Below are 54,468 nucleotides of genomic sequence, written 5' to 3'. Positions count from 1 at the left end.
ACGCCCGGCCCGTGGCTGCAGCGAGCGCTGCGGCCTTGCTCGTGCTGCTCGGCGGCGCACTCGCGGCGCAGCCGGCCCAGGCGGCGATGAACCCGCCGATCCTCATGGCGCACGGCGTCGAGTACATGAGCGGCGGCATCGGCCAGGACGAGGCGCAGCTGATGCAAACCGTGTCGCCACGCTGGCCCGCGAGCTTCGAATTCGCGATCAAGGACGGCCGCCGCGCCGACTTCGCGGCCGGTGTGCACGTCACCGTGCGCGACAGCCACGGCACCGCGCTGCTCGACAACGTGGTCTCGGGCGGACCGTTCATGGTGGCGCGGCTTGAGCCGGGCCGCTACGAAGTGGAGGCTCGCATCGGCGGCCAGACGCTCAAGCAAACGCTGCAGGTATCGCCGGGTGCGCCAGCGAAGGCGGTGTTCGAATGGCCGGCAGGCACCGACATGGCCTCCGCCGGCACGCGCACGGTGCGGTAGGCACAGCGGCAAGGCGCCGCGACCGGCACCGAACGGTCACGCCTGCGGCGCCACAATGCCCGCTATCCGGTTGGCGCGCGCTATAGAAAAAATAGCGACCCAGGCAGCTTTCGGTGCCTTGAATGCGCGGCATGCGCCTTGCAGATGCCGTGTCCCGGGCCATGCCCGCGTCTCTCTTCGTCCCGATGCCGATCCGTCCCCTGAGCGTCCTGACCGCGCTGCTGCACGTCTACATCGCGCTGCGCCTGCTGCCTGCGCTGGCGTCGCTCACGCCTGCGTGGCCGCTCGCCCTCGTGCTGCTGGCGGTGTCCGCGGTCACGATGCCGCTGCCCTTCGTGTCGCGCGGCCATCGTGCCGACCGCAAGGCGAAGCCGGCGGGCGAGATGCTGCACTGGATCGGCCTCATCAGCATGGGCTGGTTCTCTTCGCTGTTCGTGCTCACGCTGGTGCGCGACCTCGGCCTGTTGCTGGCCTGGCTCGCGGGTTCGCTCGGCGGCCTGCAGGTGCCGTGGGACGCGATCGCGCCCTGGAGCGCATTGGCGGTTCTGGCGCTGGCCACGGGCGTGTCGCTGATCGGCTTCATCAACGCGCGCCGCACGGCCGGCGTGAAGCAGGTCGACGTGCCGATCCGCGGCCTGCCGGCGGCGCTCGACGGCTTCACGATCGCGCAGCTCAGCGACATCCACGTGGGCCCGACGATCCGCAACGGCTACATCCAGCGCATCGTCGACGCGGTGAACGGGCTCGGTGCCGACGCCATCGCGATCACCGGCGACCTGGTGGACGGCAGCGTGCCCGAATTGCGCGAGCACATCGCGCCGCTGGCGGGCCTGCGCGCGCGCCACGGCACCTTCGTGGTCACGGGCAACCACGAGTACTACGCGGGCGCGCACGCCTGGATCGACGAGCTGCGCCGTCTCGGCCTGAAGGTGCTGTTGAACGAGCATGTGGTGCTGCAGACGCGCAACGTGCGCGGCGCGCAGACCGACGAAGAGCTGTTCGAAAGCGCGCTGGTGCTGGCTGGCGTGACCGACTTCACCGCCGGCCATTTCGACGCCGCGCACGCGAGCGACCCGCACCTGGCGCTGCACGACGCGCCGCCTCTGGTGCACACGCGCGTGCTGCTGGCGCACCAGCCGCGCAGCGCGCCGGTGGCGGCCGCGGCCGGCTACCAGCTGCAACTGTCGGGCCACACGCACGGCGGCCAGTTCTTTCCGTGGAACCTGTTCGTGCCCATGCAGCAGCCGTTCACGGCCGGCCTGCACCGGCTGCACGACATGTGGATCTACGTGAGCCGGGGCACCGGCTACTGGGGGCCGCCGAAGCGTTTCGGCGCGCCGTCGGAAATCACGCTGGTGACGCTGGTCCCGACGAAATCCTGAAACGCAGCGGGGTCACGCCTGCAGTTCGGCCAGCAGCCGGCGCGCATTCGACGTGGCGGCCGCGTGGATCGGCTTCAGGCCTTCGCGCGCGATGCGCGCCGCCACCCCCGTGAACTGACCCGCCGTGCTGGCGCCGCGCGCCGTCGCCTGCACGAGCGCGTCGCCATGCGTTGCCGCCTGGGCCGGCGTGAAGCTGCCGGCCAGCGAGAAGAGCGCCGTGGCGCCCTGCAGCCACTGCTGCCATGCACGCTGGGCGAGCGACGCCTGGCTGCTGTGCCACTGCCTCACCATTGCCAGGCCCGATTCGCTGGCTGCCGTGAGCTTTTCGTGGCCCATGAGCTGGAACTCCGCGAGATCGGCGGCGCTGGGCGCGAGCCCGGCCTTGGCGATGCGCTCGGTGCGCATGCGGATCACCGTGCCGGACGATGCCAGGGTTTCGTGGGTCTTGAGGGCCAGATCGACCCATTGCATCAGCGGACTGGCCAGGCGGGCGGTGGTACTGAAGGACGACATGGGAAGAGGGCACATGAGGGGAACAGAGGGCCACTATAGGCCGGTGAAGTGAAGATTGTTGCGGCGCAGCAATTTCGAGCCGTCGTTTCACCGATCGGTCGCTTTTTGCGGGCAATATTTAACGTTTGTTGTCGTTGCGGCTGGCACCCGCGCGCAGCCGGCGCGCCCGCATCTCGGTGACGAGATAGGCGACCAGCGCCACGGCCAGCGGCAGCAGGTAGTACAGCGCGCGGTAGGCGAGCAGCGCGGCAAGCAGACGCGTTTGCGCCACCTCGTGCGCCAGCAGCGCGACGAACACGGCCTCCAGCACGCCAAGCCCCGCCGGCACGTGCGTGACCACGCCCGCCACCGCGGCGACCAGCAGCACCGCGAGCACCTGCGGGTACCCGACCTCGCCCTGCAGCAGCACCCAGATCACGCCGCCGATGAGCGACCAGTTGACGCACGACATCGCCAACTGCAGCAAGGCCATCGGCACCGTCGGCGTGCGCAGCGCATGGCCGCGCACGCGCCAGACATGGCCGTCCGAGAACGCACACAGCGCCAGATAGGCGAGCGACACCACCAGCAGCACCGCGCCGAGCACGCGCAGGCCGCCGCCGTCGATCTTCCAGTCGGGCGGCAGCGCCATCGGCCAGAAGCAGAATGCAGCGCCGGCCACCACGAGGTAGCCGAGCCAGTTGGTCAGCATGCTGAAGCCCAGCACGCGCGTGATGGTCTCGTTGCCCAGCCCCAGCCGCGAATACAGCCGGTAGCGAAACGCCACGCCGCCCACCAGCGAACCGAAGTTGAGGTTGAAGGCGTAGCTGATGAAGGTCACGCCCATGACCGTGCCGGCGCCCAGCCGGTGCTTCGTGAGGTAGCGGCCGAGCAAATCGTAGGTGCTGTAGAGCCCGAAGCTGGCGGCGGCCAGGGCACCGGCCGCAAGCAGCGTGAGCGCGGGCAACGCGCGCAACGCGGCGAACACCTCGGCCCAGTCGATGCTGCGCGCCTGCGTCAGCAACAGCCACGCGATGCCGCCGAAGAAGGCCCAGATCGCGACCTTGCGCACCCACGGCCACCAGGGCCGGTGCGTGAGGGCGAGGGACGCGCTCATTCGATGGCCCCTGCGCTGCGCGCTGCGGTATTCGCCTTGGGAGCGGCCCGGCGGCTCATGCGGTCTCCGTGCGCGCCGTGCCGTCGTCGCTCGTGTGTTTCTTCTGCTGCGCCATGAGGTCGGTCGCCTCGGCCGGCGTGAGGCGCGGTGCGTGGCGCGGCAGGCGGTTCAGCCACGACGGGTACCAGCGCAGGAAGTGGAAGACGAAGAAGCTGCGCACCAGTCGCCAGCCGCTCCATTCGCTGGCCAGGTCCTCCGCGCCGATCTGCTTGCAGCTGTGCCGCATGAGCTGGTCCATGCGCTCCCAGAGCAGGTGATTGAACGCGGTGTCGCGCACCACGACGTTGGCCTCGAGGTTGAGCGACAGGCTCAGCGGGTCGAGGTTGCTCGAGCCCACGGTGCTCCAGCGGTCGTCCATGAGCGCGACCTTGCCGTGCAGCGGGCGGTCGCAGTACTCGTAGATGCGCACGCCTGCGTGCAGCAGGTGGTGGTACAGCATGCTGGCGGCGGTCTTCACGATCGGCATGTCGGGCTCGCCCTGCAGGATGAGGCGCACATCGACACCGCGGCGCGCGGCGCGGCGCAGCTCCTTGATGAGGCGGTAGCCCGGAAAGAAATACGCGTTGGCGATCACGATGCGCTCGCGCGCGGCGCGGATCGCCGCGCGGTAGTGGCGTTCGATGTCGTTGGTGTGGCGGCGGTTGTCGCGCGTGACGAAGATCACATCGGCCTCGCCCGCTGCCTGCAGCTGCTCGGCCGGCGGTGCCTGCTTCAGCCGGCGCCGGAACCAGCCCGCGCCCTTGCCGCCGAGCGCAATCGCGCGCAGCACGAACTGGTGGACCTCCGCCACGATCGGTCCCGCCAGCTCGACCGCGTAGTCCTGCTTGGCCTTGGGGCCGAAGTCGAGCAGGTGGTCGGCCGAGTAGTTGATGCCGCCCACGAAGGCACGCACGCCGTCGACCACCACGATCTTTCGGTGCATGCGGCGGAACACATTGAGCCGCTGGCCCAGGAAGCGCTGGCCCGGGTCGAACACGCGCACCTTGACGCCGGCCGTGGCCAGGCTCTCGAGGTACTCGCGCGAGAGATCGGGCGAGCCGAAGCCGTCGATCATCAAATCGACCTTCACGCCGCGCAGCGCCGCCGCGCGCATGGCCGCGTGCAGTGCCAGGCCCACCTTGTCCTCGAAGAGGATGAAGGTCTCGATGATCACTTCGCGCTGCGCCTGGCGGATCGCCTCGAACACGCGCGGAAAGAACTCCTCGCCGTTCTCCAGCAGTTCGATGCGGTTGCCGCCGGTCCAGTGGCCGGCACGCTCGTGGGTGTCGCGCATGGGGGCCTCGGTGCTCACAGGTCGATGTCCGCCACCAGCGGGGCGTGGTCCGACAGATGCGACCACGGCCGGCGCGGCAGCACCACGGGCGCATGCACGCTCGCGTTACGCACGTAGATGCGGTCCAGCGCCAACAGCGGCAGGCGCGCCGGAAACGTGCGCGCCGCGCGGCCATGGGCATGCACGAACACCTCGCGCAGCGAGGCGCCCTCGGCCAGCACCTCGTGCGCACGGCCGCGCCAGTCGTTGAAGTCGCCCGCGACGATCAGCGGCGCGTCGGCCGGCACCTCGTCGCGCACGATGTGGCACAGCAACTCCAGCTGCTGCTGGCGGTGCGCCTCGGCCAGCCCGAGATGCGCGCAGATCGCATGCACATCGACCGTGCGGCCGGGCAGGCGCAGCACGCAGTGCAGCAGTCCGCGCTTCTCGGGGCCGCTTACCGACACGTCGTGATTGCGGTAATGCACGATCGGAAACTTCGACAGCACGGCGTTGCCGTGGTGCCCCTTCGGATACACCGCGTTGCGCCCGTAGGCGAACTGCGGCCACATGGTGTCGGCCAGGAATTCGTAGTGCGGCGCCTCGGGCCAGTTGTTCACGGTGCGCGAATGGCGCGCGTGCGTGCCCATCACCTCCTGCAGGAATACCACGTCGGCGCCCACGGTGCGCACCGCGTCGCGCAGCTCCGGAAGGATGAAGCGGCGGTTCAGTGCCGTGAAGCCCTTGTGGGTGTTCACGGTCATGACCTTGAGCGAGGCCGGCGCGGCGACCACGGCCGCTTCAGGCAGCGGAGAAGAAGGGAAAGAAGACATCGGTGCTGCCGTTGTACGTGGCCGCGCGCGCGCCGACTGTAGGAACGCGCCACCTTCTTCGCGCGCCTTTCACGCAAGGGCGGCGGGCTCCTACAGGCAGGCCTGCCACACCCCCACACCCGGTCCGAAACAGGGCTCCTACGGTGATTTCAAAGCCGATGCCATGGCGCTCGGCTTTGTGCCTTTTCCATTTGCAAAGGAGCTTTCCATGATGACCACCCTGCAACGCCTGACGATTCCCGCTGCGCTGCTCGTCGCCCTGCTGGGCGCCGGCGCCGCGCAGGCCCAGAAACCCGCGCTCGCCGAGCCGATGGCGGGCGACAGTTCGATGCCCGCCTCGCGCGAAGCCGTGAAGGCCGAGGCCCGCGCGCAGAACCGCAACAACGCCAACAGCGTGGTGCCCAAGGGCGAGGCCAGCACCACCGTGAATCACCAGCCCAACGCGATGCCGTCGCCCACCGGCGAGCGCTCGCGCGCGGAGGTGCGCGCCGAGGCGCAGCACGTGAAGCCGCGCTTCGGCCAGCCGGGTGAACGCCCGGCGGTGCCGACCAACCCGACCGAGAAGACGGGCACGCCGCAGTAATGCTGCACCCACGAAAAAGCCCGCGACGCTTCACGCATCGCGGGCTTTTTTCTGCCCTTTCCTGGAGGCCGGCTCCCTTCAGCCGGCCGCCTGGCCAGCCTCAGCTCTTGGCAGGCGCCGCACCGTGGTGGCCTTCATGCCCACCGCGATGGAAGCGATGGCCGTGGCCCGCGAACTTCGCGGTTTCGGCGTCGAAGGTCTTCTGCTGCTCGGGCGTCAGCGCGGCATAGAAGGTCTTGGTCGCTTCGGCGCGCTTGGCGAACCGCGCGCTGCGCTCAGCCTGGCGGGCCTGCATGTGTTCCAGGCGCTGGGGCGTGGTCAGCTTGGCGAACTCGGCACGGTCCATGCGCTGCGGACGGGCGGCACCGGCGGGCGGCTGGCTGGCTTCCGTGAAGCTGCTCCACGCGCCTTCCTGAGCGCTGGTGAGCTTGAGCTTGTCCTTCAGCGCGGCCAGGCGCTTGGCACGGTGTTCCTTCATGCGTTCCATGCGCTGGGCCGGGTCCATGCGCTTGTGCTGCGCCTTCGGTGCGGCGCTGGCGTCGACGGGCGCCGTGGCGGCCGTGGGCACTGCGCTCGAAGGCGTGGTGGCAGCCGGTGCCTGGGCGAAGGCGCCCGAAGAGGCGAGGGCGGCCGAACCCAGCAGGCTGGCCCAGACGATGCGTTGGCGAAGAGAGATCATGAGAGTCGCTTCCTTTCGAAGAAGTCCGCCGCCAAAGGGCAGCGGGTGAGAGGAAGTGTGGAGCGCCTCTGTAACGCGTCCGTGAGCCGCAAGTGAGCGTGCGTAAAGAAGCATGAACCGCGGCGCCGCCCGCTATTTGCGCCGCGGCGGCTTGAGCGTTCGGTCGGGCACCTGCAGCGTGCCGGCGCGCAGCGCGGCAACGCCGATGGCCACGGCGCGCGCCACGTTGCGCACTTCTTCCTGCACGTCGGCATCGGCGTCGAGCGCATCGTGGCTGGTGGCGTAGGGCGCGTAGTAGCCGATGTAGCGGTCGAGCCGCGCCTGCGCGCCGGCGTCGATCAACCCCATCCAGTCGAGCCAGTCCGTGAGGTTGCGGCGCAGGCTCTCGGTGCCGGCCACGTCGCCGTGCGCCACCACCCCGTAGACGCGGCCTTCGAGGTGCTTCGGGTAGCCCCAGCCTTCGAGCTCGAGCGCCTTGGCCTCGTCGGGCTTCTTGCCGTGCGTGCTGGTGGGGTCCGGGTTGCCGCCGTCGGCGCACACGAGGCGGTCGATCATGAGCTTCAGCGGGCTCGCGGCCTGGTACCAGTGCGTGGGCGTGAGCACGATCACACCGTGCGCGGCCACCCAGCGTTCGTAGATCTCGTTCATCCAGTCGCCGGTCTGGCGCAGCGCGTGGTTCGGGTAGCAGCTGCAGGGCCAGTGGCACAGCGGCATCGCGGTCGACACGCAGCCCTTGCACGGGTGGATGTGGCGGCCGTAGTCGGAGGTGAGCCGGCTCAGGTCGAGCACGTCGGCCTCGATGCCGCTGCCTTCGAGCACCTCGCGCGCGCACTGCGTGAGGCGCCAGGTCTTGGAGATCTCGCCGGGGCAGGTGCCGTCGTTGCGCGGCGAGCCGTTGATGAGCAGCACCCGCGAACGCGTCTCGGGCCGGCCCCAGGCGGCCTGCGCCGCGTCGATGCGCGCGCGGGCGTCGAGCCAGTCGACCGACAGTTCGTAGTCGGGGTCGGCATAGCCGGGCCCGGCGCGGCGCGTGACGGGCGCCTTGCGGCCTTCGTCATACGCTTGCCAGGCAATGTCTTCCAGGCGCCGCAGCGCTTCGGTCTCGGCCCGGAACGCCGGGTCGTGGAAGCTCTGCATGAAGCGGTCGTGGAACTCGGCGCGCTGCAGCATCGGCGGCGCCTGTCCCTTGCGTATCGTGGGAGGCATGACCGCAATCTAGGCGGCGCAGCGGCGAGCGCGACCCGCACGCGACGCCGACTTGCGGTAGGCGAGCGACTACAGAGGCTTCGGGCTCAGCCGAGCTTGCCGTTCTGGAAGTCGTGTACTGCCTGCCTGATCTGCTCGGGCGTGTTCATCACGAAGGGGCCGTACTGCGCGATGGGTTCGTTCAGCGGCCTGCCTGCAATCAGCAGCGCGCGCGCCGGGCTGTGGTTGGTGACGCCGGCGCGCAGCACCACACCGTCGCTGCCGGCGTCGTTCGCAAGGATGGCCATGCGCCGCGTTGGCACCTCGCTGCCCGCGATCCACAGCGATTCGCGGAACACGTAGACCAGCGCGTTGTGGTCATGCGGCAGCGGCTGCGCGAACTCGGTGCCGGGCGGCAGCGTGATGTCCAGGTACAGCGGCTCGGTGTGCGCGCGCTGCTCCGCGCCCGCGATGCCGTGGCTGATGCCCGCGATCACGCGCACGTGCGCGCCGCTGACGGTGGTGAACTCGGGGATCTCGCTGCTGCGGATGTCGCGGTACCAGGGCTCGCGCATCTTGTCTTTCGCGGGCAGGTTGAGCCACAGCTGAAAGCCTTCCATGAGGCCGTCTTCCTGCTCGGGCAGTTCGCTGTGCACGAGGCCGCGGCCGGCCGTCATCCACTGCACGCCGCCGTTTTCGAGCAGGCCTTCGTGGCCCGCGCTGTCGCGGTGGCGCATGCGCCCGGCGATCATGTAGGTGACCGTCTCGAAGCCGCGGTGCGGGTGGTTCGGAAAGCCGCCGATGTAGTCGCCCGGGTTGTCGCTGCCGAAGGCGTCGAGCATCAGGTAAGGGTCCAGTCGCTTTTGCAGCGGCTGCTGCAGCACGCGGGTGAGCCGCACGCCATCGCCGTCACTGGTGGAAACACCGGCCACGATGTGGTCGATGCCACGCGGGACGGCAACGGGATCGGTGGGGTGATGGGCATGGACGTTCGTCATGCCGCCCATGGTGGCACCAAAGCCCCGACCGCGCCACCGGTGGGGATGCCCACTGCCGGTGCGGTTCAGTTCAGCGCGGCCACTGCTGGCGCTGCCAGTAGCGGTACTGCCAGCGCGTCTCGAAGCCCGCGCGACGGTACAGGGCCAGTGCAGGCTCGTTCTGCGCATCGACCTGCAGGAACACGCACTCGACACCGCGCGACAGCGCCGCCTGCGCCAGCCCGGCGAGCACGCGCCGGGCCAGGCCGCGCCCGCGCTGCGACTGCTCGGTGCGCATGCCGTGCACGCTGGCCCAGCCGTGGCCAAAGGCCATGGCACCGGCCGCGACGGTGGTGCCGTTCTCGCGCACGCTCGCAAAGAGCGAGCCCGTGGCGCGCGACAGCGAACGCACGCGGTGCACGCCGTCGACCGGGTCGAAGCCTTCGCCCAGGAACAGCGCGGCCCAGGCCGGGTCGGGCGTCGCATCGACATCGGCCAGCTGCCCATCGGCCGCGACGAGCTCGCGCATGCGCCGCGCCGAGCCGGTCTGCACGCAGGTCGGCTGGTCGGCCATGTAGTGACGTCGCGCGAGTTCGGCGCGCAGCGTGTCGAAGCAGGCCGCGTCGGCCAGCCGCAGCGCAGGTGCGACCTGGCGGCTGTCGCAGCGGTCTTCGATGCGGTCGAGCGTGGCGGGCTCGACGGGGTCGCGGTGCAGCGGCACGGCGGAGCGGGCGCGCTTGACGGTGCCGCGGTCGAAAGGCAGCAACCAGCCGTCGAGTTCCTCGCAAGCCTCGGGGGCCACCGCCGCCACGGTGGCGCGTTCGATGGCCTCGATGTCGTGAGGGCCAATGCTCATTGCACGGCTTCCGGCGGCGCGTACTTGGCGGCGGCGACGCTCTTGAGCAGCGCCTCGCGCTGGTTGCGGCTGATGCCACGCACGCTCTCGGCCACCCACTTGGTGCGGTCGGCATCGATGTGGCCGTCGCGCCGCCATTGCTCCAGCACGGCCTGCGGCTTGTGCAGCATGGCCGCGAGCCAGACCGCCTGCGCCGGTTCGAGCGTGCGCGCGCTGCGCTTGAAGTAGCGCCGCGCCGCCGCCTCGGCGCCGCAGAGGTTGCCGCCCCAGGGCGCGTTGTCCAGGTACAGCTGCAGGATGCGGGCCTTGCCCAGCGTCTGCTCCATCTCGACCGCGTACAGCAGTTCGCGCAGCTTGCGCTCGGCCGTGCGGTCGCTGCCGGTGACGAGCAGCTTGGCCAGCTGCTGCGTGAGCGTGCTGCCGCCGCGCCGGATCTGGCCGGGCTTCTGGTTGTGGTCGATGGAGGCGAGGATTTCGGTCAGGTCGTAGCCGGCGTGGCTGAAGAAGCGCTGGTCTTCCGCCGCGATGACGGCGCGCGCCAGCCAGCTGTCGTTGGCCAGCCTGGCCGACGGGCCGCAGCTGGTGCGCGCGCCCAGCATGGCCTCGGTGCCCAGCCCTTCGACGGTGAACTGGCCGATGGTGGGCTGCACCGCGAAGGTGGCGTCGGGCAGCAGCAGCTGCGCCTGCAGCGCCAGCGTGCCGCCGATGCGGGCGCGCTGCAGCTCGGGCAGGGCCGGCACCAGCACGGCGTACCAGCGGGCGATGGGGGCGTCCTGCACACGGGCATCGAGCTGCAGGTTCTTCGGCGTGAGGCGACCGGTCCAGGTGCCTTGCAGCAGCGCGTTGCCGTTGGCCGCCTCGGGCGTGGCCTCGAAGGTGCCGGCCAGCGTATTGCCGTCGCGCCGCACCGTGGCCACCAGCCGCTCGACCGTGATCGGTTGCGTGCCCAGCGCAGGCACGTCGGCGCTGCACGGCGCGCAGCGCATCTGCTGCTGGCCGGTGCTGTCGTTCCAGGTGAAATGCACGGTGCCGAAGCGGGTGTCCAGCGCGTGGCCGTCCAGCCGCGGCGCGAACCAGGACGAGGTGGCCAGGCGCACCGCGGTCGGCACGCCGATCTCGAACGAGAGCGGGCCGGCCTTCACCGTGGTGCTCCATTCGCCCGCCGCCGGCGCAAGGGCGATCTTGGCGATCAGGAAGATGGCCACGAGGGCGGTCAGGACGAGGGCCAGCAGCCCGAAAAGCACGAATCGCAGGGTCTTCTTCACAAACACGTTCTCATCACATCGGTCTTGCCACGGTGACAGCTTGCCACGGACCGTGCGACTGGCCGCTGGCCGCCGCCCAGTACCAGGCCGAAGTGTCGGTGAAAGCCGTGCCTTGGGCGTCGACGATGCGCTCGCAGACGCGGAAATTTGGCGTACCGTGCCGTTGCGCCACAAAACAGCGCCACAGCCGTGCTTGCGCGTCGCGTTCCAGCCGCGCCTGCTCGATGCGGTAGCCCAGCGCGCGGTAGCAATCGGCGGCCGGATGCAGCATGCGCGTGGGCCGGTTCACGGCACGCATCACCAGCGTCTGCTGGCCGTCGGTCATGCGGCCGATGGCGCCCGGAAAGCGGTCGGCAAAGCGCTGCTCGACCTCGCTCAGCGCCAGCGGGCGCAGCGGCACGCCGTCCCACTGGCTCGGCCATTCGTGAGAGCCCACCGCATCGGCTTCGGCGGCGGGCGCGCGCAGCGCCGCCGCGGCGGACCAGAGCACGCACAGCAACATCGCCAGCGCGAAGGCGCTCTTGTGGCCCACGCGGTTGATGAAATGGTTGGCGAACCAGCGCTCAACGAACGGTATCGACACGGCGGCCTCCTTCGGCGGTGATCAGGCCGGCGATCGCCGGATGTTGCACGGCGCGCGCCGGCACCATCAGGCGCGCGATGGCGCCGCACACCACGGCCAGCAGCACCAGCCCCAGCGTGTTGTGCGCCCAGGGCGCGAGCGCATGGCCGGCGCCTTCAAAAGCGATCAGCACGCTGTTGCGCACGATGTTGCCGGCCAGCACCAGCAGGCCGACGGCCGGCAGGCGGCGCAGGAAGGCGCGGTCGCCGTGCCGCGCCCACAGCGCGACCGCGCAGGCCGTGAAGTAGCCCAGCCACACCATCTGCACGCCCGAGCAGGGCGCATCGACGATCACCAGGCGGCCGTCGACCATCAGCGTCGCGCCTTCGCGCGCCACCTCGAAGCCGGGCGCAAGCAGCCAGCGGCTGGCCTCGGCCGTCACCACGCGCAGCGGGTAGCCCGCGTAGAACTGCAGCGACGACAGCAACGGCAGCGCCAGCACCGACAGCCCGGCCACCGGCAGCGCCGCCACGCCGCGCGGCACGAAGGCCAGCAGCCCGGCCGCGAGCGACAGCACCGCCACCAGGCCCGAGGCCAGTGGCGGCAGCGCGGGCAGGCCACCCCCGCCCGTGCGCAGCAGCGTGGCCAGCACGGTGCCGACGCCGGCCAGCGCCAGCCAGCCCAGTCGCGGCGAGGCGCGCAACTCGCGCCTGCATTGCCAGGCGAGCGCGGCCAATGCGACCAGCGCCACGAGCCCCAGTGGATCGTCGGAACCGTCCTGCAGGCGGCGGGCCATCCAGACCCAGGTGGGCGCGAGCGCGGCGCACTGCAGCGCGAGCCAGCCGAAGGCCGGCGTGCGGTCGATGCGGATGGCCCAGTCCACGACGCGCGGATGGTGATGGGCCAGGGTTGCCAGAGACATGGTCGTGCGTCCTGTTCAAGCCGTGAAACGACGGGCATCGTTGCGGCGTGCGCGGCGGCGCAGCATGGCCAGCATCGACAACACCACGGCGATCGCGCCCAGCGTTTCCGGTTCCGGCGTGCTGGGCACCTCGGCGCCCAGCGCCAGGTCGCTCACGCCCTGGGGCATCGGCAGCGGCTGGTTCACGTCCACGCTGTTTTGCGGCGCCACGTTGCGCACCACCTTGTCCACCGCGATGAAGCTGGTGTACTGCGTGAGCAGGCTGTACTTCAGGCCGAGCTCGGCGATGCGGTCCTTGAAGGCGGCGCTGCCTTCGAGCGCTTCCTGGTCGCTCAGGCTCTGGATGCGGTGGCGTGCCCACAGGGTGCGCAGCGCCGCCGTGTCCTGGCGCGTCTGCGGCGTGATGCGCACTTCCTCGCGGTACGGGCCGGTGGCGCTCTGGCCTTCGATGATCACGCGGCCCTTGGCTTCGCCACGCCACTTGCCGAACACGATCACCGGGCGCTCGCCCAGCACGTCGGGCAGCGCCTGCGGCTCCACGTCGTACACATCGAGACCGCCGAAGGTGGCCTTCACGTTCGTGAGCACGGGCGACTCCACCATGCGGCGAAAGCGCGCGGCCTGCTCGGGCGCCTGCACCGGGTCGGTGATGATGAAGGGCTCGCCCATGCCGGCGCGCGCAATGCCTTCCATGAGGCTGCGGTTCACCGACGAGCCGATGCCGAAGGCGAACACGTTGGCTTTCGACAGGTTGTTGCGCACCAGCTCGAAGGCTTCGCGCTCGACCGTCACGTAGCCGTCGGTCACCACCACCACGGTGCGCGACACGTTCGCGGCCTTGGGCTCGGCGTACACGCGTTTGAGCGCCGGGATCAGCTCGGTGCTGCCACTGCCGCTGTAGTTCTTGATCGTGGCGAGCGCCTGTTCGATGTTGGCGCGCGTGGCCGGCACCGACTGCGGCGACAGCATCTTGTTGCTGCCCGAGAACAGCAGCACGTTGAAGGTGTCGCTGGGGCGCAGCCCGCCGATCAGGCGTTCGAGCACGGTCTTGGCGGTGTCGAGCGGAAAGCCGTGCATCGATCCCGAGATGTCGACCACGAAGATGTAGTCGCGCGGCGAGATGGCGCTGGCAGCCACGGCCTTGGGCGGCTCGACCATGGCGAGAAAGAAGTTTTCTGCGTTCTCGCCCTGGCCCTTGTAGAGCATGAGGCCCGACTCGATCTTCTCGCCCGCCAGGCGGTAGTCGAGCACGAAGTCGCGGTTGTCGGCGGGGCGGCCGTCGGCACCGAGCGTGATGTCGGCGTGCTGGTCTTCGTCGCGCTTCTTCACGTCGATCGTGTGCGTGGCGGAGCGGATTTCCTTCAGGCCCATCGGCGTGTCGATGCTCGCCGTGAGCTTGAAGCTGGTGGCCGGTGCCACGCCGGCGCGCAACGTGGGCTGCGCCGGCCATGGGGCCTTGGCGTTCTCCGACTGCGGCGAGTTGTAGCGCGGCCCGACCACGGTCGGGAACACGAACTGGTAGTTGCCCGACTGCGGCACCAGCAGCTCGGTGTAGCGCAGCTCCACCTTCACATCATCGCCCGGCAGGATGTTGGCGACGTTCATCTGGAACACATTGGGCAGGTGCTGCTCGAGCAACGCGGCGGTCTTGCCTTCCTTCTTCGCGGTGTCGTACTCGATCTTCGCCTGCTGCTTCTCGCGGATCTGCGCCGTGATCAGGCGATCGGCCAGGCGCACGTTGAGGCCGCTCACGGCCGCCTTGGTGGAACCGGGAAACACGTACTTCGCCTCGATGGCACGCTGGCCTTCGTTGCGGTAGGTCTGCGTGACCGTGACGTCGGCGATCACGCCCGAAATCTTCACGGCGACTTCCGTGCCCTTCAGCGGCAGGCGGTCGACCGAGGGGTCGTCGCTCTTGACGAAGAAATACGGGCTCTCGGTCTTCAGGCGCGGACCGGCGGGCGCTTCCTGCGCGTGCACCGGGCGGGCGCCCATGGCGATGAAACCCACGGTCGCCAGGCTCACGGTGGCGAGCCAGAGCCAACGGCCGGGGCGTGGGGTGGTGGGGGTGTCCATGGCGGGTGTCCTTCTGCGTGCGAACTTGCACAGCCCTCACTGTCGTGAGCGTGCGAGAAGGCAGTTGGAAGGCGCGTTGAAGTCGCCACACCCGAATGCACCGCTGTGTGAAGTCTGTGTGAAGTGCGCCGCGCGGCGGCTTCATACCGCCTTCGGATCGGTCGGAGAGCATCGGCGCCTCATCACGAAAACCCCGGAAAAGAGGGGAAGAAACCCATGCTTCAACTGTTGAAGACCCTGCAGAACTCGGTGCTGGTCAAGGTGGCCGGCCTGTGCTTCCTGCTGCTGGTGCTGTTCATTCCGTTGGCACGAATCGACGACCTCAACCACGCCCGCGGCGAGAGCCAGCAGGAGGCCGCGCGCGAACTCGCCGAGACTTACGCCGCGCCGCAAACCATGGTCGGACCCGTGCTGCTGGTGCCGTATGTGGAACGCTGGATGGAGCCGGTACGCAACGCACAAGGCAAGGTGATCGGGCAGGCCGCGCAGAGCAAGGGGATGGTGCACGCCGTGTTCCCCGACAAGCTGCACATCGAAGGCGACATGGCCACTCAGGAGCGCTACCGCGGCATCTTCCGCATTCCGTTCTACACGCTGACGGCCACGCTCGGCGGCGGCTTCGCGGGCTTCGATCCGCAGTCCGTGCCGCACAGCGAGAGCGGCTCGTCGATCGAGTTCCGTCCGCCGCTGATCGCCTTCCACGTGAGCGACCTGCGCGGCATCGACGGTTCGCCCGCGCTCTCGATCGAAGGCGAAGCGCTGCGCTTTCGCCAGCGCGTGCCGGGCCTGCCCGACAACGCCACCTACGCCAACGGCATCCACGCGCCGCTCACGGGCGCCGCGCTCGCCGCCTGGCAGGCGGGCAAGCCGCTGCCCTTCGACATGAAGCTCTCGCTGGTGGGCCAGGACACGCTCTCGATGGTGCCGATCGCCGAGGAAACCACCGCGCACCTGCATTCGCCGTGGGCGCACCCCAGCTTCGGCGGACGCTTCCTCGCCACGCAGCGTCAGGTGACGCCGCAGGGCTTCGACGCGCGCTGGCGCGTGTCCTCGCTGGTGACCACGGCGCGCGAGCAGGTGCGTGCCGGCCTGTGGGGCGGTGAAGGCGATGCCGCGCAGAACGCCGCGGCGGCCGTCGTGCGCACGGCGTCCACGGCGTCCATGTCGCGCCATGCCTCGGGCCCGCTGCAGACCTTCGACGTGTCGCTCGCGCAGCCCGTCAACGTGTATTCGATGAGCACGCGCGCCGGCAAGTACGGTGCGCTCTTCATCGGCCTGGTGCTGATGGCGGCCTTCATGTTCGAGCTGTTTCGCAAGCTGCGCCTGCACCCGGTGCAGTACGGGCTGGTGGGCCTGTCGATCGCGCTGTTCTTCTTGCTGCTGCTCGCGTTGTCGGAGAAGTTCGCCTTCCACTTCGCCTACGCAGGCGCGGCCGGTGCCAGCGTGGCGCTGCTGGCCGTGTACTTCAGCGCGGTGCTCGAAGGCTGGCGGCGCGGCCTGTCGTTCGCCGCCTTCGTGGCGCTGCTGTACGGCGCGCTCTACGGCCTGCTGGCCTCGGAAAGCAATGCGCTGCTGCTGGGCGCGCTGCTGATCTTCGGCATGCTGGCCGCGCTGATGCTCGTGACGCGCAAGGTCAACTGGTATGCGCTGTCGCGCCGCAGCGAACCCGCCCCGGCTGTCCCGGCGGCCACGGTGGACGCATGAGACTGCTGCGCGCCATCCCCGGCGTGCTCGGCTGGCTGCTGCTGGCCGTGCTGTGCGCCTGGGCCTGGCACCTGAAGGACCCGCACCTGCGCTTCCTGCGCGACGAGGAACTGCCGCTGCTGCTCGCCGCACTGTGCGCCAGCGGCGCGATCGCCTGGCGCAGCGCGCGCGGCACGCGCCGTGTCGTGGCGCTGGCCCTGACGGTCGGCGCGACGCTGACGGCGCTGGGCCACGAACTGGCCTCGCGCCAGCACCGGCTGGAAGTGAACGCCGCTTCGGGCCCCGTGGCACAGGCGTTGGGCGCGCGCTTCATCGTCGGTTATGACGATGCGAACAACCTGCGCGAGCTGGCGTGCCGGGGCCTGATCGGCGGCATCTTCGTGACCGGCCGCAACGTGAAGGGCCGCAGTGCCGAGACGCTGCGCGCGGAAATCGCCAGCCTGCAGGCGCTGCGTCTGGCGGCTGGCCTGCCGCCGCTGGTGGTGGCGACCGACCAGGAGGGCGGCGGCGTCTCGCGCCTGTCGCCGATGGTGCCGCACCAGCCGGCGCTCGCTCGCCTGCTGGACGCCGACGTGCCCACGCACGACCTGTTGCAACGTGCCCGCGCCTACGGCGCGCAGCAGGGCGAGGCGCTCGCCGCGCTGGGCATCACGCTGAACTTCAGCCCGGTGGTCGACCTGCGCCCCGGCCGTGCCCCGGGCCGCTGGGACCTGCACACCCGCATCGAGGAACGCGCCATTTCGAGCGACCCCGAAATTACCGCGCAGGTGGCGCTCGCTTACGAGCAAGGCCTTGAATCGACGGGCGTGCGCGGCACGCTCAAGCACTTTCCCGGGCTCGCGGGCGTGACCGAGGACACGCACCACGTGGGGGCCGAACTACGCACGCCCGTGGCCCGACTCGCCGCGCACGACTGGAAGCCGTTTCAAGACGTGTCGAAACATTCGGATGCCGCGATCATGCTGGGCCATGTCATCCTTGGGGAACTCGACGCACACGCGCCGGTCTCTTTCTCACGCAAAATCGTGCAGCAGGTGATCCGAGGCGAATGGGGCTTTCAGGGCCTGCTCGTCACCGACGACCTCACGATGGGCGGGGCCTACTACCGAGGCCTTTGCAACGCCACCCTGGGCGCACTCGACGCCGGGGTGGACTTGCTGCTCATCGCCTACGACCACGACAAGTATTTCGATGCCATGCACTGCGCGCTGGAAGGCGTGCGGCGCGGCGCGCTCGATCCCCGGGCGGTGGAACGCCCGCGCGCGCCACGGCTCCAACCTCTTCGCTAGCCCCTGGCCCTATCTCATGTCCCAAGAACCTCGTTCCTCCCAACCTGCCAGTGCGCTGCGCCAGCTCCCCTGGAAACGCATCGCCGGCTGGAGCGCCATCGTGGCCGGCGCCGGCGCCGTGGCGTTGCTGGGCGCCGCCATCGTGGGGGTGGTCGCCATCTACCCGAAGCTGCCCGACATTTCCGAGCTGGCCGACTACCGGCCGAAGCTGCCGCTGCGCGTGTACACCACCGAAGGCACGCTGATCGGCGAGTTCGGCGAGGAGCGCCGCAACCTCACGCCTTTCGCCAACATTCCGAAGGTCATGAAAGACGCCGTGCTGGCCGTGGAGGACGCGCGCTTCTACGACCACGGTGGCGTGGACTACAAGGGCTTCGCGCGCGCGGCCGTGGCCAGCTTCAAGGGCGGGCGCCAACAGGGCGCCTCGACCATCACGATGCAGGTGGCGCGCAACGTCTACCTGAGCTCGGAGCGCACGCTCAGCCGCAAGGCCTCGGAGATCGTGCTGGCCTTCCGGCTCGAGCAGCAGCTCAGCAAGGACCAGATCCTGGAGATCTACCTGAACCAGATCTACCTGGGCAACCGGGCCTACGGTTTCGCTGCTGCCTCCGAGGCCTACTTCGGCAAGCCGCTGCAGCAGGTCACCATTGCCGAGGCCGCCATGCTCGCCGGCCTGCCGAAGGCGCCCGGCGCCAACAACCCCGTGGTCAACCCGCGCCGCGCGCGGGCGCGCCAGCTCTACGTGATCGACCGCATGCACGAAACCGGCTTCATCACCGCCGAGCAGGCGGCCGAAGCCAAGAAGGAAGAGCTGCACCTGCGCGATGCCGCCGACCCGAACCGCCTGCACGCCGAGTACGTGGCCGAGACCGTGCGCCAGATGATGTACGCGCAGTACGGCGACAGCATCTACACCAGCGGCATGAAGGTCTACACCTCGCTGGTCGCGGCCGACCAGGCGGCGGCGTACAAGTCGCTGCGCAAGGGCATCATGGACTACGAGCGCCGTCAGGTGTACCGCGGCCCCGAGAAGTTCGTCGACCTGCCGGCCAGCGGCCAGAAGGAAATCGACGAGGCCGTCGACGAAGCGCTCGCCGAGCACCCCGACAACGGCGACGTGATCTCGGCCGTGGTGCTGGAAGCCAGCGCCAAGGAAGTGACCGCGGTGCGCGCCAACGGCGAAGCCTTCGAGATCTCGGGCGAGGGCCTCAAGCCCGCACAGTCCGGCCTGGCCGCGAAGGCGCCGCCGAACATCAAGATCCGCCGAGGCGCCGTGATCCGCGTCGCCAGGACGCCCAAGAACACCTGGGAAATCACCCAGCTGCCCGAAGTGGAAGGCGCCTTCATCGCGATGGACCCGCGCAGCGGTGCCATCACCGCGCTGGTCGGCGGCTTCGACTTCGGCAAGAACAAGTTCAACCACGTGTCGCAGGCCTGGCGCCAGCCGGGCTCGAGCTTCAAGCCCTTCATCTACTCGGCGGCGCTCGAAAAAGGCTTCACGCCCGCCACCGTGGTGAACGACGCGCCGCTGGTCTTCGACGCTGGCGTCAACGGCGGCCAGCCCTGGGACCCGAAGAACTTCGACGGCACCTTCGAAGGCCCGATGCCGCTGCGCAATGCGCTCATGAAGTCGAAGAACCTGGTCACGCTGCGCGTGCTGCAGTCGATCGGCGCGCCCTACGCGCAAGAGTGGGTCACGAAGTTCGGCTTCGACAAGGACAAGCACCCGGCCAACCTGCCGATGGGCCTGGGCGCCGGCTCGGTCACGCCGATGCAGATGGCAGTGGGCTACTCGGTGTTCGCCAATGGCGGCTACCGCGTGAACCCCTACCTCGTGACCCGTGTCACCGACCTCAGGGACAAGGTGCTGATGGAAACCGAGCCCCCGGCGCTCGACGAAAGCCGCCGTGCCATTCCCGCGCGCAATGCGTTCATCATGGAATCGCTGCTGCAGAGCGTGGTCAAGGGCGGCTCCGGCTTCAAGGCCTACCAGGCGCTCAAGCGCGACGACCTCTTCGGCAAGACCGGCACCACCAACGACTCGTTCGACACCTGGTTCGCGGGTTTCCAGCCCACGCGCGTGGGCATCGCCTGGGTTGGCTACGACACACCGCGCCAGCTCGGCGTGCGCGGCGAGACCGGCGGCAGCCTGAGCCTGCCGATCTGGACCGGCTACATGCAGTCGGCGCTACGCGGCGTGCCCGTGATGCTGCCGGCCGAACCGCCTGGCGTGGTGAGCATCGACGGCGAGTGGTACTTCGACGACTTCACGCCGGGCCACAACGTGGCGAGCCTGGGCCTGGAAAGCATCGAGCAGCCGATACAGCCGGTGGAGGTGCTGACGGGCGCGCCGATCGGCGCACCACCGCCGCCTGAAGAACGCAACCGCATCCTGGACTTCTTCAGGTAACGGCACGCCCCCAGGCTACGCGCACTTCGTGTCGCTGCGCCAACCCCCTCGCCGGGGGCAACACCGGCGGCCCGGCAAAGCCGGTTCCGCGGTGTTTCACGAAAAGACGATGCAGCAGAGGGAAAACGCGGGCGGTCTGCGGTGCCTACACTCGGTGCCGCGGCCCCCGCTTCTTTTTTTGTTCTTCTCCCTTTTCTCGCATCCATGGAAATCCTCACCCTGGTGGCACTGATTGCCGCTGGCTTCTACATCCTCAAGTCCAAGGAACAGCGCCAGCGCATCGCGCTGCTCGGTCGCCATCTGGGCCGCTACCAGATCGAGAAGCTGATGGAGAGCCTGACCCAGGGCTACCTGCGCTGCCTCGGCGAAGACGACGCCGAACGCCGCCAGCAGATCTGGCACCTGCTCGACGCCACCGAGGAAAAGCTCGCCGCCCAGTTCGAGACCTTCGCCGCCGATCTCGCGCGCGAACCCGAAGCCGACACACGCACGAGCCGGCTGCCGATGGCCTTGCCGTTCGCCACCACGCTGTTCCCGTCCGCGAGCTTCGACCTGCGCGAAGCACTGCGCATTCATGCGCGCGGCATCGCGGGCGTGGCGAAAAATGCTGCTGGCCGTTCGCCGAAATCGAAGGCCTTCACGATGTCGGCCGAGCTGTTCCTCATGCAGCACACCTGCCACTGGTTCTGCAAATCGAAGGCCGTGGCCTCGGCGCGCATGCTGGCGCGGCACCAGACCTCGTACGAGCAATTGCTCGAAGCCGTGAGCCCCGAGACGCGCCAGGCGTATCGCGTGCTCGTGGGTCAGTGATCCGTTCAGTGGTGCGTTGACAGCAGCGGCAGCGTGAGCGTCGCCACGGCGCCGCCGCGCGTCGCGTTGCCCAGGTCGATGCGGCCGCGGTGCAGCGTCGCGATTTCCTTCACGAACGCCAGGCCGAGCCCCGTGCTCTTCTTCTGGCTGTGCGGCCGGGCGAGCGAATAGAACTTCTCGAAGACCTTGTCCTGCGCGTAGTCCGGAATGCCCGGGCCATGGTCGCGCACGTTGATGCGCGCGAGGCGCGAGGTGGTTTCCAGCGTCAGCAGCACCTCGCTGTCGGGCGGTGAAAAATCGAGTGCGTTGTCGAGCAGGTTGCTGATCGCGCGGCGCAGCAGGAACGGATCTCCCTCGACGCGCGCAGGTTCGCGAAGATTCACGATCAACCGGATGCCGCGCCGCGACGCGGCGGATTGTGCGCTGGCCGCAATGTCTTCGATCAGCGGGCCCAGTGCCACGGGTTCGGTGCGGTCGAGGGCGCGCCGCGTTTCGAGCGCGGTGAGTTCCATCATGCGGTCGACGATTTCCTGGATGCGCTGGGTTTCGCGTTCGATGTTTTTCAGGAAACGCTCGCGCTGGTCGTGCGGCATCTGCGGTTCCTGCAGCAGCTCGGCCGCTCCGCGAATGGCCGACAGCGGGCTCTTCACTTCGTGCGTAAAGGTCTGCACGTAGTCGGCCACGTAGTTGCGTCCGGTGAGCGCGTCGCGCATCTCGCCGAAGCCGGTGCGCACCGCATCGACCGCGCGCCGCGCCATGCGCGACAGGCTCAGGCTGCCCACGCGGTTTTGGGCGCGCACCCACGTCCAGTAGTCGCGGATCAGGCCGAAGGGCCGCACCAGCCACACCGAGACGATCACGGTGAGCAGCAGCAGCGCCAGCGCCGAACCCACGCCGACCCAGATGGTGCGCACACGTGCGTCCTCGACGAACTGGCCGAAGCTCTGCACCGGCTTGCCGACGCTGACCACGCCGACGATCTCGCCGTTCCAGCGGATCGGCGCGCCGACGTACATCACCGAGGTGCGCGGGTCGCCATCGACGTCGCGTGACGTGCGCGCGCCGTACAGCCCGCCGAGCGTGCGCTTCACGTCGCTCCACTGCGAGTAGTCGTTGCCCAGGTGGCGGCCGAGCGAATCGAACATGACGCGGCCGGTGCGGTCGGTGACGTACACGCGCAGCTCGACCCGGCTCTTGTGCAGGTTGTAGATCTGCGCCGAGAACTCGCGCGCATAGACGCTGCGAAACAGCGGCTCCAGCCGCGCCGTGTTGATGGCGCCAGCGATCACGTCCTGCTCGACGAGGCTGGCCATGAGCTGCGAGGTTTCGACCAGTGATTCCTCGGCCGACTCGCGGTAGCGCGGGTCGATGTCGGAGACGACGCGGTACAGCAGGAAGGCGATGCCCGCCGTGTAGATCAGCAGGATGCCGATGAAGATCCGCGTGCGCCGCGTCATCGAGCACTCCCCCAGGCTTCGCGCACTTCGTGTCGCTTCTCCAACCCCCTCGCCGGGGGCAATACCAGCGGCCCGGCAGAGCCGGTTCCGCGGTATTCCACGGAAGAGCGGGCCCACTCCAATGTCATGGGCTGGTCGGGAGTTCTTCGTTCAGGGCGTAGCCCGTGCCGCGCAGCGTGCGGATCGGCTCGACCTCGGGCGCGATGGACTTGAGCTTGGCGCGCAGCGTCTTGATGTGCGCGTCGACCGTGCGGTCGAAGCTGTCGCTGGCGTCGTCCCAGACGAGCTGGAGCAGTTCGTCGCGCGTGAACACGCGCCCCGGGCGCTGGACCATCAGCTTCAGCAGGCCGTATTCGTAGCGCGAGAGTTCGAGCAGCCGTCCGTAGTAACGGATCTGCATGCGCTCGCTGTCGAGTGCAAAGGGTGTTGCAGGGGTCTGTGGCGCCGCTGGAGGCGGCGCCGGCGCGTTTTGATGGGGTACCCCATGAATCGGCGCTGCGGCCGCTGGTGGGCTTCCCGGGCCGTTTCTGGCGCTGCGGCGCAGGATGGTTCGCACGCGGGCAACCAGCTCGCGGGGTGAAAACGGCTTGGCGATGTAGTCGTCGGCGCCGAGTTCGAGGCCCACCACGCGGTCTATTTCGTCGCTGCGGGCCGTCAAGAAGACCATCGGTACCTCCGGGCCGCCCATCGACTGGTTCAGCGCCTGGAGGCGTTTGAAGAGCTCGAAGCCGTTCAGGTCGGGCAATCCGATGTCCAGGATCGCGAGCGCGGGGCGCTCCTGCGCGAACTGCGCGATGGCTTCTTCGGCCGTGGCGCACCAGACCGGCTGGAAACCGTCGCTGCTCAGAACGTACTGGAGCGTGTCGGCGATGCCCGATTCGTCTTCGGCAATCAGGATCCGGGGTTTGAAGCTCATCCGGCGATGTTAGCGAGGGCCACGGACCGCTCGGGCCCGGCTTTTCGCCCGAGGCGCCGCGCGACCGGCGCGGCCTTTCGCGGCTTTTTTTTTCGGGCGCGGCTTTTCCTCTTCCTGTCTTCTTATTCTTCTTATTCAAATTAGTAGTAGTAGATAAGGGTCGCCCTCGTCTGTGGAAAGGTCGCTTTTTCCTTGACGCGACAACGACTTGTCATGCCCGCGTCACTGTGCGCACCCGCGCTTCCGTGGTGTACCCGCAACTGGGACAACATGGGGTAACCCGTCGGCCCTGTGGATAACCGATGGCTTGTGCAAAAACGCTCCCCAGAGTTGTCCTTTGACAGCCCTCCGGATTTCTGCGAAAGACGGTTTTCGGGCCGAGAAATCCATTGCCTGTTATTTGGGCAGGTTGTAGATTTCCCTTGCAAATCAAAGACTTGCATCGCCCCTACAGAGCAGTGCCGGGGTTATCCACAGAGTTGCCCCAGTTTTGTGGGGAGAACGCGAAGCGGAACCTTCGGGCGCGGCGCGGACCCAATCCGCTCCTTCACATGACGAAAAAACTCGAACATGACACCTTCTGAAACAAAAGCGATCGTCACCCTGAGCCTGCTGGCGGCGTTTGTCGATGGTGAAAAGCACGAACGCGAGCGTGCCGAGATCAAGCGCATCGCCGAAGGCCTGTCGCAGGCCGACGGCGTGAACCTGCCCACGATCTACCAGGACGTGCTGATGAAGCGGGTGTCGCTGGCCTCGGTGGCCGGCGAGCTGAAAAGCGCCGAGTCGCGCCAACTGGCGTACGAGATGGCGGTGTGCATGTGCGATGCCGACGGCGTGCAGTCGGAACCGGAGCGGCTCTTCCTGATGGACGTGCGCAGTTCGCTCGGCCTGGACGCCTCGGCGGCGCAGTTCTCGCAGCGGGCGGAAGACATCGCCGCTGCGGTGCCGGCGGCTGTGGCGGGGACGCCCGCAACGACGGCGACGCCTGCGGCACCGCAGGCGCCCGACAGCACCGAGCTGGACCGCGCGATCCTCAACGCCGCCATCCTCAACGGCGCGCTCGAGCTGCTGCCCGAGACGCTGTCGACCATGGCGATCATTCCGCTGCAGATGAAGCTGGTCTACCGCATCGGCCAGGCGCACGGCTACCAGCTGGACACCGGCCACATCAAGGATTTCCTGGCCACCGTGGGCGTGGGCCTGACCTCGCAGTACCTGGAGCAGGCCGGGCGCAAGCTGCTGGGCGGCTTGCTGGGCAAGGTCGGTGGCGGCCTGCTGGGCGGACTCGGCAAGCAGGCCGTGAGCTCGGGCATGAGCTTCGCGTCGACCTATGCGCTGGGCCATGTGGCCAAGCGTTATTACGCGGGCGGCCGCACGCTGTCCACGCAGATGCTGAAGGACGCGTTCTCCAGCGTGGTGAAGGAAGGGCAGGGCCTGCAGACGCAGTACCTGCCGGCGATCCAGGAACGGGCGCGCACGCTGGACACCAGCCAGGTCTTGTCGCTCGTTAAAAACGCCTGATTTTTTCCAGGGATACCGTGGAACCGGCTTTGCCGGGCCACCGGTATCGCCCCCCGGCGAGGGGGTTGGCGCAGCGACACGAAGTGCGCGAAGCTTGGGGGAGTACCTAGACTTGGCTCAGGTCGTCGAGGATCGGGCAATCCGGCCGTGCATCGCCATGGCAGCAATGCACGAGGTGCGCGAGCGTGCTGCGCATCGACTGCATGTCGGCGATGCGCTGTTCCAGTTCGCCCAGGTGCTTTTGCGCGATGCGCTTCACGCTCGCGCTGGCGCGGCGGCGGTTGTGCCACAGGCCGACCAGCTCGGCGATTTCTTCCATCGAAAAACCCAGATCGCGGGAGCGCTTGATGAAGCGCAGCGTGTGGACGTCGGCGTCGTTGTACTGGCGGTAGCCGCTCTCGGTGCGCGCCACCGCGGGCAGCAGGCCCAGGCCTTCGTAATGCCGGACCATGCGCGCCGACACGCCCGACAGCCGCGCGGCCTCGCCAATGGCGACCTGGCGGCCGGAGGCCGTGGTCGCGGTCGTCATTGAACGGTGTAGCCGGCGTTCTCGATCGCGACCACGATGTCCTGGCGCGGCTGCTGGCTCAGCACGTCCACATGGCCGGTTTCGAGATCGACCGTGACCTGCGCGTGCGGGTCGACCGCCTGTACCGCGTCCTGCACCGCCTCCACGCAGTGGTTGCAGCTCATGCCGGAGACCTGGAATTTCTGGCTCATCGTCGTTGCTCCTTGTCGGAATGAATGAAGGGTGGAGAGATTGAACACCCGAATCGGGGACAACGCCAGTTTCAACCCTCTCACGATGTCAACGTCCAGCCAAGGGCTTTGAAGCCACCGCGCTTGACCTTGCCATGGTGTCAGGCTTTAGCCTCGGGACCATGGAACACATTCAGCCCCCACCCTCATCGGCCGCCGCTGCCACGCTGGACCTCTCGGTCGGCGGCATGACCTGTGCCTCGTGCGTGATGCGCGTGGAGCGCGCGCTCAAGAACGTGCCCGGCGTGCAGGACGTGAGCGTCAACCTCGCGACCGAGTCGGCCCGCATCGTGGCCACAGGCGGCGAGGACATGGCCCTGCTGCTGCGCCGTGCCGTGCGCGCCGCCGGCTACGAGCCGCGCGCCGAAAGCACCGCCCAGGACGAGGCCGCCGCGCTGTCGCCCTGGCACGGCTTCATGCCCGTGGCGATCGGCCTGGCGCTGTCGATCCCGCTGACGGCGCCGATGCTCGGCGACCTCATCGGGCAAAGCTGGATGCTGCCGCCCTGGGTGCAGCTGCTGCTCGCGACGCCGGTGCAGTTCTGGCTCGGCGCGCGTTTCTACCGCGCGGGCTGGCATGCGGCCAAGGCCCGCACCGGCAACATGGACCTGCTGGTGGCGCTGGGCACCAGCGCGGCCTTCGGCCTGTCGCTGTGGCTGTGGTGGCGCGCCGCCACTGGCGAGCATGCGGGGCATGGCATGGTGCCGCACCTGTACTTCGAAGCCTCGGCGGTGGTGATCACGCTGGTGTTGCTGGGCAAGTGGCTCGAGGCGCGCGCCAAGCGCCAGGCCACTTCGGCGATCCGCGCGCTGCAGCAGCTGCGGCCCGAAGTGGCGCACCTGATCAACGCGCGCGGCAAGGAAAGCGACGTGCCGCTGGCCGAGGTGATGGTCGGCGACCGCCTCGCCGTGCGTCCCGGTGAGCGCGTGCCGGCCGATGCGCGCGTGCTCGAAGGGCAGTCCGAGGTCGATGAATCCATGCTCACCGGCGAACCGCTGCCCGTGGCCAAGAACCCCGGCGACGTACTGACCGGCGGCGCCGTGAACGGCGACGGCCGCATGGTCATCGAGGTGCGCGCGGTCGGCGCCGAAAGCGTGCTCGCGCGCATCATCCGGCTGGTCGAAGACGCGCAGGCCGCCAAGGCGCCGATCCAGCGTATGGTCGACCAGGTGGCAGCGGTGTTCGTGCCGGTCGTGCTGCTGATCGCGCTGGTCGCGTTTGCGGGCTGGATGGTCACCGGTGCCGGTGTCGAGGCCGCGCTGATCCATGCGGTGGCAGTGCTGGTCATCGCTTGTCCCTGTGCCCTGGGCCTCGCGACGCCGGTGGCGGTGATGGCGGGCACCGGCGTGGCCGCGAAACACGGCATCCTCATCAAGGATGCGCGCGCTTTGGAAATCGCGCACCGCGTCGACACCGTGGCCTTCGACAAGACCGGCACGCTGACCGTGGGCCGCCCCGTGCTCACGGCGCTGCTGCCCGCGGCCGGTGCGCTGGCCAACGAGAACGACCTGCTTGCCACGGCCGCCAGCCTGCAAGGCGGCAGCGAGCATCCGCTCGCACGCGCCGTGCTGAACGCCGCTGCCGAACGCGGCGTGCACGCACCGCCGCTCGGTGTGATGCAGGCGATGCCGGGCCGCGGCGTGCGCGGCGAAGTGAATGGCGCGACCTGGGCCATCGCCAGCCTGCGCTGGTGCCGCGAACTCGATGCGATGCCGGCCGAGGCCGACGTCGAACGCCTGCAGTCGCAGGGCGCCACGGTGTCCGCGTTGCTGCGCTTCGACGACGCCGGTTCCGCGCACGTGCAGGCGCTGCTGGCCTTCGCCGACGAGCCGAAGCCGCAAGCTGCCGAAGCGATCCGCACCTTGCGGGGGCGCGGCCTGCGCGTGGTGATGATCTCGGGCGACAACCTGCGCGCGGCGCAGGCGATGGCGGCGCGGCTCGGCATACCGGCCGAAGACGTGCGCGCCGACGTGCTGCCCGCCGACAAGGTCGAGCAGGTGAGCGCGTTGCGCAAGAACGGTCATGTGGTCGCGATGGTCGGCGACGGCGCGAACGATGCGCCTGCGCTTGCTGCGGCCGACGTGGGCATCGCGATGGCACCTTCGGGCGGCGGCACCGACGTGGCGATGGAGGCGGCCGGCATCACGCTGATGCGCGGCGACCTCGCCCTCGTGGCCGAAGCGCTCGAGCTCTCGGGCCGCACGGTGGCGAAGATCCGGCAGAACCTGTTCTGGGCCTTTGCCTACAACGTGGCCGGCATTCCGCTCGCGGCCTTCGGCCTGTTGAGCCCGGTGGTGGCCGGTGCGGCGATGGCGCTGTCGAGCGTGAGCGTGATGGCCAACGCGCTGTTGCTGCGGCGCTGGAAGCCGAAGCACCGGCTGCAACAACCACACTGACTCGACAGCGGATCAGTCGAACAGCAGTGCCATCAGGTGCTCGTCGACGAAGTCCGCTTCGCCGGCCCGGCGGTAGAACTGGCGCAGCGTGCCTTCGTGCACGAAGCCCAGCCGGGCATAGAAGCGCAGGGCCGTGGTGTTGTCGCTCTCGGCCATCAGTTCGACGCGGCGAACGCCTTCGGCCTTCAGCCGCGCGAGCACGTCGATCACCATCGTCTGCGCGACGCCGCGGCCATGCAACGCGGGATCGACCGCGAGCGTGCCCAGGCTCGCCACATGCTGCGCACGGCCCGGGTAGCGCGTGACGCGGTAGAAACCGGCGACCCGGCCATCGACTTCGAAGATGAAGAAGGCACCGCTGTCGAGCAGCCCCTGGAACACGGCGCGAAAGTCGTCGCGCGGCATCGGGTCGTAGCCCAGGTAGGGCACGACCTTCTCATGCATGTAGAGATCGAAGACGGCGTCGAAATCGCAGGGCGTGGCGAGGCGGTGCAGGGGCATGTCGCGCTTCTTCTGTGGGAAGGATGCGGCGCAGCATAGCAAGCCGGTGCCGATGACGGCACCGGTTTTTCTGTCCCCCTGGAGGTCAGCGCCGGCTCGCCACGATCACCGCATTCGTGCCGCCGAAGGCGAAGGAATTCGACAGCACGTGGCGCAGTCCGCGCGCTTCACGCGCCGCGCCGCGCACGAAGTCGACCTTGCCGAATGCGGCATCCGGCGTGTGCAGGTGCGCGATGGGCGGCAAGGCCTCGCGTGCCAAGGCGCGCAATGCGGCCACGAGTTCGATGGCGCCACCGCCGCCGAGCACGTGGCCGTGGATCGCCTTGGTTGCGCTGACCGGCGCGGCGTGGCCGAACAGCTCGCCGATCGATGCCGCTTCGGCCGCGTCGCCTGCCGTTGTCGCGGTGCCGTGGGCGTTGATGTGGCCGATGTCCGACGGTGTGAGCCCGGCGTCGCGCAGCGCCGCACGCATCGCGCGCACCTGGCCGGCCGGGTCGGGGTTGGTGATGTGCGTGCCGTCGCAGTTGCTGGCGTAGCCGCTGAGCACGAAGGGCTGCGGGCCCGCGCCGCGTGCGCGCGCATGGGCTTCCGATTCGAGCACCAGCGCGGCCGCGCCCTCGCCGATGGCAAAGCCCGCACGGTCGGCCGAGAACGGACGGCAGGCGGTGGCGGGCGCATTGGCCGGCGGCGGCGCCATGACGCGCATCGCGTGCCAGCTGGCCATCACGCCGGGCGTGAGCATCGCGTCGTGGCCGCCGACGATGGCGATGTCGATCCAGCCCCCGCGGATGGCGCGCATGGCTTCGCCGATGGCCACGGCTGACGAGGCACAGGCGCAGGCATAGGCCAGCGCCGCGCCACGCGCGCCGAAGTGCAGCGCCAGCTCGGCCACGGCTGCGTTGGGCATCACGGTGAGCACGGTGGTAGGGCGCATGCGGCGCTGTTCGCCGTAGAGCGCGCGCGTCGTGGCGTCGAAGGTGCCGGCGCCGGCCAGGCCGCTGCCCCAGAAGATGCCCAGGCGGTCGCGGTCGATGGCGTCGAGGTCGAGTCCGGCATCAGCCGCTGCGTCCTTTGCCGCGGACAGTGCCATCGCGGTACCGCGGTCCAGCGGTAGGCGCGAGGCGCTGCGCACGCCACTGGCGTCGAAGTCGCAGGTGGCGGCGGCGATGGCCATCGGGTCCATGCCCGCGATCTCGAGCGTCTGCGCACGCACGGCGGAACGGCCTGCGAACAGCGCGTCGTCGAAGGCCTCGATGCTGCGGCCGAGCGGCGTGACGAAGCCCAGGCCGCTCACATGAACAGGCGCAGCGACGGTGTGCGCGGTCGAGGCGGCCGCGAGCACGGCATGGGCGGCGCCGCTGCTCATGCCGGGGCAGCCATCGGCTCGCTGCGCGCGGCGGCAGCGTCGCCCTCGGCATCGATCACCTCGCACAGCCGCTGCAGCGTAATGCCCGCTTCGCGCGGATCGAGCCGGTCTTCGGGAATGCGCAGGTGGAAGGCGTCTTCGACCGCGAAGACGAACTCCATGAGCGCCAGCGAATCGAGGCCGAGGTCCGACAGCGCGGTGGCCGGCGAGATGGCCGTGCGCGCGACGTGGAAGTCGGTCTCCAGGATGCTCGCGATGCTGTTGAAGGTGGGAGCGGAAGGCATGGGAGGTTCCTTTTCTTTCAGGCACAAAGCGCAGTGCCGCGGGTGCGGTACACGGGTTCGGGCGCTGGACCGTGTGTCACGGCCTCGGCGAAGGCGAGGGTCTCGCGCACCACCTGCTGGCGGTCGTTGTCGATGGAGATCATGTGATAGCTGTTGTTCAGGACCACGGTGCGCAGCGACGCGCAACGCAGCCCGCGCACGAGCAGGTCGAGGTTCGACAGGCTCGCCACTTCGTCTTCGCGCGCATGCAGTGCCAGCACTTGTTCGCACTGCACGTCGTTCAGGCGGCGCCGCACGTGGCGGATCAGCCGGTCGTGCTCGCGCAGGTGGCTCACGCCGATCACCGCGCTGCCGGCGCGCGAGACCTGGCGATGGCGCAACTCGCGCTCGATCCAGGTGCGCACGCGCTCGTTCTTCACGCCGTAGGGCGCACGTTCGCGGTACTGCCAGAAACGGCCCAGCGGCGTGTAGAAGGCCAGCGGCAGCAGGAAGCGCGTGCGCGGCACGGCCCAGCCGTCGAAGCGCAGCGTGGTCGACATGAGCACCAGCGCGTCCACCTCGCGGCCACAGCGGATCGCGCCGCCCAGGGCCAGCGACGCACCGGCGGAGATGCCGACCAGCATCACGCGCTCATGTGTGCGCCGCAGCGCCTTCACGTGTGCCTCGAGCGTGTCGAGCCAGCGTTCGAAGGGCACCGCCTGCTGCAGCGGCGCGGCGGCGTCGAACGAGTAGCCCGCGATGCTCAGTGGCTGCACCGCATACCCGTGGCGCTGCAGGGTCGATTGCACGGTCAGCAGCTCGTCAGGCGTGCTGCATAAACCATGCAGCAGAACCGCCGCGGTGCGCTGCACGGCGGGGGACACCAGGCTCAAGGGATCGGAGGGATCGCGTGCACTCATCGGAAGGCGTGTCGTATGCTCATGCCGCGTTTATCGCGGTGAGCGACTGACCGGCCGCTGACGCGTCTTTCGCCAGGGCAGACCCACAGAATCACACACCCACTCATTCACTCACCATGCGAATCCTGCTTGTGGAAGATGACACCGTGCTGCGCGACGTGATGCTGCGCAGCCTCGCCGACGCGGGCCATCGGGTCGACGTGTCGACCAACGTCGAGGACGCCGACCACCTGTGGCGCGTGCAGCCCTTCGATGCCGTGCTGCTCGACCTCAACCTGCCCGCCACCGCCAGCCCCACCAGCGGCCTGGCGAGCGGTCTCACCGCGCTGCGGCAGGCGCGTGCACGCGGCGATCGCACGCCCGTGCTGGTGCTCACGGCGCGCGGACGCACCGAGGAACGCATCGCCGGCCTCGACGCGGGCGCCGACGACTACCTGGGCAAGCCCTTCGATCTCGCCGAGGTCGAAGCACGGCTGCGCGCGCTGGTGCGGCGTGCCAAGGGCACCGAAGACATCGTGGTGCTCGGCCAGCTCAAGCTCGACCGCAAGGCGCGGCGCTTCGCGGTCGCGAACGCACCGCTCGACTTGCCGGCGCGCGAGTTCGAGGTGCTGTGGGAGCTCATGAGCCCGCCGGGCCGCACGGTGAGCAAGCGGGCGCTGTCGGACAAGCTCTCCGGCTTCGACGAATCGCTGGGCGACAACGCGCTCGAGGCTTTCATCTCGCGCCTGCGCAAGAAGCTGCTCGGCTCGGGTGCGGGCATCCGCACGCTGCGCGGCATCGGCTACCTGCTCGAAGCCGAGGTGTGAGGCCGCTTGTGAGCGAGGCAACGCCAACGCCCGCACGCAGTGCACCGTCGCTCACGCGGCGCGTGCTGCGCAACGTGCTGGTGCCGCTGGCGCTCACCTGGATGGCGGGCGCGGTGATCGCGCTGGTCATTGCCAATTACTTCTCCGAGCAGGCCTTCGACCGCGGCATGCTCGACGACGCCTACGCACTGTCGGCCAACGTGCAGGCCGGCGAGCGCGGCATCGAGCTGCTGCTGACGCCGCGCGAAGTGGCGACTGTGCTGTTCGACCAGACCGACAAGGTCTACTTCTCGGTGCAGCGCCTCGACGGCACGCCGATCTCGGGCAAGGTCGACCTGATGGCGCCGCTGCCGGACGAAGGCTCGCGCTACCGCTTTTCCGACATCGACTACGACGGGAACGTGCTGCGTGCGGTCGTGCTCGATCACGACGCCGAACCCGGCCTGCACATGCCCTACCGCGTGATCGTGGCGCAGACCACGCTGAGCCGGGCGGCGCTCGTGCAGCGGCTGCTCGTCTATGCCATGGCGCCGCAGGTGCTGCTGCTCGTGCTGCTGGCTGTGTGGCTCTGGCATGGCATCCGACGCGACCTGCGACCGCTCGGCGAGCTGCAGCGCGCGCTCGACACGCGCGATGTGCGCGATCTCTCACCGGTCGCCGTGGCGCAGACATCGAAAGAGCTGCAGCGCCTGGGCGATGCGGTGAACGCGCTGTTCGATCGCCTGCGCTACAGCGTGCGTGCGCAGCGCGAGTTCGTGGGCAACGTCGCGCACGAGCTGCGCACGCCGTTGGCCGGCATCCGCGCACTGGCCGAATACGGGCTCGCGCAACACGACACCGCGGTGTGGCGCGAGCAGCTCACGCGCGTGTCCGAGCGGCAGGCGCGCGCGAGCCACCTCATCGACCAGCTGCTCGCACTCGCGCTGGCCGACGAGGCGCGCACCGACCTGCAGCGCACGCCCGTGGCGCTGGACGTGCTGGCCGAACAGACCGTGTTGCGCCACCTCGCGCGTGCCGATGCACGCGGTGTCGACCTGGGCGCGCGCGGCCTCGACGACGGTGTGACGGTGCTTGCGAACGAAGCGCTGGTGGAGGGCATTCTCGACAACCTCATCGACAACGCGCTGCGCTATGGCGGTCGCACGATCACCGTCGAACTCGCGGGCCGCACGCTGAGCGTGATCGACGACGGACCCGGCATTCCCCTCGAAGCGCAGCGCGACCTCATGCAGCGGTGGGCGCAAGGACCCGCAGGCCAGAAGCTGGGGCAGGGCGCGGGGCTGGGGCTGTCGATCGTGGCGCGCTATGCCGAGCTGCTGGGCGCGCAGTTGCGGCTCGAAGCGGCGCAGCCCAATGGCCTGCGCGTGAGCGTGACTTTCGGGGACGGCGCCTGACGACGGCACACGTGCTTGCCAGTGGCTTGCGCATGTAGACGCGCGTCATCGGCCGCGGCGTGAGGCCCAGGCGCGGGATGTAGGTGCGGAAGGCCTCGACCGCGCATGCGGTGACGGCCGCCACGTCGGCGGCGGTGGCGCGGCGCAGGTGCCAGGGGGTCGCTTTGTCGCTCACGCGTCGTCGAACCCGACCTCGCCTTCGATCTCCACCGGGATGCCGAAAGGCAGTTCGGCCATGCCCACGGCGCTGCGCGCATGGGCGCCGACCTCGGGACCGAAGAGCGCGAGGATCAGGTCGGAAAACCCGTTGATGACCGCTGGCTGCTGCTGAAAGCCGGGTGCCGAAGCGACCATGCCGAACACGCGTGTCCATGCGGTGATGCGGTCCAGGTCGCCCAGCGCGCGCTGCAGGCTGCCCAGCATCGCGAGCCCGGTGAGGCGCGCGGCGGTGTAGCCCTGCTCGACGGTCAGTTCGGCGCCGAGCTTGCCGAGCGGCGCGGCGATCTGGCCATCGGCATCCAGCGGACCGTGGCCCGAGACGATGGCGCGCCGGCCGATGAGGCGGACGAACTGGAAGGGGAGGACCACGCCCGGCGGTGGCGTGACCGATGGGGGCAGCACGAGGCCGAGTGCTGCGAGTCGTTGTTCGATGCGGGCCATGGCGTTGCGCTCCTGCAGACGGACGTTGATGACGAGGTCCGTCGCATCTTGCCATGGCCCTGAAGGGCCGCCGGGGCGTCAGCCCAGCGCCGGATAGTCCGTATACCCCTTCGCCCCACCGCCATACATCGTCGCCTTGTCCAGCTCGTTCAGCGGTGCGTTCTCGCGCAGGCGGCGCACCAGGTCGGGGTTGGAGATGAAGGGCTTGCCGAAGGCCACGAGGTCGTCGCCTTCCTTCACGGCTTCTTCGGCCAGGGGGCGGTCGTAGCCGTTGTTGACCATCCAGGCGGCCTTGCCGCCGGCGGCGCGGTAGGCGGCCTTCAGGGCTTCGTAGTCGAAGGGGCGGTCGGCGATTTCGCGCGGGCCGCCGGTGGCGCCTTCGATGATGTGGATGTAGGCCAGGTTCAGCGGCGCCAGCTGCTGCACGACGTAGGTGAACAGCGGCTGCGGGTCGCTGTCGTGCGCGTCATTGGCGGGCGTGACGGGCGACAGGCGGATGCCGGTCTTGCCGCCGCCGACGGCGTCGACCACGGCGCGCGTGGACTCGAGCAGCAGGCGCGCGCGGTTCTCGATGCTGCCGCCGTAGTCGTCGGTGCGCTTGTTGCTGCCGTCCTTCAGGAACTGGTCGAGCAGGTAGCCGTTGGCGCCGTGCAGTTCCACGCCGTCGAAGCCCGCGGTCTCGACGGCGCTGCGTGCGGCCACGGCATAGGCGTGGACGATGCCGGGCAGTTCGGCCGCATCCAGTGCGCGTGGCTCGGAGGTTTCGACGAAGGTCGGCACGCCGTCCTTGATGAGCACGGTCTTGGTCTTGGCGGTGATGGCCGAGGGTGCGACGGGCTTGCCGCCACCGGGTTGCAGTTCGGTGTGCGAGACGCGGCCCACGTGCCACAGCTGCACGACGATCTTGCCGCCCTGGGCGTGCACGGCGTCGGTCACGCGCTTCCAGGCGTCGAGCTGCTCGGTGCCGTAGAGGCCGGGCACGTCGGAATAGCCCTGGCCCTGGTGGCTGATGGCGGTGGCTTCGGTGATGAGCAGGCCGGCACTGGCGCGCTGGGCGTAATAGGTGGCGGCGATGTCGGGCGGGATCGCGTTGGGCGAGCGGTTGCGCGTGAGCGGCGCCATCACGATGCGGTTGGCGAGCTGGAGGTCGCCGGCCTGGACGGGGTCGAAAAGGGTGGACATCGCGGATTGAGGGTCAGAGTTGAAACAGGCGCAAGGCTAAGCCGCCCGTCTCAACCCTGCTGTCGCACGGTTGTCCCGATTGGTGCTAAGGAAGCAACCGCGCCAGCAGCGCCGGGCTCACGCGCACGGGCAGCGCCAGCAGGATCTGCCCCATGCCCTTGCCGAGCGGGTCGTTGCGCAGTGAGGCCATGCCGCCGCCGCCGAGCGCCTGTTCGCAGACGAAGTTGAAGGCGTGGATGCCGGGCACTTCGTGGCGCGTGACAGGGCCTTGCACCAGGTGCGCGAGCCATGCGGCCACGCGCGCCTCGGTGAGCTGCGCGCGCAGCAGCGGCAGCAACTCGGGATGGCGCGCGATGACGCCGATGTTGGAGGTGTCGCCCTTGTCGCCGCTGCGGGCCCAGGCGAGGCGGATCAGCGGGACTTCGATGGCGTCGTCGCCCGGTGTGGCCAGGGGGAGGGCGTCGTTGGTGCGCGCGGGAAGCGGAGCCTCGGGGACGGCGGCGGCTTCCGGCACATCGACGGACTGACCATCGATGTGCACCAGCGGACGCACACGCGCCTTGTCGAGCAGGAATGCGTACTGCCGGATCGACGGCGACACCGACGCGCGACCGCCGCCCGCGCCCGTGGTGCCGGGCGACCACGAGGTGCCGGCCGGCGCGACCTCGCGCGCGAACAGCTCCAGCGCGTCCTTGCGCGGATGCGTCACGGCGAGCCGCAGCACGGCCTCGCGGATGTGCTGCGCCTGTGTCTGCGCATGCGGCCCGTAGCACGACTCGGCGCCGAGCACTTCGAGTTGCGTGCCGCTGTAGGGCCCGAGGCCTTGTTGCACGAAGAGGGCGCCGGTGCGCGCAAGGATCGCCTCGCCCGTGCGCCGCGCCTTGGGCACCGCATCGAAGCCGACGATCGTGAGTTGCGCCGCGGTCTTGAAGCCGTCGACGTAGGTGGCGCAGACCTTGTAGCTGCCGGTCGGCGCGCGGCCGCGCGCGCCTTGCACGCGCACGCGGTGTTCGCCGGCCTGTTCGATGCGCACCTGCGTGAAGTCGGCCACCACGTCGGGCAGCAGGTAGGCCGCGGGGTCGCCGATCTCGTAGAGCATCTGCTCGCCGACCACGGCGGGCATGAGCTTGCCACCGGTGCCCGCGGGCTTGGTGACGACGAAGCTGCCGTCGGCGCTGCATTCGACGATGGGGTAGCCGATGTTCGGCCAGTCGGGCACGGTGTCCCAGTCGGTGTGCAGGCCGCCGGTGGCCTGGCAGCCGCACTCGATGATGTGGCCGGCGAGACTGCCGGCCGCCAATCGATCGAAGTCGCCGGGCTGCCATTGGAATTCGTGCATGAGCACGCCCAGCGTGACGGCCGAGTCGACGCAGCGCCCGGTGATGACGACCTGCGCGCCCGCGTCGAGCGCGGCCTGGATCGGGCGCGCCCCCAGGTAGGCGTTGGCGCTGAGCACGCGCTCGGGCAGCGGCGCGCCGGTTTGCAGCTCGTGCACGGGCGATGGCGACTGGCGCAGTTCGGGCAGCAGCGGGGACACGTCGTCGCCGCTGACCACGGCGATCTTCAGCGCGACGCCTTGTTCGGCGGCCAGTGTGGCGAGTGCATCGGCGCAACCTTGCGGGTTGACGCCGCCTGCGTTGCTCACGACGCGGATGCCGTGTGTCACGACGTCCTTGAGCACGGCCTTCATCGCGACCGCGACGAAGTCGGTCGCGTAGCCCAGCTCGGGCTTCTTCAGCCGCGCGCCCGCGAGGATCGACATCGTGAGCTCGGCGAGGTAGTCGAACACGAGGTAGTCGATCTGCCCGCTGGCCACGAGCTGCGGCGCGCCCACGCTGCTGTCGCCCCAGAAGCCGGAGGCGCCGCCGATGCGGACGACGCGATCGCTGATGTTGCTGGTGGTGTTGCTGCTGCTCATCGGCCGCTCCATTGCGGCTTGCGCTTCTCGCGAAAGGCGAGCTGGCCTTCGGCTGCATCTTCGGTGAGCGCGAACAGGCCGATCTGGCTTTCGGTGAAGGCCATCGATTCCTCGAAGGCCATGGCCTCGATCTTCTTCATGGTGTACAGGCCGCGGCGGATGGCGGCGGGCGACTTGTCGAGCAGGCGGGCAAGCAGCCAGTCGACGCTGTCGTCGACGTCGTCGCTCACGCGGTTGACGAGCCTCAGTTCGAGCGCTTGCGCAGCGTCGATCGGCTCGCCGGTGATGCACATCTCGGCCAGCACGCGGCGCGGCAACAGGCCGCCGAGCACGCTGAGCACCTGCGCCGGAAACACGCCGACCTTCACCTCGGGCAGGCCGAACACGGCCTGGCGGCTGGCCACGGCCAGGTCGCACATCGCCATGAGGCCCATGCCGCCCGCCATGCAGGCACCGTTGATGCGCGCGATCAGTGGCACGGTCGATTGGCGCGCCTGGCGAAAGAGGTTGGCCATGCCCTGGTAGGGCGCGGCGTAGTCGAACTTGAACGAGGTGCCGCTTTGCAGGTCGGCACCCGCGCAGAAGGCGCGCGTGCCGGCGCCGGTGAGGACCACGGCGCGCACGGCGGTGTCGCGGTTGGCGCGGGCCAGCGCATCGCACAGGCCCTCGAGCACGGCCGCGTTGATGGCGTTGCGACGCTCCTCGCGGTCGATGGTGAGCCACATGACGGGCCCGCGCATCTCTTCGCGCAGTTCGACAGGGGAGGGTGAAGAAGAAGGAGGAGATTCGGACATGGACGGCTCGGCTTCCTGATGACGGATGCTCGAGCGTCGCCCGAAAAAAAAGCCGCGGCATGCGGCTTGTGGCTGCGGTGACCCGGGTTTTCCCTTGGGAGGGGCCGGATCGCCGCTGGTGTCGCTTCTGCGCGCTTCGGCTTACTTCAGCAGGCCTTCGGCCTTCATCGCTTCCTGAACGGCCGGACGGGCGGCCACGCGGGCATGCCAGGCCTGCACGTTGGGGAAGCCGGAGATGTCCAGGCCGGTGGGCTTGGTCCAGTTGGTCACGGTGAACAGGTAGCCGTCGGCCACGCTGAAATGCTCGCCCATCAGGTACTGCTTGGCGGCGAGTTCGCCGTCGAGCCATTCGAAGCGTGCCTTGAGCTTGTCCTTGGCGATGGTCTTGGCTTCTTCGGGCATGGCCGGGTTGAACAGCGGGCTGAAGCCCTTGTGCATCTCGGTGCCGATGAAGGTCAGCCACTCCTGCAGGCGGTAGCGCGCCATCGTGCCGTTGGCGGGCGCGAGGTTCTTGGTGGGCGCGAGGTCGGCAATGTACTGAACGATGGCCGGGCCTTCGCGCAGGCGCGTGCCGTCGTCGAGTTCGAGCATTGGCACGTAGCCCAGCGGGTTGATGCCGTAGTAGTCGGTGCCGTCCTGCAGCTTGTGGCTCTTGGTGCTGGCCAGCACGGGTTCGAAGGCAATGCCGGCTTCGTGCAGCGCGATGTGGGGGGAGAGCGAGCAGGCGCCGGGCGAGTAGTACAGCTTCATTCGAAAAAACTCCAGTGGATAGAAGGAAAAGATCTGTGCGACCGGAGGGATGCTAGCGGGTTTGGACGCGTCGCGTTTTTGTCCTACGGCGGCTCGCGCGCGCCGACTATCGGGCGGCCGGCTGGGGCTTCCTACAGTGCGGACACGGTGGCACCTGCCGCTGCAAAGCAAACAAAGGAGTGGTTCACCATGCTCAAGTACGCGATCATTTTTGCGGTCATCTCGCTTGTGGCGGGCCTTTTGGGCTTCGGCGGCATCGCGGCCGGCGCGGCGGGTATTGCCAAGCTGCTGTTCGGCCTGTTCCTCGTGCTGGCGGTGCTGTTCGTGGTGCTGGCCGCACTCGGCGTCGGCGCGGTGAAGAAGGCGATCGATTGACCGCGTCGCCGCCCGGCACCCCCTTGGCCCATGCCATGCACCTGTCGCACATCGACCTGCGCCTGGACTATGAGGTCGACGCCCCGGCGCATCTGCGGCTGAACATCGAGGCTGCGCGCACGGGCGCGCAGACGGTGCTGGCCGAAACGCTGACCATCGAGCCGCCCGCGCGGTTGCGGGTGGGCTGCGAGGTCGACAGCGGCAATCGCTTCGTGCGCTTCGACGCCCAACCCGGCCCGCTGACCATCGCCTACCGCGCGACGGTGCGGCGCCCGGTGGTGCACGTGCCGGCCACCTTGCCCGAAGTGCCGGTCAGCCAGCTGCCCGATGCCGTGCTGGGTGACCTGCTGCCCACGCGCTATTGCGAGTCCGACCTCCTGGCACGCTGTGCGCAGCAGCTCTTCGGCGACCTGCCGCCGGGCATCGGCCGCGTGCAGGCGATTGCGGACTGGATTCACGACAGCATCGTCTACGTGCCGGGCAGCAGCGATTCGACGACCACGGCGCGCGAGGTGTTCGTGCAGCGCGCTGGTGGGTGCCGCGACTTCGCGCATCTGGGCATCACCTTCTGCCGTGCGCTCAACATTCCGGCGCGGCTGGTGGTGGGCTACGTGTGGTTCGACGAACCGCCGCAGGACTTCCATGCCGTGTTCGAAGCCTGGCTCGGCGGGCAGTGGGTGCTTTTCGATCCGACGCGCATGGCGCCCGTCGACCGGCTGGTGCGCGTGGGCACGGGTCGCGACGCGAAGGACGTGGCCTTCTCCACGATCTTCGGCGCCGTGCGCATGACCGACAAGAAGCTCACGGTGCAGGAACTGCAGGATGAACGCGCGGTACCGCCGCGCACGCCGGCTCCCAGCGGCGAGTTGCGGGGCATCGAGAAACCCGATCCAGTGCCAGAGCCCGTGCAAGTGCCCGCCTGACGGGCATTGTTTGCTATTAAATAGATAGCAAACAATGCAATGGCGGCGAAGTGTGAGGCCGATTTTGGCGTGGCCCTCTAGCTTGTCCACACAGGGGGCGCGCCGGGGCATCGCCGCTTAAAATTAGCGCCCCTTTTTGCGCCGCGCACGCGTCCTGTGGTGCGCTCCCTTTTTCCAATGCTGTACCCCGAAGAATTCGATGTGATCGTCGTCGGCGGTGGCCATGCCGGCACCGAAGCCGCGCTCGCTTCCGCACGCATGGGCGCCAAGACGCTGCTGCTCTCCCACAACATCGAGACGCTGGGGCAGATGAGCTGCAACCCGTCGATCGGCGGCATCGGCAAGGGCCACCTCGTGAAGGAGGTCGACGCGCTCGGCGGCGCGATGGCCATTGCGACGGACGAGGCGGGCATCCAGTTCCGCATCCTCAATTCGAGCAAGGGCCCGGCCGTGCGCGCCACGCGTGCGCAGGCCGACCGCGTGCTGTACAAGGCCGCGATCCGCCATCGACTGGAAAATCAGCCGAACCTCAGCCTGTTCCAGCAGGCGGTGGACGACCTGATGATCGAAGGCGATCGCGTCGTTGGCGCCGTCACGCAGGTGGGCATTTCTTTCCGCGCACGCACCGTGGTGCTGACCGCGGGCACTTTCCTCGACGGCCGCATCCACGTGGGCCTCGACAATTACCAGGCCGGCCGCGCGGGCGACCCGCCGGCCATCAGCCTGTCGGCGCGCCTGAAGGAACTGAAGCTGCCGCAGGGGCGCCTGAAGACCGGCACGCCGCCGCGGCTGGACGGCCGCAGCATCGATTTCTCGAAGTGCACCGAGCAACCCGGCGACGGCATGCCCGGCGGCGCAGGGCCGATGCCGGTGTTCAGCTTCATGGGCAAGGTCGAGATGCACCCGCAGCAGATGCCGTGCTGGGTGACGCACACCAACCAGCGCACGCACGACATCATCCGCTCGGGCTTCGACCGCAGCCCGATGTTCACCGGCAAGATCGACGGCGTCGGTCCGCGCTACTGCCCGAGCGTCGAAGACAAGATCAACCGCTTCGCCGACAAGGACAGCCACCAGATCTTTCTCGAGCCCGAAGGCCTGACGACGAACGAGTACTACCCGAACGGGATTTCGACCAGCCTGCCGTTCGACATCCAGTACCAGCTGGTGCGCTCGATGCCCGGGCTGGAAAACGCCCACATCCTGCGCCCGGGCTACGCCATCGAGTACGACTATTTCGATCCGCGCGAACTCAAGAGCAGCTTCGAGACCCGCGCGATCCGCGGCCTGTTCTTTGCCGGACAGATCAACGGGACCACGGGCTACGAAGAAGCGGCGGCCCAGGGTCTGTTCGCCGGCATCAACGCCGCACTGCAGTGCCGAGGCGAAGACGCCTGGCTGCCGCGCCGGGACGAGGCCTACCTGGGCGTGCTGGTCGACGACCTGATCACCAAGGGTGTGACCGAGCCGTACCGGATGTTCACGAGCCGTGCCGAGTTCCGGCTGCAGCTGCGCGAGGACAACGCCGACATGCGCCTGACCGAAGCCGGGCGCAAGCTGGGCCTCGTGGACGACGCGCGTTGGGACGCTTTCAGCCGAAAGCGCGACGCTGTTTCACGTGAAACAGAGCGGCTCAAGTCGATCTGGGTGAACCCGCGCAACCTGCCGGCGGCCGAGTCGGTGCGGGTGCTGGGCAAGGCCATCGAGCACGAATACAACCTGGCCGACCTGCTGCGCCGGCCCGATGTGAACTACGAAACCCTGATGTCGCTGGACGGCGGCAAGTACGCCGCAAGCACGGCCCTGGGCGAATCCGAGATCGAGCAGATCGAGATCTCGGCCAAGTATTCCGGCTACATCGAGCGCCAGCACGACGAAGTGGAGCGCGCCGCCCACTTCGAGAACCTGAAGCTGCCCGCCGACTTCGACTACGGCCAGGTCAAGGCCCTGAGCTTCGAGGTGCGCCAAAAGCTCGACAAGCATCGGCCCGAAACGCTGGGGCTGGCGTCGCGCATTTCGGGTGTCACGCCTGCCGCAATTTCGCTGCTGATGATTCACCTGCGCAAGGGCGGGCACAAGGCCTTCGCCCGCGATGCCGCCGATGCGGCTACCACCACCGAAGCTGCTGCCACCAAGCCGCACACCGCCCGATGATCGCGACGCCCCTCGACACGTTGCGCACAGGCGCAGCCGCCCTGGGCGTGGCTCTGTCCGATACGCAGGGTGAGCAGCTGCTGGCGTACGGCACGCTGATGCTCAAGTGGAACAAGGTCTACAACCTCACCGCCGTGCGTGACCCAGCCGGCGTCATGACGCATCACCTGCTCGACAGCCTCGCGGCCGTCGCACCGCTGCAGCGCGAATGGGGTGGGAAGGGCAGGCTGCTCGACGTCGGTTCCGGCGGTGGTTTGCCGGGTGTGGTGATCGCCATCATGCGACCAGACATCGAGGTCAGCTGCCTCGATGCGGTCGCCAAGAAGGCGGCTTTCGTGCAGCAGGTCGCGGCCGAGCTGGAGCTGCCGAACCTGCGCGGCCTGCACGCACGGGTCGAATCGCTGGCCGGCAGCTACGAGGTGATCAGCTCGCGCGCTTTCGCATCGCTGCCCGATTTCTTCAACGGCTCGGTGCATCTGCTGGCACCGGGCGGCGTCTGGCTGGCCATGAAGGGCAAGGTGCCGACCGACGAACTGGCCGCTTTGCCGGCCGGCGTCGCAGTGTTTCACGTGGAACAACTGACGGTGCCGGGCCTGGACGCCGAGCGCTGCATCGTCTGGGCGCGCAAAGCGGCCGCCTGATTTCGTAAAAGATGCGACAGCGCCGGCAAAAGCCGGTGCCGGAGCAATCTTCCCAGTGCTGGCCTGCCTTAGACTCGAAGCCTCCCCTGGCTCTCTTTTTCGAGGCAAATCCCATGTTCGGCATCGCTGACTACGGCGCATTCGTCGCCGCCATTGTCCTGTTCCTCCTGATTCCCGGTCCGGGCAATCTGGCGCTGATCACCTCGACCAGCAAAGGCGGCATTCGTGGCGGCCTGGCAGCGACCTTCGGCGTGATCCTGGGAGACCAGGTCCTGATGTGGGCAGCGGTGGCGGGCGTGTCGGCCGTGCTGGCCGCCTACCCGGCCGCCTTCAAGGCGGTGCAGTGGCTGGGTGCCGCCTACCTGGCGTGGCTCGGCCTCAAGATGCTGCTGGCCAAGCCCGGTGCAGCGCCGATCCTGAACATCCGCCCGAGCCATTTCCTGCGCCAGGCGCTGACGATCACCCTGCTGAACCCCAAGGCGATCGTGTTCTACATGGCCTTCTTCCCACTGTTCGTTGATCCGGCGCGCCACCAGGGCCTCTTCACTTTCGGCGCCATGGCCGTGACCATCGCCGTGCTGACCTTCCTGTACGGCCTGACCTCGACGCTGCTCACGCACTTCCTGGCCGCGCGCATCCGCGCCAATCCCCGCATCTCGGCCACGCTCGAAAAGCTGGCTGGCACTTTCTTGATCGCCTTCGGCATCAAGCTCGCGATCTCCCGCTGACCGACCCCGACGACCCGCACTGACGACACATGGCCAAGATTTTCTGCATCGCCAACCAGAAGGGCGGCGTCGGCAAGACCACCACCACTGTCAATCTCGCCGCCGGCCTGGCCAAGGTAGGCCAACGCGTGCTGATGATCGACCTCGATCCCCAGGGCAACGCGACCATGGGCTCGGGCATCGATAAGCGCCAGTTGGAGCTCACGGTGTACGACGTGCTGCTCGAATCGGCCTCGGTGGCCGAGGCGAGGGTGAAGTCCGACAAGCTCGTGGAGGCCGAAGCCAGCTACGACGTGCTGGGCGCCAACCGTGAACTGGCTGGCGCCGAAGTCGAAATGGTCGCGCTCGACCGCCGCGAAAAACGCCTGCGCACCGCGCTGGCCGCCGTCGGCGCCGAGTACGACTTCGTGCTGATCGACTGCCCGCCGAGCCTGAGCCTGCTGACGCTCAATGGCCTGTGCGCGGCCCATGGCGTGATCGTGCCGATGCAGTGCGAGTACTTCGCGCTCGAGGGGCTCACGGACCTGGTCAACACCATCAAGCAGGTGCACGCCAACCTCAACAAGAACCTGCAGATCATCGGCTTGCTGCGTGTGATGTTCGATCCCCGCATCACGCTGCAGCAGCAGGTGAGTGAGCAGCTCAAGTCTCACTTTGGCGACAAGGTGTTCGACACGGTCATCCCGCGCAATGTGCGCCTGGCCGAAGCACCGAGCTACGGCCTGCCAGGCGTGGTGTTCGACCCGGCCGCGCGGGGCAGCCAGGCCTTCATCGCCTTCGCGGAAGAGCTGGTCGCCAAGATGCCGCCCGCAAGCGCCTTCGCTTCGAGTGCTGTGGCACCGCCGGTCACGTCCCCGCCGCGCGTGGTGCCCGACCTGCCGATTCCCGACGACGTGCTGGCCGCCGCGCCTTCTGCTTCCGTCGTCGATACCGATCAAAACTCCGCCTGATGCCCGTCTGAAGGGCAGTAGACGCTATCAAGTTCGTAGCAACCAGCCATGAGTGAACCCCGCATCCTGCTGCTGCCCGGATGGCAGAACAGCGGCCCCGGCCATTGGCAGACCCGCTGGGAGTCGGTCTACGGCGACCACCGCGTCGACCAGCACGAGTGGATGCGCCCGCTGCGCGGCGACTGGTCGATCCGCCTCGAAGAAGAAGTGCTGGCCGCGCCGGGCCAAGTGGTGCTGGCCGCTCACAGCCTCGGCTGCATCCTCACCGCCGCCTGGGCGGCCCATTCGCGCCACACGCACAAGGTGCGCGGCGCGCTGCTGGTGGCGCCCGGCGACCTGGAGCGCGACGACCTGCGCCAGTTGATTCCCGGCTGGGCGCCCATCGTGCGCCAGCCGCTGCCGTTTCCGGCCGTGCTGATCGCCGCCAGCGACGACCCGTACTGCGAAGCCTCGCGCTCGAAGCAGCTGGCCCGCGACTGGGGCGCACACTTCATCGACGCCGGCACCGGTGGCCACCTGAATGCCGAATCCGGCCTGGGCGACTGGCCCGAAGGCCGGCAACTCCTGAACGACCTCTCGAAAGACACGCACTGATGGCGACCAAGAAACCCAAGGGCCTGGGCCGCGGCCTCGAAGCGCTGCTCGGCCCGACGGCTGCACCCTCCGCCGACCCCGGCGGCCCGCTCGGCGGCACCTCGGCAGAAGAGGGCGCCACACCGCAGAACCCCAACACCCTGAAGCTCGACCAGATGGTGGCTGGCGTCTACCAGCCGCGCACCCGCATGGACGAGGGCGCGCTGTACGAGCTGGCCGAGAGCATCAAGGTGCAGGGCATCATGCAGCCGATCCTGGTGCGCCGGCTCGATGCCGAATCGGCCGCGGTCAAGAACGCCGAGTACGAGATCATCGCGGGCGAACGCCGCTTCCGCGCCGCCAAGCTCGCCGGCCTCGACAGCGTGCCGGTGCTGGTGCGCGACGTGCCCAACGAGGCCGCGGCGGCCATGTCGCTCATCGAGAATATCCAGCGCGAAGACCTCAACCCGCTGGAAGAAGCCCAAGGCCTGCAACGCCTTGTCACAGAGTTTGGGCTCACTCACGAAATGGCGGCCCAAGCCGTCGGCCGTTCGCGCAGTGCCGCCAGCAACCTGCTGCGGCTGCTGAACCTCGCCGAACCTGCGCAGCTGATGTTGATGGCCGGCGACATCGACATGGGCCACGCACGCGCGCTGCTGTCGCTGGACCGCGGCACGCAGATCACCGCCGCCAACCAGATCGCCGCCAAGAAAATGTCGGTGCGCGAGGCCGAAGCGCTGGTGAAGAAGCTCGCGGCCGAGTTCACGCTCACGCCCTCGCGGCGTGGCAATGCCGGTGAGAAATCGCGCGACCTGCAGCGCGTCGAGGAAGAGCTGGCCGACCTGCTCACGGCCGAGGTGGAGGTGCGCATCAAGAAGCGCACGAAGCGCGGTGAGAGCGGCGAGCTGGTGATCCACTTCGGCTCCATCGAAGCACTCAACGGGCTCATCGAACGCATCCGCCGAACGGCCTAGGGTAAACGGGCCCTGGCCTGTGTTGCGAAGAGGGACCCCTGCGTTCGTTTGATTGATTCCTGCAATCCTTTGCGCGTATCCTCGATCGCGGTTTTTCGTTCAGCGTTGCAAGACCATCACCATCGAAACGAGGGAGTCGACCATGCCGTTCTTCGCCACCAAATTTCCGCTCGCCGCGGTCGCCGTCGGCGCGCTGCTGCTCACGGGCTGCGCCACCACCGACATGCAGATGGGCAGCCAGTCCGCCAAGACCACGGCCACCGGCAGCGCCGCCGGCGGTGCCACGGCGGGTGCGAGCAGCCAGCTCGAGCGCTGCGAATCGCCACTGGGCACCGTCTCGCTCATCGAGAACGTCAACGCCGGCTGGTACACCATCCTCACGGGCGAGTACCGCCTGCCGCCTACTGCAAATCTGTTGCGTTTGCTGGTGCAGCAGTCGAATTGCTTCATCGTGGTTGAGCGCGGCGCGGCCGGCATGAACGCGATGACGCGTGAACGCGCGCTGATGCAGTCGGGCGAGATGCGCGGCGGCAGCAATTTCGGCCGCGGCCAGATGGTGGCGTCCGACTACGGACTGTCGCCCGAGATCGTGTTCAGCAACAGCGACGCGGGCGGCATCGGCGGCGCGCTCGGCGGCCTCGTGGGGGGCGGCCGTGGCCGTGCCATCGCAGCCATCGGTGGCAGCATGCAGACCAAGGAAGCCAGCGCGCTGCTGACGCTCATCGACAACCGCTCGGGGGTGCAGGTCGCGGCTTCGGAAGGCAGCGCCTCCAAGACCGATTTCGGCGCCTTCGGTGGCCTGGCTGGCCGCAGCGGTGCCGGTGGCCTCGGCGGCTACACGAACACCGCGCAGGGCAAGGTGATCGCGGCGGCCTTCATGGATGCGTTCAACCAGATGGTCCGTTCGCTGCGCAACTACAAGGCGCAGACGGTGCGCGGCCAGGGCCTGGGCGGCGGTGGCCGCCTGGGCGTGGACGGCGGCGCGGCACCGTCGCAGACCTACGTGCCGCCGGAGCCGGCACCGGCGCGTCGCCGCCGGTAAGCAAGAATCCGTCGGTCTTCATTTCAGCCCGCCACGAAAAAGCCCGGCGCTCCTGCGAGCCGCCGGGCTTTTTCATGCGGGACTGAGATCGATCAGAGGCTGAAGATCTTGCCCGGATTCATGATGTTCTTCGGATCGAGCGCGCGCTTGATCGTGCGCATCATGTCGATCGCGCCCACGCCCGCCTCGGTCACCAGGAAGTCCATCTTGTGCAGGCCTACGCCATGCTCGCCCGTGCAGGTGCCCTCGAGCGCCAGCGCGCGGCTCACCAGCGCATGGTTCAGTGCCTCGGCCTTCACGCGCTCTTCAGGGATGTTCGGGTCGAGCAGGTAGCCGAAGTGGAAGTTGCCGTCGCCCACGTGGCCGACGAGGAAGTAGGGGATGCCGCTCGCATCGGCCTCGGCCACCGAGTCGAGCAGGCAATCGGCCAGTCGCGAGATCGGCACGCAGGTGTCGGTCGAGATCACGCGGCAACCGGGGCGCGACTGCACGGCCGCGAAGTAGCTGTTGTGCCGCGCGGTCCACAGGCGCGTGCGTTCTTCCGGCGTGCTGGCCCATTCGAAGGCGTTGCCGCCGTGGCCGCTCGCGAGCTCCTGCACCGTCTCGGCCTGCTCCTTCACGCCGGCCGGCGAGCCGTGGAATTCCATCAGCAGCATCGGCTCTTCGCGCAGGCCCAGCTTGGCGTAGGCGTTGACCATGCGCACCGTGTTCACGTCGATGAGTTCCACGCGCGCGATCGGCACGCCGAGCTGGATGGTCTCGATGGTGGTGCGCACCGCGGCCTCGATGCTCGGGAACGAGCAGATGGCCGCCGACACCGCTTCGGGCAGCGGGTAGATGCGCAGCGTGACTTCGGTGACCACGCCCAGCGTGCCTTCGCTGCCCACCATGAGGCGCGTGAGGTCGTAGCCCGCCGACGACTTCTTGGCGCGCGTGCCGGTACGAATGACGTCACCCGCGGCCGTGACCACTTCGAGCGCCAGCACGTTCTCGCGCATCGTGCCGTAGCGCACCGCGTTCGTGCCGCTGGCGCGCGTGGCCGTCATGCCGCCGATGGAGGCATCCGCGCCTGGATCGATGGGGAAGAACAGGCCCGTGCTCTTGATCTCTTCGTTGAGCTGCTTGCGCGTGACGCCCGGCTGCACTGTCACCGTGAGGTCGTCGGCGTTGATCGACAGCACCTTGTTCATGCGCGACACGTCGATGCTGATGCCGCCCTGCACCGCGAGCAGGTGGCCTTCGAGCGAGGAGCCCACGCCGAAAGGAATGACCGGCACACTGTGTGTGCTGGCGAGCTTCACGGCATCGGCCACGTCCTGCGTGCTTTCGGCGAACACCACGGCCGAGGGCGGCGGTGCGTCGAACGAGGACTCGTCGCGCCCGTGCTGCGTGCGCACCGCCATCGCCGTGGAACAGTTGTCGCCGAAGCGCGCCTTCAGCCCGTCGATCAGGGCCGCAGGCACATCGCGCAGATGGAGCGCCGGCATCAGGTGCGAGGTGGAAGTCGGGGCGTTCATCGGGCGTCTCCTGGAGGTGCTGAGGGGGATCGGTCATTTTACGGAGCGCGCACCATAATGCGCTTCGGTAGAAGACATGAACCCCACGACCCTTGCAGCCCTTGCGGCCTTTCCCTCGCAGCTTGACGCCCACTACGCGGCCATTCCCCAGGCCTTCCGGCACTGGGCACCGTCGTCGTGGGAGGGCGTGCCCAGCGAAGCCTTCACCGCCATCGAGCAGCTGTGCCATGTGCGCGACATCGAGACCGAGGGCTACCACGTGCGCTTTCGCCGCACGCTCGCCGAGACCCATCCGACGCTCGCGTCGATCGACAGCGAGCCGCTGGCCATCGAACGCAATTACGGCGCAGCCGACGCGGCCACCGTGCTCGCCGAGTTCCGCCTGGCGCGCGTGCAGACGATGGAAATCGTCTCGCAGCTGAGCGAGACGCAGCTTGCGCGCACGGCCGTGTTCGAAGGCTACGGCCCGCTCACGATGCGCAGCCTCATCCACTACCTGTGCAGTCACGACCAGCAGCATCTGGCAGGACTGCAATGGCTGGCCGGCAAGATCGATGCCGCCGGCCTCACGACCTGAACCGAGAGGAGCGCCCATGGGCAACCGACTTTCCCAGATCGCCACGCGCACCGGCGACGACGGCACCACCGGCCTGGGCGACAACACCCGCGTGCCCAAGGATCACCTGCGCGTGCACGCGATGGGCGACGTGGACGAACTCAACTCGCACATCGGCGCGCTGCTGTGCGAGCCGCTGCCAGAGCCCGTGCGCGAGCTGCTGGTCGACGTGCAACACCAGCTCTTCAACCTGGGCGGCGAACTCTCGATGCCGGGTTTCACGCTGCTCAAGCCCGAGGCGCTGCTGCAGATCGACAACGCACTGGCCGATCACAACGCCGCCTTGCCGCGCCTGGCCGAGTTCATCCTGCCCGCCGGCACGCGCGCCGCATCGCTCGCGCACGTGTGCCGCACTGTGGCGCGGCGTGCCGAGCGCGCGGTGGTGGCGCTCGGCGCCACCACCGCACTCAACGACGCGCCGCGCCAGTACCTCAACCGGCTCAGCGATCTGCTCTTCGTGCTCGCACGCGTGCTCAACCGCATGAACGGCGGCGACGACGTGTACTGGAAGAGCGAGCGCATGGCCCGCGCGGCCGCCGCCGAATCCGAAGACCACTCCCAGGGGACGACGCCATGAAGAACCTTCACCTCACCGCATCGCTCGCCGCCATCGCCGCCGCGCTCTGGCTGCCCGTCACCGCGCAGGCGCAGAGTGCCGACAACCCGCCGCAGGCCGAACGCGCTCACACCATCCCATCGCCGTCGCGCAACGGCAAGGTGGTGGGCAGCGTGCAACGCGGCACCAACGCCGCCGGTCGCGGCGTCAACCGCGCCGATGCGGCCACGCGGCGTGGCGTGAGCAATGTGTCGGAAAAAGCCAGCCGGCCCGTGCGCAACGTCGGCGAATCCTTCGGACGCAAGCTGGCACCGGGTTCGAGCGGGCGGGCGGCACCGCCGCCTGTGGGGCCGCAGGGCAACGCGCCTTGAGAAACTTGGGAGGGAGGGCCTGAGATGGCAAGAAACGTAGAGATCAAGGCTCGCATCGACAGCGTGGATCGCGTTGCCCGCATCGCCGCGACGTTCGCTGACCAAGGCCCCATCGAGATCGCGCAAGACGACACCTTCTTCCGCTGCGAGCACAGCGCCGACCGCCTCAAGCTGCGCACCTTCGCCCCCGACCGCGGCGAGCTCATCTTCTATCGCCGCGCCGACAGCAGCGGCCCGAAGGAATCGTTCTACCTGATCACGCCCACCGCCATGCCCGACGTGCTGCGCGAATCGCTCACGCGCGCCTGGGGCCAGGCCGGCCGCGTGCGCAAGCAGCGCCGCCTTTTTCTCGTGGGCCGCACGCGCGTGCACCTCGACCGCGTCGAAGGACTCGGTGAATTCCTCGAACTCGAAGTCGTGCTCCAAGAGGGCGAGCCTGCCGATGCCGGCGTGGCCGAAGCCCATGCGCTTATGGCCCGGCTGGGCGTGGCCGAGGGCCAACTGGTGCAAGGCGCCTACGTCGACCTGCTGCGACAACTGCAGCAGCAAGCCGCCTGATCAGCGCCAGCCCGCCGCCTTGAGCTGCTCGGCGAGTTGCTCCGCCACCTGGGCGTAGCCCTTCGCGTTTGCATGGATGCGGTCCGAGCGCAGGGCCGCATCCGACAGCACGCCCGAATACACACCCGCGACCAGCAGCGCCTGCCCCGACTTCGCCACCTCTTCGTAGAACGTCGCGTCGCTGAGCGAGCCGACGGCCGCGCGCATCGCATCGGGCGCCGGCGTGGCCAGCACCGCCACATGGGGCGTGTGCGCGCGCGCCTGTTCGATGAGCGCCGCAAGGTTCTCGCGCGTGCTTGCGGGCGAAACGCCGCGCAGCATGTCGTTGCCGCCGATACCGATCAGGATCGCGTCGTAGCTGCCGGCGGACAGCAGCGCGGGCAGACGCTCCAGCGCGCCCGCCGACGTGTCGCCGTTGACGCCCGCGTTCTCGACCTGCCAGCCCGTGAGCTCGCCGAGCTTCGCGGGCCACGCCGTCTCGGGCGACGCACCGTAGCCGAAGGTCAGGCTGTCACCCAGCGCCAGCACGCGGGCATCGGGCTTCAACGCGTTGGGTGAGGCCTTTCGTTTGCCGCACGCGGCAAGCAGCACGGCGGAGGCCGGCACGCCGGCGAGCATCTGGAGGAGGTGTCGTCGCTTCATGTGGCGCGCAGCTTAAACGAGGCGGTGCGGCCTTTGGCGCTTGCCCCTTCGCCTGTGCGGAAAGGGCATAGGTCTCTCCGCTTTTTTTCCCTCACCGGGCAGCAGCGAAGAATCGGGGCCCTGCACGTCGACTCATTCATCCCTTCTGCGCCACCGAGGTCCGACCCATGCCGTCGCTGGCAGCTTGGGCGAGAACGCTATCTGCCGCCCAGGTGTGCCTTGCGCAGCGCGGCCCGCATCTTCTTCTGCAGCGTCGGCCCGCCCTTTTCCAGCGCAGCCGCGGGCGCGCCGCTCTCAGCCGTCACCGGCCGGTGCTTGCGCCCCCAGATGCCGAGCTGCGTGATCACTGGCAGCAGGTCGATGCCCACGGGCGTGAGGCTGTAGAGCGCCTTCTGCTTGTGCGTGGGGTCGTCGGTCTTGCTGAGCACGCCGTGCTCGACCAGCGTGTTCAGCCGCTCCGTGAGGATGTTCGAGGAAATGCCTTCCTCGGACTGCAGGAACTCGCGGAAGTGCCGCTTGCCGACGAACATCAGGTCGCGAACGATCAGCAGGCTCCAGCGGTCGCCGAGGACTTCGAGTGCGAGGTTGATCGGGCACAGGGACTTCTGCTGGAGGGCCATCGGGATTCCGCCGTTCAAGAAACTGCTTGCATTTTCGCATCGGTTTGAGAATACTGAAACTGCTTGCATTTCAAGATCGGTTTGCGCAAGCGACCTTCAGGAGACTCCGATGCGAAAGCTCATCGTGCAAATGCAGATGTCGGTCGACGGATTCGTGTCGCCGGCCAACGGCGACATCGACTGGCAGCTGTGGGGGTGGGGCGATCGGTGGCGATGGGACGCGGCGCTCAAGCGTGACTTCAACGCCGTGTTCGCAGGGGTCGACACCCTCTTGCTGAGCCGCAAGCTCATCGAGGAGGGCTACCTCGATCACTGGGGCCGCGCCGCCACGCGATTTCCCGCGAACCCCGACTACGCCTTTGCCCAGCGGATCGTCCAGGCACACAAGGTGGTGCTCACGAACAAGCTGCAGGCCTCGCGCTGGGAGCGTACCGACGTTGCGCGCGGCGCCATGGCCGACGAAGTGAACGCGCTCAAGCGCCAGCCGGGCAAAGACATCCTCACCATCGGCGGTGTCGGCTTTGCGTCGTCGCTCACGTCCGCGGGGCTGGTCGACGAGTTCCAGTTCTTCGTGAATCCCACGGCCGTCGGCGCGGGACGCTCGGTGTTCCACGACACGCGCCGCGGCCATGCGCTGCGTCTGCTCGGATCGACCGCCTACGACTGCGGCATGGTGGTGAACCGCTACGCGCCGGCGTGATGTACGTCAGGGGCGTGCAGGACAACACGCCGTGCAGATACCTGCGCTTACCGTATTTCATCTGACGGCGACCTGATGCATCGCAAGCAGACACATGCGCTGCACACAATGGAGGCGTCATCACAGACAAATAAAAGGAGTTCCAGATGATCTTCCGTACCAAGCGCCTCACCACTGCCGCCGTTGCGGCGCTCGCACTGTCCCTGGCAGCAGGCAGCGCGCTGGCGCAAGATCGCCGGGGCGACGACCACCGTCCGGGCGGCGGCCGCTACGAGCAGCGCGACGACCATCGCGGTGCAGGTCGCTATGACCCCCGCGGGCATCGCGGCCCTCACGCCGGCTATCGCGGCAACCAGGACTTCCGCGACGGTCGCCAGTTCGACCGCCGGGGCTTCCCGCAGCCGCACAGCGAGTGGCGCCGCGGTGGCCGCGTGCCGACCGAATACCGGGGCCGCAACTACGTGGTGAACGACTGGCGCGCCTATCGCCTGCAGCAGCCGCCGCGCGGCTACCAGTGGGTGGGTGTGGGCGGCGACTACGTGCTCGCGGCCATCGCCACCGGCCTCATCGCGCAGATCATCGCGGGCCAGTAAGCCTTCTCGCCACGCACATGCAAAAACCGCCACAGGAGACTGTGGCGGTTTTTCTTTTGGGGGACCTGGCGGGTGTTTTGTCAGGCCACCGCGGTGGCGGACGACTGAGCGCACACGTTGCGCCCGGTGATGGTGAGGCGCAAGCCGCCACCGTGCCATTCGAGCCAGTTGAGATCGACGTAGGCGTCGATGTCGCGGTCGTCGATGCGATCGGCCTGGCGGCTTTGCAGCAGCTCGACAGTGGCGGGCAGGGCACGTTTCAGGCGTTCGCGCTTCTCCGCTGCATCGGCCGCCTTTTGGGCGGCCCGGGTGGCCTGTAGTTGCTGCTGCTGCGAAGTCGATGCCATTGCTGATCCGTTCCGGGAGCCAAGGAATTAGCCCGAATGTACGCCGCTTGCGTGAAGCTGCGCGCATTCTTTTCAACCCTGGAGCCGAAAGTGTCGATTTCGTGGCACAACAACTAGATCTCGTAATGAGAACCCTTGACCTCGTCACCCAAGGCCTTCTCGACAATCGCGCGCGTCAATGTCGGCGCGAACGACTCGATGAACGCGTAGACATATTTGCGCAGGTAGGTGCCGCGCCGCACCGCGAGCTTGGTGAGGTTGATGCCGAACAGCCGCCCCGCATCGAGCGCGCGAAGCTGCGTGTCGCGCTCGGCCTCGTAGGCCACGCCGGCGACGATGCCGACGCCCAGGCCCAGCTGCACGTAGGTCTTGATGACGTCGGCGTCCATCGCGGCGAGCACGATGTGGGGCTGCAGGCCGCGCTGCCCGAAGGCCTCGTCGATGCGCGAACGGCCCGTGAAGCCCGTGTCGTAGGTGATCAGCGGGTGCTGCGTGAGCGCCTCCAGCGTGAGCGGCGCGTCGAGCAGCGGATGCCCCGGCGGCACGATCACCGAATGCGTCCAGCGGTAGCAGGGCAGGGCGACCAGCTGCGGGTAGTCGCCCAGCGCTTCGGTGGCAATGCCCACGTCGGCTTCGCCGTCGAGCAGCATCTGCGCGATCTGCTTGGGCGAGCCCTGGTGCAGGTGCAGTTTCACGTTCGGGAATTGCGCACGGAACTCCTGCACCGCCACCGGCATCGCGTAGCGCGCCTGCGAGTGCGTGGCCGCCACCGAGAGCAGGCCGCTTTGCTGCGCGACGAACTCCTGGCCCGCGTGCTTGAGGTTGCTGCTTTCCATCAGCATGCGTTCGATGATCGGCAGCACATGGCCCCCGGGCTCGGTGAGCCCCGTGAGCCGCTTGCCGGCACGCACGAAGAGCTCGATGCCGAGTTCTTCCTCGAGCTCGCGGATCTGCCGGCTCACGCCGGGCTGCGAGGTGTGAAGGGTGTGGGCGACCTCGGTCAGATTGAAGCCGCAACGAACGGCCTCGCGTACCGAGCGCAGTTGTTGAAAGTT

General features: G+C 68.6%; 56 protein-coding genes (2 of these 56 running past the window's edge). 26 read left to right on the top strand and 30 right to left on the bottom strand.

The genetic code is table 11. The features are described from left to right. Window positions 1-476, top strand: the 3' portion of a protein-coding gene (locus ASD34_RS07190; RefSeq protein ID WP_056574889.1) for a hypothetical protein. Its footprint begins 37 nt before the window's first position; 476 of the gene's 513 nt are visible here — the last part of the coding sequence; its start codon lies beyond the left edge, outside the window; the stop codon is at window positions 474-476. Window positions 477-598: 122 nt separating this feature from the next. After that, the gene (locus ASD34_RS07185; RefSeq protein WP_056574886.1) at window positions 599-1,858 is read left to right on the top strand and encodes a metallophosphoesterase; all 1,260 of its coding nucleotides are present in this window, start codon (window positions 599-601) and stop codon (window positions 1,856-1,858) included. A gap of 12 nt (window positions 1,859-1,870) precedes the next feature. Here ASD34_RS07185 and ASD34_RS07180 read toward each other — a convergent pair whose 3' ends face one another. The 4 genes from ASD34_RS07180 to ASD34_RS07165 form a co-directional block, all read right to left on the bottom strand. After that, entirely contained in the window at window positions 1,871-2,371 is a 501-nt protein-coding gene (locus ASD34_RS07180; protein WP_056574884.1) for a polyhydroxyalkanoate granule-associated phasin, read from the bottom strand. A 118-nt stretch (window positions 2,372-2,489) separates the two neighbouring features. Further along, entirely contained in the window at window positions 2,490-3,467 is a 978-nt protein-coding gene (locus ASD34_RS07175) for a lysylphosphatidylglycerol synthase domain-containing protein (protein WP_056574881.1), read from the bottom strand. Window positions 3,468-3,522: 55 nt separating this feature from the next. Continuing rightward, a complete protein-coding gene (gene clsB / locus ASD34_RS07170; RefSeq protein WP_056574879.1) occupies window positions 3,523-4,800 on the bottom strand; it encodes a cardiolipin synthase ClsB in 1,278 nt (425 codons plus the stop codon). Between the two features lie 14 nt (window positions 4,801-4,814). Then, window positions 4,815-5,612, bottom strand: a complete 798-nt coding sequence (locus ASD34_RS07165) for an endonuclease/exonuclease/phosphatase family protein (RefSeq protein WP_056574876.1) — start codon at window positions 5,610-5,612, stop codon at window positions 4,815-4,817. Between the two features lie 208 nt (window positions 5,613-5,820). Here ASD34_RS07165 and ASD34_RS07160 point away from each other — a divergent pair, with 208 nt between their 5' ends. Beyond that, the gene (locus tag ASD34_RS07160) at window positions 5,821-6,195 is read left to right on the top strand and encodes a serine/threonine protein kinase (RefSeq protein WP_235509994.1); all 375 of its coding nucleotides are present in this window, start codon (window positions 5,821-5,823) and stop codon (window positions 6,193-6,195) included. Window positions 6,196-6,295: 100 nt separating this feature from the next. Here ASD34_RS07160 and ASD34_RS07155 read toward each other — a convergent pair whose 3' ends face one another. From ASD34_RS07155 to ASD34_RS07120, 8 genes are all read right to left on the bottom strand, one after another. Further along, entirely contained in the window at window positions 6,296-6,874 is a 579-nt protein-coding gene (locus tag ASD34_RS07155) for a Spy/CpxP family protein refolding chaperone (RefSeq protein WP_056574873.1), read from the bottom strand. 132 nt (window positions 6,875-7,006) lie between these two features. Then, window positions 7,007-8,080, bottom strand: a complete 1,074-nt coding sequence (locus ASD34_RS07150) for a flavodoxin family protein (protein ID WP_056574871.1) — start codon at window positions 8,078-8,080, stop codon at window positions 7,007-7,009. An 86-nt stretch (window positions 8,081-8,166) separates the two neighbouring features. Further along, complete coding sequence (locus ASD34_RS07145) at window positions 8,167-9,057, bottom strand: pirin family protein (protein WP_056575378.1); 891 nt, start codon at window positions 9,055-9,057, stop codon at window positions 8,167-8,169. Window positions 9,058-9,127: 70 nt separating this feature from the next. Beyond that, window positions 9,128-9,892, bottom strand: coding sequence for a GNAT family N-acetyltransferase (locus ASD34_RS07140; protein ID WP_056574868.1), 765 nt, complete (start codon window positions 9,890-9,892; stop codon window positions 9,128-9,130). Further along, window positions 9,889-11,136 carry a biosynthetic peptidoglycan transglycosylase gene (locus ASD34_RS07135; protein WP_235509993.1) on the bottom strand — a complete coding sequence of 416 codons (1,248 nt, stop codon included), beginning with the start codon at window positions 11,134-11,136 and terminating at the stop codon, window positions 9,889-9,891. Before ASD34_RS07135 ends, ASD34_RS07140 begins: the two co-directional genes overlap by 4 nt. A 34-nt stretch (window positions 11,137-11,170) precedes the next feature. Beyond that, complete coding sequence (locus tag ASD34_RS07130) at window positions 11,171-11,740, bottom strand: hypothetical protein (protein ID WP_056574861.1); 570 nt, start codon at window positions 11,738-11,740, stop codon at window positions 11,171-11,173. Further along, window positions 11,721-12,641, bottom strand: coding sequence for an exosortase Q (gene xrtQ / locus ASD34_RS07125; protein ID WP_056574858.1), 921 nt, complete (start codon window positions 12,639-12,641; stop codon window positions 11,721-11,723). Before xrtQ ends, ASD34_RS07130 begins: the two co-directional genes overlap by 20 nt. 15 nt (window positions 12,642-12,656) lie before the next feature. Continuing rightward, window positions 12,657-14,717 (bottom strand): VIT and vWA domain-containing protein, encoded by a 2,061-nt coding sequence (locus ASD34_RS07120; protein ID WP_056574855.1) that lies wholly within the window; start codon window positions 14,715-14,717, stop codon window positions 12,657-12,659. 216 nt (window positions 14,718-14,933) lie between these two features. Between ASD34_RS07120 and creD the strand changes: the two genes are divergently transcribed. From creD to ASD34_RS07100, 4 genes are all read left to right on the top strand, one after another. Beyond that, complete coding sequence (gene creD / locus ASD34_RS07115; RefSeq protein WP_056574852.1) at window positions 14,934-16,421, top strand: cell envelope integrity protein CreD; 1,488 nt, start codon at window positions 14,934-14,936, stop codon at window positions 16,419-16,421. After that, the gene (locus ASD34_RS07110) at window positions 16,418-17,710 is read left to right on the top strand and encodes a glycoside hydrolase family 3 N-terminal domain-containing protein (protein WP_056574848.1); all 1,293 of its coding nucleotides are present in this window, start codon (window positions 16,418-16,420) and stop codon (window positions 17,708-17,710) included. The genes creD and ASD34_RS07110 overlap by 4 nt, the downstream gene beginning before the upstream one ends. A gap of 16 nt (window positions 17,711-17,726) precedes the next feature. After that, a complete protein-coding gene (locus ASD34_RS07105) occupies window positions 17,727-20,120 on the top strand; it encodes a penicillin-binding protein 1A (RefSeq protein WP_056574847.1) in 2,394 nt (797 codons plus the stop codon). Between the two features lie 204 nt (window positions 20,121-20,324). Then, entirely contained in the window at window positions 20,325-20,930 is a 606-nt protein-coding gene (locus ASD34_RS07100; RefSeq protein WP_056574844.1) for a hypothetical protein, read from the top strand. Window positions 20,931-20,935: 5 nt separating this feature from the next. Here ASD34_RS07100 and creC read toward each other — a convergent pair whose 3' ends face one another. Beyond that, window positions 20,936-22,387 (bottom strand): two-component system sensor histidine kinase CreC, encoded by a 1,452-nt coding sequence (gene creC, locus ASD34_RS07095; RefSeq protein ID WP_056574840.1) that lies wholly within the window; start codon window positions 22,385-22,387, stop codon window positions 20,936-20,938. Window positions 22,388-22,511: 124 nt separating this feature from the next. Beyond that, window positions 22,512-23,303, bottom strand: a complete 792-nt coding sequence (gene creB / locus ASD34_RS07090; RefSeq protein ID WP_056574837.1) for a two-component system response regulator CreB — start codon at window positions 23,301-23,303, stop codon at window positions 22,512-22,514. A gap of 570 nt (window positions 23,304-23,873) precedes the next feature. Here creB and ASD34_RS07085 point away from each other — a divergent pair. Then, window positions 23,874-24,824: a YcjF family protein gene (locus ASD34_RS07085; RefSeq protein WP_056574833.1), complete on the top strand. Its 951-nt coding sequence runs from the start codon at window positions 23,874-23,876 to the stop codon at window positions 24,822-24,824. 106 nt (window positions 24,825-24,930) lie between these two features. Here ASD34_RS07085 and cueR read toward each other — a convergent pair whose 3' ends face one another. Both cueR and ASD34_RS07075 read right to left on the bottom strand, forming a co-directional pair. Next, window positions 24,931-25,353 carry a Cu(I)-responsive transcriptional regulator gene (cueR, locus tag ASD34_RS07080; RefSeq protein WP_056574829.1) on the bottom strand — a complete coding sequence of 141 codons (423 nt, stop codon included), beginning with the start codon at window positions 25,351-25,353 and terminating at the stop codon, window positions 24,931-24,933. Next, complete coding sequence (locus ASD34_RS07075; RefSeq protein WP_056574826.1) at window positions 25,350-25,544, bottom strand: heavy-metal-associated domain-containing protein; 195 nt, start codon at window positions 25,542-25,544, stop codon at window positions 25,350-25,352. The genes cueR and ASD34_RS07075 overlap by 4 nt, the downstream gene beginning before the upstream one ends. Before the next feature lie 161 nt (window positions 25,545-25,705). Here ASD34_RS07075 and ASD34_RS07070 point away from each other — a divergent pair, with 161 nt between their 5' ends. Next, window positions 25,706-27,979: a heavy metal translocating P-type ATPase gene (locus ASD34_RS07070; protein WP_056574824.1), complete on the top strand. Its 2,274-nt coding sequence runs from the start codon at window positions 25,706-25,708 to the stop codon at window positions 27,977-27,979. A 12-nt stretch (window positions 27,980-27,991) separates the two neighbouring features. Here the strand turns inward: ASD34_RS07070 and ASD34_RS07065 are convergent, their stop codons facing one another. The 4 genes from ASD34_RS07065 to ASD34_RS07050 form a co-directional block, all read right to left on the bottom strand. Further along, window positions 27,992-28,480, bottom strand: a complete 489-nt coding sequence (locus ASD34_RS07065; RefSeq protein WP_235509992.1) for a GNAT family N-acetyltransferase — start codon at window positions 28,478-28,480, stop codon at window positions 27,992-27,994. Between the two features lie 85 nt (window positions 28,481-28,565). Continuing rightward, window positions 28,566-29,846 carry a beta-ketoacyl-[acyl-carrier-protein] synthase family protein gene (locus ASD34_RS07060; RefSeq protein ID WP_056574821.1) on the bottom strand — a complete coding sequence of 427 codons (1,281 nt, stop codon included), beginning with the start codon at window positions 29,844-29,846 and terminating at the stop codon, window positions 28,566-28,568. Further along, window positions 29,843-30,130: a phosphopantetheine-binding protein gene (locus ASD34_RS07055; RefSeq protein WP_056574819.1), complete on the bottom strand. Its 288-nt coding sequence runs from the start codon at window positions 30,128-30,130 to the stop codon at window positions 29,843-29,845. Before ASD34_RS07055 ends, ASD34_RS07060 begins: the two co-directional genes overlap by 4 nt. A 17-nt stretch (window positions 30,131-30,147) precedes the next feature. Further along, window positions 30,148-31,029 carry an alpha/beta hydrolase gene (locus tag ASD34_RS07050; RefSeq protein ID WP_056574816.1) on the bottom strand — a complete coding sequence of 294 codons (882 nt, stop codon included), beginning with the start codon at window positions 31,027-31,029 and terminating at the stop codon, window positions 30,148-30,150. 116 nt (window positions 31,030-31,145) lie between these two features. Between ASD34_RS07050 and ASD34_RS07045 the strand changes: the two genes are divergently transcribed. Both ASD34_RS07045 and ASD34_RS07040 read left to right on the top strand, forming a co-directional pair. Further along, window positions 31,146-31,835 (top strand): response regulator transcription factor, encoded by a 690-nt coding sequence (locus tag ASD34_RS07045; protein WP_056574813.1) that lies wholly within the window; start codon window positions 31,146-31,148, stop codon window positions 31,833-31,835. Between the two features lie 8 nt (window positions 31,836-31,843). Then, on the top strand, window positions 31,844-33,229 hold the full coding sequence (locus ASD34_RS07040; protein ID WP_056574810.1) for a sensor histidine kinase: 1,386 nt from the start codon (window positions 31,844-31,846) through the stop codon (window positions 33,227-33,229). Window positions 33,230-33,400: 171 nt separating this feature from the next. On the opposite strand, the gene ASD34_RS07035 is transcribed toward ASD34_RS07040, so the two are convergent. The 5 genes from ASD34_RS07035 to gstA form a co-directional block, all read right to left on the bottom strand. Further along, entirely contained in the window at window positions 33,401-33,889 is a 489-nt protein-coding gene (locus tag ASD34_RS07035; protein WP_056574808.1) for a RidA family protein, read from the bottom strand. Between the two features lie 78 nt (window positions 33,890-33,967). Next, a complete protein-coding gene (locus tag ASD34_RS07030) occupies window positions 33,968-35,071 on the bottom strand; it encodes an alkene reductase (protein WP_056574804.1) in 1,104 nt (367 codons plus the stop codon). An 85-nt stretch (window positions 35,072-35,156) separates the two neighbouring features. After that, entirely contained in the window at window positions 35,157-36,989 is a 1,833-nt protein-coding gene (locus ASD34_RS07025) for an acyclic terpene utilization AtuA family protein (RefSeq protein ID WP_056574801.1), read from the bottom strand. Beyond that, on the bottom strand, window positions 36,986-37,783 hold the full coding sequence (locus ASD34_RS07020; RefSeq protein ID WP_056574799.1) for an enoyl-CoA hydratase/isomerase family protein: 798 nt from the start codon (window positions 37,781-37,783) through the stop codon (window positions 36,986-36,988). Before ASD34_RS07020 ends, ASD34_RS07025 begins: the two co-directional genes overlap by 4 nt. 141 nt (window positions 37,784-37,924) lie before the next feature. Then, on the bottom strand, window positions 37,925-38,533 hold the full coding sequence (gene gstA / locus ASD34_RS07015; protein ID WP_056574796.1) for a glutathione transferase GstA: 609 nt from the start codon (window positions 38,531-38,533) through the stop codon (window positions 37,925-37,927). Between the two features lie 189 nt (window positions 38,534-38,722). Between gstA and ASD34_RS07010 the strand changes: the two genes are divergently transcribed. From ASD34_RS07010 to ASD34_RS06970, 9 genes are all read left to right on the top strand, one after another. Then, complete coding sequence (locus ASD34_RS07010; protein WP_056574793.1) at window positions 38,723-38,908, top strand: DUF1328 family protein; 186 nt, start codon at window positions 38,723-38,725, stop codon at window positions 38,906-38,908. A gap of 35 nt (window positions 38,909-38,943) precedes the next feature. Then, on the top strand, window positions 38,944-39,831 hold the full coding sequence (locus ASD34_RS07005) for a transglutaminase-like domain-containing protein (protein ID WP_056575373.1): 888 nt from the start codon (window positions 38,944-38,946) through the stop codon (window positions 39,829-39,831). Window positions 39,832-40,008: 177 nt separating this feature from the next. Continuing rightward, a complete protein-coding gene (mnmG, locus tag ASD34_RS07000; protein WP_056574790.1) occupies window positions 40,009-41,985 on the top strand; it encodes a tRNA uridine-5-carboxymethylaminomethyl(34) synthesis enzyme MnmG in 1,977 nt (658 codons plus the stop codon). Beyond that, on the top strand, window positions 41,985-42,626 hold the full coding sequence (gene rsmG, locus ASD34_RS06995; protein WP_200937543.1) for a 16S rRNA (guanine(527)-N(7))-methyltransferase RsmG: 642 nt from the start codon (window positions 41,985-41,987) through the stop codon (window positions 42,624-42,626). Before mnmG ends, rsmG begins: the two co-directional genes overlap by 1 nt. 113 nt (window positions 42,627-42,739) lie before the next feature. Then, on the top strand, window positions 42,740-43,354 hold the full coding sequence (locus ASD34_RS06990) for a LysE family transporter (RefSeq protein ID WP_056574784.1): 615 nt from the start codon (window positions 42,740-42,742) through the stop codon (window positions 43,352-43,354). A 29-nt stretch (window positions 43,355-43,383) separates the two neighbouring features. Further along, window positions 43,384-44,304: a ParA family protein gene (locus ASD34_RS06985; RefSeq protein WP_056574781.1), complete on the top strand. Its 921-nt coding sequence runs from the start codon at window positions 43,384-43,386 to the stop codon at window positions 44,302-44,304. Window positions 44,305-44,352: 48 nt separating this feature from the next. Then, window positions 44,353-44,898 carry an RBBP9/YdeN family alpha/beta hydrolase gene (locus tag ASD34_RS06980; RefSeq protein WP_056574777.1) on the top strand — a complete coding sequence of 182 codons (546 nt, stop codon included), beginning with the start codon at window positions 44,353-44,355 and terminating at the stop codon, window positions 44,896-44,898. Then, the gene (locus ASD34_RS06975) at window positions 44,898-45,851 is read left to right on the top strand and encodes a ParB/RepB/Spo0J family partition protein (RefSeq protein ID WP_056574774.1); all 954 of its coding nucleotides are present in this window, start codon (window positions 44,898-44,900) and stop codon (window positions 45,849-45,851) included. Before ASD34_RS06980 ends, ASD34_RS06975 begins: the two co-directional genes overlap by 1 nt. A gap of 142 nt (window positions 45,852-45,993) precedes the next feature. Beyond that, window positions 45,994-46,893: a CsgG/HfaB family protein gene (locus ASD34_RS06970; RefSeq protein WP_056574770.1), complete on the top strand. Its 900-nt coding sequence runs from the start codon at window positions 45,994-45,996 to the stop codon at window positions 46,891-46,893. 92 nt (window positions 46,894-46,985) lie between these two features. Here ASD34_RS06970 and ASD34_RS06965 read toward each other — a convergent pair whose 3' ends face one another. After that, window positions 46,986-48,410 (bottom strand): FAD-binding oxidoreductase, encoded by a 1,425-nt coding sequence (locus tag ASD34_RS06965; RefSeq protein ID WP_056574765.1) that lies wholly within the window; start codon window positions 48,408-48,410, stop codon window positions 46,986-46,988. A gap of 76 nt (window positions 48,411-48,486) precedes the next feature. On the opposite strand from ASD34_RS06965, the gene ASD34_RS06960 reads away from it, so the two are divergent. The 4 genes from ASD34_RS06960 to ASD34_RS06945 are packed head-to-tail and all read left to right on the top strand — an operon-like array spanning window position 48,487 to window position 50,511. Continuing rightward, window positions 48,487-48,987, top strand: a complete 501-nt coding sequence (locus ASD34_RS06960) for a DinB family protein (protein WP_056574762.1) — start codon at window positions 48,487-48,489, stop codon at window positions 48,985-48,987. Window positions 48,988-49,003: 16 nt separating this feature from the next. Beyond that, window positions 49,004-49,603: a cob(I)yrinic acid a,c-diamide adenosyltransferase gene (locus ASD34_RS06955; protein WP_056574759.1), complete on the top strand. Its 600-nt coding sequence runs from the start codon at window positions 49,004-49,006 to the stop codon at window positions 49,601-49,603. Further along, window positions 49,600-49,953: a hypothetical protein gene (locus ASD34_RS06950; RefSeq protein ID WP_056574755.1), complete on the top strand. Its 354-nt coding sequence runs from the start codon at window positions 49,600-49,602 to the stop codon at window positions 49,951-49,953. Before ASD34_RS06955 ends, ASD34_RS06950 begins: the two co-directional genes overlap by 4 nt. Window positions 49,954-49,977: 24 nt before the next feature. Next, complete coding sequence (locus ASD34_RS06945; protein ID WP_056574752.1) at window positions 49,978-50,511, top strand: class IV adenylate cyclase; 534 nt, start codon at window positions 49,978-49,980, stop codon at window positions 50,509-50,511. Here the strand turns inward: ASD34_RS06945 and ASD34_RS06940 are convergent, their stop codons facing one another. After that, entirely contained in the window at window positions 50,512-51,153 is a 642-nt protein-coding gene (locus ASD34_RS06940) for a GDSL-type esterase/lipase family protein (protein ID WP_056574750.1), read from the bottom strand. It abuts the gene before it with no gap. Between the two features lie 197 nt (window positions 51,154-51,350). Continuing rightward, the gene (locus tag ASD34_RS06935) at window positions 51,351-51,773 is read right to left on the bottom strand and encodes a winged helix-turn-helix transcriptional regulator (RefSeq protein ID WP_056574747.1); all 423 of its coding nucleotides are present in this window, start codon (window positions 51,771-51,773) and stop codon (window positions 51,351-51,353) included. Between the two features lie 109 nt (window positions 51,774-51,882). Between ASD34_RS06935 and ASD34_RS06930 the strand changes: the two genes are divergently transcribed. Continuing rightward, window positions 51,883-52,473 carry a dihydrofolate reductase family protein gene (locus ASD34_RS06930; protein ID WP_056574744.1) on the top strand — a complete coding sequence of 197 codons (591 nt, stop codon included), beginning with the start codon at window positions 51,883-51,885 and terminating at the stop codon, window positions 52,471-52,473. 146 nt (window positions 52,474-52,619) lie between these two features. After that, window positions 52,620-53,066: an RcnB family protein gene (locus tag ASD34_RS06925; RefSeq protein ID WP_056574741.1), complete on the top strand. Its 447-nt coding sequence runs from the start codon at window positions 52,620-52,622 to the stop codon at window positions 53,064-53,066. A gap of 80 nt (window positions 53,067-53,146) precedes the next feature. Here ASD34_RS06925 and ASD34_RS06920 read toward each other — a convergent pair whose 3' ends face one another. Both ASD34_RS06920 and ASD34_RS06915 read right to left on the bottom strand, forming a co-directional pair. Further along, window positions 53,147-53,413 carry a hypothetical protein gene (locus ASD34_RS06920; protein WP_056574738.1) on the bottom strand — a complete coding sequence of 89 codons (267 nt, stop codon included), beginning with the start codon at window positions 53,411-53,413 and terminating at the stop codon, window positions 53,147-53,149. A 113-nt stretch (window positions 53,414-53,526) separates the two neighbouring features. Next, on the bottom strand, window positions 53,527-54,468 hold the 3' portion of the coding sequence (locus tag ASD34_RS06915) for a CysB family HTH-type transcriptional regulator (RefSeq protein ID WP_056574735.1). It continues 3 nt past the right edge of the window; the window shows 942 of its 945 coding nt (coding positions 4-945); its start codon lies off the right edge, out of view; the stop codon is at window positions 53,527-53,529.

The organism is Variovorax sp. Root473, assembly GCF_001426505.1.
Lineage (GTDB): Bacteria > Pseudomonadota > Gammaproteobacteria > Burkholderiales > Burkholderiaceae_C > Variovorax.
This window is presented reverse-complemented; position numbering and strand designations above follow the sequence as displayed.

What these genes read in the sequence shown, in the direction of transcription:
- ASD34_RS06975 (WP_056574774.1), top strand. Translation starts at nt 44,898, where the DNA reads ATGGCGACCAAGAAACCCAAGGGCCTGGGCCGCGGCCTCGAAGCGCTG.
- creB (WP_056574837.1), bottom strand. Translation starts at nt 23,303, where the DNA reads ATGAGCTTCAAACCCCGGATCCTGATTGCCGAAGACGAATCGGGCATC.
- ASD34_RS06955 (WP_056574759.1), top strand. Translation starts at nt 49,004, where the DNA reads ATGGGCAACCGACTTTCCCAGATCGCCACGCGCACCGGCGACGACGGC.
- ASD34_RS06985 (WP_056574781.1), top strand. Translation starts at nt 43,384, where the DNA reads ATGGCCAAGATTTTCTGCATCGCCAACCAGAAGGGCGGCGTCGGCAAG.
- mnmG (WP_056574790.1), top strand. Translation starts at nt 40,009, where the DNA reads ATGCTGTACCCCGAAGAATTCGATGTGATCGTCGTCGGCGGTGGCCAT.
- ASD34_RS07175 (WP_056574881.1), bottom strand. Translation starts at nt 3,467, where the DNA reads ATGAGCGCGTCCCTCGCCCTCACGCACCGGCCCTGGTGGCCGTGGGTG.
- ASD34_RS07140 (WP_056574868.1), bottom strand. Translation starts at nt 9,892, where the DNA reads ATGAGCATTGGCCCTCACGACATCGAGGCCATCGAACGCGCCACCGTG.
- ASD34_RS07120 (WP_056574855.1), bottom strand. Translation starts at nt 14,717, where the DNA reads ATGGACACCCCCACCACCCCACGCCCCGGCCGTTGGCTCTGGCTCGCC.
- ASD34_RS07045 (WP_056574813.1), top strand. Translation starts at nt 31,146, where the DNA reads ATGCGAATCCTGCTTGTGGAAGATGACACCGTGCTGCGCGACGTGATG.
- ASD34_RS07155 (WP_056574873.1), bottom strand. Translation starts at nt 6,874, where the DNA reads ATGATCTCTCTTCGCCAACGCATCGTCTGGGCCAGCCTGCTGGGTTCG.
- creC (WP_056574840.1), bottom strand. Translation starts at nt 22,387, where the DNA reads ATGACGCGGCGCACGCGGATCTTCATCGGCATCCTGCTGATCTACACG.
- ASD34_RS07010 (WP_056574793.1), top strand. Translation starts at nt 38,723, where the DNA reads ATGCTCAAGTACGCGATCATTTTTGCGGTCATCTCGCTTGTGGCGGGC.
- clsB (WP_056574879.1), bottom strand. Translation starts at nt 4,800, where the DNA reads ATGCGCGACACCCACGAGCGTGCCGGCCACTGGACCGGCGGCAACCGC.
- ASD34_RS07060 (WP_056574821.1), bottom strand. Translation starts at nt 29,846, where the DNA reads ATGAGCAGCGGCGCCGCCCATGCCGTGCTCGCGGCCGCCTCGACCGCG.
- xrtQ (WP_056574858.1), bottom strand. Translation starts at nt 12,641, where the DNA reads ATGTCTCTGGCAACCCTGGCCCATCACCATCCGCGCGTCGTGGACTGG.
- ASD34_RS07020 (WP_056574799.1), bottom strand. Translation starts at nt 37,783, where the DNA reads ATGTCCGAATCTCCTCCTTCTTCTTCACCCTCCCCTGTCGAACTGCGC.
- ASD34_RS06965 (WP_056574765.1), bottom strand. Translation starts at nt 48,410, where the DNA reads ATGAACGCCCCGACTTCCACCTCGCACCTGATGCCGGCGCTCCATCTG.
- ASD34_RS06980 (WP_056574777.1), top strand. Translation starts at nt 44,353, where the DNA reads ATGAGTGAACCCCGCATCCTGCTGCTGCCCGGATGGCAGAACAGCGGC.
- ASD34_RS07150 (WP_056574871.1), bottom strand. Translation starts at nt 8,080, where the DNA reads ATGCCTCCCACGATACGCAAGGGACAGGCGCCGCCGATGCTGCAGCGC.
- ASD34_RS07055 (WP_056574819.1), bottom strand. Translation starts at nt 30,130, where the DNA reads ATGCCTTCCGCTCCCACCTTCAACAGCATCGCGAGCATCCTGGAGACC.
- ASD34_RS06920 (WP_056574738.1), bottom strand. Translation starts at nt 53,413, where the DNA reads ATGGCATCGACTTCGCAGCAGCAGCAACTACAGGCCACCCGGGCCGCC.
- ASD34_RS06960 (WP_056574762.1), top strand. Translation starts at nt 48,487, where the DNA reads ATGAACCCCACGACCCTTGCAGCCCTTGCGGCCTTTCCCTCGCAGCTT.
- ASD34_RS07065 (WP_235509992.1), bottom strand. Translation starts at nt 28,480, where the DNA reads ATGCCCCTGCACCGCCTCGCCACGCCCTGCGATTTCGACGCCGTCTTC.
- ASD34_RS07030 (WP_056574804.1), bottom strand. Translation starts at nt 35,071, where the DNA reads ATGTCCACCCTTTTCGACCCCGTCCAGGCCGGCGACCTCCAGCTCGCC.
- ASD34_RS07005 (WP_056575373.1), top strand. Translation starts at nt 38,944, where the DNA reads ATGCACCTGTCGCACATCGACCTGCGCCTGGACTATGAGGTCGACGCC.
- ASD34_RS07075 (WP_056574826.1), bottom strand. Translation starts at nt 25,544, where the DNA reads ATGAGCCAGAAATTCCAGGTCTCCGGCATGAGCTGCAACCACTGCGTG.
- ASD34_RS07025 (WP_056574801.1), bottom strand. Translation starts at nt 36,989, where the DNA reads ATGAGCAGCAGCAACACCACCAGCAACATCAGCGATCGCGTCGTCCGC.
- ASD34_RS06945 (WP_056574752.1), top strand. Translation starts at nt 49,978, where the DNA reads ATGGCAAGAAACGTAGAGATCAAGGCTCGCATCGACAGCGTGGATCGC.
- ASD34_RS06970 (WP_056574770.1), top strand. Translation starts at nt 45,994, where the DNA reads ATGCCGTTCTTCGCCACCAAATTTCCGCTCGCCGCGGTCGCCGTCGGC.
- ASD34_RS06930 (WP_056574744.1), top strand. Translation starts at nt 51,883, where the DNA reads ATGCGAAAGCTCATCGTGCAAATGCAGATGTCGGTCGACGGATTCGTG.
- ASD34_RS07110 (WP_056574848.1), top strand. Translation starts at nt 16,418, where the DNA reads ATGAGACTGCTGCGCGCCATCCCCGGCGTGCTCGGCTGGCTGCTGCTG.
- creD (WP_056574852.1), top strand. Translation starts at nt 14,934, where the DNA reads ATGCTTCAACTGTTGAAGACCCTGCAGAACTCGGTGCTGGTCAAGGTG.
- gstA (WP_056574796.1), bottom strand. Translation starts at nt 38,533, where the DNA reads ATGAAGCTGTACTACTCGCCCGGCGCCTGCTCGCTCTCCCCCCACATC.
- ASD34_RS06935 (WP_056574747.1), bottom strand. Translation starts at nt 51,773, where the DNA reads ATGGCCCTCCAGCAGAAGTCCCTGTGCCCGATCAACCTCGCACTCGAA.
- ASD34_RS06990 (WP_056574784.1), top strand. Translation starts at nt 42,740, where the DNA reads ATGTTCGGCATCGCTGACTACGGCGCATTCGTCGCCGCCATTGTCCTG.
- ASD34_RS07180 (WP_056574884.1), bottom strand. Translation starts at nt 2,371, where the DNA reads ATGTCGTCCTTCAGTACCACCGCCCGCCTGGCCAGTCCGCTGATGCAA.
- ASD34_RS07105 (WP_056574847.1), top strand. Translation starts at nt 17,727, where the DNA reads ATGTCCCAAGAACCTCGTTCCTCCCAACCTGCCAGTGCGCTGCGCCAG.
- ASD34_RS07085 (WP_056574833.1), top strand. Translation starts at nt 23,874, where the DNA reads ATGACACCTTCTGAAACAAAAGCGATCGTCACCCTGAGCCTGCTGGCG.
- ASD34_RS07145 (WP_056575378.1), bottom strand. Translation starts at nt 9,057, where the DNA reads ATGACGAACGTCCATGCCCATCACCCCACCGATCCCGTTGCCGTCCCG.
- ASD34_RS06925 (WP_056574741.1), top strand. Translation starts at nt 52,620, where the DNA reads ATGATCTTCCGTACCAAGCGCCTCACCACTGCCGCCGTTGCGGCGCTC.
- ASD34_RS07100 (WP_056574844.1), top strand. Translation starts at nt 20,325, where the DNA reads ATGGAAATCCTCACCCTGGTGGCACTGATTGCCGCTGGCTTCTACATC.
- ASD34_RS07160 (WP_235509994.1), top strand. Translation starts at nt 5,821, where the DNA reads ATGATGACCACCCTGCAACGCCTGACGATTCCCGCTGCGCTGCTCGTC.
- ASD34_RS06940 (WP_056574750.1), bottom strand. Translation starts at nt 51,153, where the DNA reads ATGAAGCGACGACACCTCCTCCAGATGCTCGCCGGCGTGCCGGCCTCC.
- ASD34_RS07185 (WP_056574886.1), top strand. Translation starts at nt 599, where the DNA reads ATGCGCGGCATGCGCCTTGCAGATGCCGTGTCCCGGGCCATGCCCGCG.
- ASD34_RS07165 (WP_056574876.1), bottom strand. Translation starts at nt 5,612, where the DNA reads ATGTCTTCTTTCCCTTCTTCTCCGCTGCCTGAAGCGGCCGTGGTCGCC.
- ASD34_RS06950 (WP_056574755.1), top strand. Translation starts at nt 49,600, where the DNA reads ATGAAGAACCTTCACCTCACCGCATCGCTCGCCGCCATCGCCGCCGCG.
- ASD34_RS07070 (WP_056574824.1), top strand. Translation starts at nt 25,706, where the DNA reads ATGGAACACATTCAGCCCCCACCCTCATCGGCCGCCGCTGCCACGCTG.
- ASD34_RS07050 (WP_056574816.1), bottom strand. Translation starts at nt 31,029, where the DNA reads ATGAGTGCACGCGATCCCTCCGATCCCTTGAGCCTGGTGTCCCCCGCC.
- ASD34_RS07035 (WP_056574808.1), bottom strand. Translation starts at nt 33,889, where the DNA reads ATGGCCCGCATCGAACAACGACTCGCAGCACTCGGCCTCGTGCTGCCC.
- cueR (WP_056574829.1), bottom strand. Translation starts at nt 25,353, where the DNA reads ATGACGACCGCGACCACGGCCTCCGGCCGCCAGGTCGCCATTGGCGAG.